Source organism: Paenalicyclobacillus ferrooxydans (assembly GCF_001399675.1).
In the GTDB taxonomy this organism is placed as follows: domain Bacteria; phylum Bacillota; class Bacilli; order Alicyclobacillales; family Alicyclobacillaceae; genus Alicyclobacillus_B; species Alicyclobacillus_B ferrooxydans.
Window position 1 is genome coordinate 1 of record NZ_LJCO01000045.1, and the last position, 57,671, is coordinate 57,671.

General features: G+C 50.0%; 57 protein-coding genes, 1 pseudogene and 1 riboswitch (1 of these 59 running past the window's edge). Of the genes and pseudogenes, 28 read left to right on the top strand and 30 right to left on the bottom strand.

Going from position 1 to position 57,671, the window contains the following annotated elements; genetic code table 11:
• The first annotated feature begins 131 nt into the window (after window positions 1–131).
• The 4 genes from AN477_RS10125 to AN477_RS10140 all read left to right on the top strand — a co-directional run bounded on the left by AN477_RS10125 (window position 132) and on the right by AN477_RS10140 (window position 4,157).
• On the top strand, window positions 132–572 hold the full coding sequence (locus AN477_RS10125) for a PTS sugar transporter subunit IIA (protein ID WP_083486149.1): 441 nt from the start codon (window positions 132–134) through the stop codon (window positions 570–572).
• A gap of 71 nt (window positions 573–643) precedes the next feature.
• Complete coding sequence (locus tag AN477_RS10130; RefSeq protein WP_054969042.1) at window positions 644–901, top strand: HPr family phosphocarrier protein; 258 nt, start codon at window positions 644–646, stop codon at window positions 899–901.
• Window position 902: 1 nt separating this feature from the next.
• Window positions 903–2,618 carry a phosphoenolpyruvate--protein phosphotransferase gene (gene ptsP, locus AN477_RS10135; RefSeq protein ID WP_054969043.1) on the top strand — a complete coding sequence of 572 codons (1,716 nt, stop codon included), beginning with the start codon at window positions 903–905 and terminating at the stop codon, window positions 2,616–2,618.
• Between the two features lie 156 nt (window positions 2,619–2,774).
• Window positions 2,775–4,157 (top strand): dipeptidase, encoded by a 1,383-nt coding sequence (locus AN477_RS10140; RefSeq protein ID WP_054969044.1) that lies wholly within the window; start codon window positions 2,775–2,777, stop codon window positions 4,155–4,157.
• Window positions 4,158–4,230: 73 nt separating this feature from the next.
• On the opposite strand, the gene sat is transcribed toward AN477_RS10140, so the two are convergent.
• A complete protein-coding gene (gene sat, locus AN477_RS10145; RefSeq protein WP_054969045.1) occupies window positions 4,231–5,406 on the bottom strand; it encodes a sulfate adenylyltransferase in 1,176 nt (391 codons plus the stop codon).
• 461 nt (window positions 5,407–5,867) lie between these two features.
• On the opposite strand from sat, the gene AN477_RS10150 reads away from it, so the two are divergent.
• Window positions 5,868–7,466, top strand: a complete 1,599-nt coding sequence (locus AN477_RS10150; protein ID WP_054969046.1) for an ABC-F family ATPase — start codon at window positions 5,868–5,870, stop codon at window positions 7,464–7,466.
• Window positions 7,467–7,572: 106 nt separating this feature from the next.
• On the opposite strand, the gene AN477_RS10155 is transcribed toward AN477_RS10150, so the two are convergent.
• The 5 genes from AN477_RS10155 to AN477_RS10175 form a co-directional block, all read right to left on the bottom strand.
• On the bottom strand, window positions 7,573–8,685 hold the full coding sequence (locus tag AN477_RS10155) for an ABC transporter permease (protein ID WP_054969047.1): 1,113 nt from the start codon (window positions 8,683–8,685) through the stop codon (window positions 7,573–7,575).
• A 16-nt stretch (window positions 8,686–8,701) separates the two neighbouring features.
• The gene (locus AN477_RS10160) at window positions 8,702–9,802 is read right to left on the bottom strand and encodes an ABC transporter permease (protein ID WP_054969048.1); all 1,101 of its coding nucleotides are present in this window, start codon (window positions 9,800–9,802) and stop codon (window positions 8,702–8,704) included.
• Window positions 9,802–10,797, bottom strand: coding sequence for an ABC transporter ATP-binding protein (locus AN477_RS10165; RefSeq protein WP_054969049.1), 996 nt, complete (start codon window positions 10,795–10,797; stop codon window positions 9,802–9,804). Before AN477_RS10165 ends, AN477_RS10160 begins: the two co-directional genes overlap by 1 nt.
• Before the next feature lie 193 nt (window positions 10,798–10,990).
• Window positions 10,991–11,506 carry a hypothetical protein gene (locus AN477_RS10170; protein ID WP_054969050.1) on the bottom strand — a complete coding sequence of 172 codons (516 nt, stop codon included), beginning with the start codon at window positions 11,504–11,506 and terminating at the stop codon, window positions 10,991–10,993.
• On the bottom strand, window positions 11,490–12,326 hold the full coding sequence (locus AN477_RS10175) for an SPFH domain-containing protein (protein ID WP_054969051.1): 837 nt from the start codon (window positions 12,324–12,326) through the stop codon (window positions 11,490–11,492). Before AN477_RS10175 ends, AN477_RS10170 begins: the two co-directional genes overlap by 17 nt.
• 218 nt (window positions 12,327–12,544) lie before the next feature.
• Between AN477_RS10175 and AN477_RS10180 the strand changes: the two genes are divergently transcribed.
• Window positions 12,545–13,021 carry a flavin reductase family protein gene (locus tag AN477_RS10180; RefSeq protein WP_054969052.1) on the top strand — a complete coding sequence of 159 codons (477 nt, stop codon included), beginning with the start codon at window positions 12,545–12,547 and terminating at the stop codon, window positions 13,019–13,021.
• A 173-nt stretch (window positions 13,022–13,194) separates the two neighbouring features.
• Here the strand turns inward: AN477_RS10180 and AN477_RS10185 are convergent, their stop codons facing one another.
• The 3 genes from AN477_RS10185 to AN477_RS24450 all read right to left on the bottom strand — a co-directional run bounded on the left by AN477_RS10185 (window position 13,195) and on the right by AN477_RS24450 (window position 15,669).
• Window positions 13,195–13,800 (bottom strand): sulfocyanin-like copper-binding protein, encoded by a 606-nt coding sequence (locus AN477_RS10185; RefSeq protein ID WP_054969053.1) that lies wholly within the window; start codon window positions 13,798–13,800, stop codon window positions 13,195–13,197.
• Window positions 13,801–13,900: 100 nt separating this feature from the next.
• The gene (locus AN477_RS10190; protein ID WP_054969054.1) at window positions 13,901–15,208 is read right to left on the bottom strand and encodes an MFS transporter; all 1,308 of its coding nucleotides are present in this window, start codon (window positions 15,206–15,208) and stop codon (window positions 13,901–13,903) included.
• Between the two features lie 165 nt (window positions 15,209–15,373).
• Window positions 15,374–15,456, top strand: a riboswitch (cyclic di-GMP riboswitch).
• 72 nt (window positions 15,457–15,528) lie between these two features.
• The gene (locus AN477_RS24450; RefSeq protein WP_157061899.1) at window positions 15,529–15,669 is read right to left on the bottom strand and encodes a hypothetical protein; all 141 of its coding nucleotides are present in this window, start codon (window positions 15,667–15,669) and stop codon (window positions 15,529–15,531) included.
• 30 nt (window positions 15,670–15,699) lie between these two features.
• Here AN477_RS24450 and AN477_RS10195 point away from each other — a divergent pair, with 30 nt between their 5' ends.
• Together AN477_RS10195 and AN477_RS10200 are read left to right on the top strand one after the other, a co-directional pair.
• Complete coding sequence (locus AN477_RS10195; RefSeq protein WP_054969055.1) at window positions 15,700–17,019, top strand: helix-turn-helix domain-containing protein; 1,320 nt, start codon at window positions 15,700–15,702, stop codon at window positions 17,017–17,019.
• Window positions 17,020–17,328: 309 nt separating this feature from the next.
• Window positions 17,329–17,562, top strand: coding sequence for a hypothetical protein (locus tag AN477_RS10200; protein ID WP_054969056.1), 234 nt, complete (start codon window positions 17,329–17,331; stop codon window positions 17,560–17,562).
• Between the two features lie 95 nt (window positions 17,563–17,657).
• Here the strand turns inward: AN477_RS10200 and AN477_RS10205 are convergent, their stop codons facing one another.
• The 6 genes from AN477_RS10205 to AN477_RS10230 all read right to left on the bottom strand — a co-directional run bounded on the left by AN477_RS10205 (window position 17,658) and on the right by AN477_RS10230 (window position 22,991).
• The gene (locus tag AN477_RS10205) at window positions 17,658–18,518 is read right to left on the bottom strand and encodes a hypothetical protein (protein ID WP_054969057.1); all 861 of its coding nucleotides are present in this window, start codon (window positions 18,516–18,518) and stop codon (window positions 17,658–17,660) included.
• A gap of 269 nt (window positions 18,519–18,787) precedes the next feature.
• Window positions 18,788–19,126, bottom strand: coding sequence for a c-type cytochrome (locus AN477_RS10210; protein ID WP_054969058.1), 339 nt, complete (start codon window positions 19,124–19,126; stop codon window positions 18,788–18,790).
• A 23-nt stretch (window positions 19,127–19,149) separates the two neighbouring features.
• Window positions 19,150–19,776: an SCO family protein gene (locus AN477_RS10215; RefSeq protein ID WP_054969059.1), complete on the bottom strand. Its 627-nt coding sequence runs from the start codon at window positions 19,774–19,776 to the stop codon at window positions 19,150–19,152.
• Window positions 19,777–19,804: 28 nt separating this feature from the next.
• Window positions 19,805–20,971, bottom strand: a complete 1,167-nt coding sequence (locus AN477_RS10220) for an SCO family protein (RefSeq protein WP_054969060.1) — start codon at window positions 20,969–20,971, stop codon at window positions 19,805–19,807.
• A 282-nt stretch (window positions 20,972–21,253) separates the two neighbouring features.
• Window positions 21,254–22,066, bottom strand: a complete 813-nt coding sequence (locus AN477_RS10225; protein WP_211265994.1) for a cytochrome c oxidase assembly protein — start codon at window positions 22,064–22,066, stop codon at window positions 21,254–21,256.
• A gap of 262 nt (window positions 22,067–22,328) precedes the next feature.
• The gene (locus tag AN477_RS10230) at window positions 22,329–22,991 is read right to left on the bottom strand and encodes a response regulator (protein WP_054969062.1); all 663 of its coding nucleotides are present in this window, start codon (window positions 22,989–22,991) and stop codon (window positions 22,329–22,331) included.
• A gap of 89 nt (window positions 22,992–23,080) precedes the next feature.
• Between AN477_RS10230 and AN477_RS10235 the strand changes: the two genes are divergently transcribed.
• Window positions 23,081–23,920, top strand: a complete 840-nt coding sequence (locus tag AN477_RS10235; protein WP_054969063.1) for a sensor histidine kinase — start codon at window positions 23,081–23,083, stop codon at window positions 23,918–23,920.
• 157 nt (window positions 23,921–24,077) lie between these two features.
• Here the strand turns inward: AN477_RS10235 and htpG are convergent, their stop codons facing one another.
• Complete coding sequence (htpG, locus tag AN477_RS10240; RefSeq protein WP_054969064.1) at window positions 24,078–25,958, bottom strand: molecular chaperone HtpG; 1,881 nt, start codon at window positions 25,956–25,958, stop codon at window positions 24,078–24,080.
• A gap of 244 nt (window positions 25,959–26,202) precedes the next feature.
• Between htpG and AN477_RS10245 the strand changes: the two genes are divergently transcribed.
• The gene (locus AN477_RS10245; RefSeq protein WP_169787875.1) at window positions 26,203–27,162 is read left to right on the top strand and encodes a Gfo/Idh/MocA family protein; all 960 of its coding nucleotides are present in this window, start codon (window positions 26,203–26,205) and stop codon (window positions 27,160–27,162) included.
• A 23-nt stretch (window positions 27,163–27,185) separates the two neighbouring features.
• Here the strand turns inward: AN477_RS10245 and AN477_RS10250 are convergent, their stop codons facing one another.
• Genes AN477_RS10250 through AN477_RS10260 form a run of 3 tightly spaced genes read right to left on the bottom strand, consistent with a single transcriptional unit; the run spans window position 27,186 to window position 29,531 of the window.
• Window positions 27,186–27,395: a hypothetical protein gene (locus AN477_RS10250; RefSeq protein ID WP_157061900.1), complete on the bottom strand. Its 210-nt coding sequence runs from the start codon at window positions 27,393–27,395 to the stop codon at window positions 27,186–27,188.
• Window positions 27,396–27,447: 52 nt separating this feature from the next.
• Window positions 27,448–28,848, bottom strand: a complete 1,401-nt coding sequence (locus AN477_RS10255; protein WP_054969067.1) for a sensor histidine kinase — start codon at window positions 28,846–28,848, stop codon at window positions 27,448–27,450.
• Complete coding sequence (locus tag AN477_RS10260) at window positions 28,845–29,531, bottom strand: response regulator transcription factor (protein ID WP_054969068.1); 687 nt, start codon at window positions 29,529–29,531, stop codon at window positions 28,845–28,847. Before AN477_RS10260 ends, AN477_RS10255 begins: the two co-directional genes overlap by 4 nt.
• Window positions 29,532–29,925: 394 nt before the next feature.
• On the opposite strand from AN477_RS10260, the gene AN477_RS10270 reads away from it, so the two are divergent.
• The 6 genes from AN477_RS10270 (at window position 29,926) to AN477_RS10295 (ending at window position 34,389) form a co-directional block, all read left to right on the top strand.
• Window positions 29,926–30,144, top strand: coding sequence for a hypothetical protein (locus tag AN477_RS10270; RefSeq protein WP_054969070.1), 219 nt, complete (start codon window positions 29,926–29,928; stop codon window positions 30,142–30,144).
• A gap of 113 nt (window positions 30,145–30,257) precedes the next feature.
• On the top strand, window positions 30,258–30,470 hold the full coding sequence (locus AN477_RS25010; RefSeq protein WP_054969071.1) for a hypothetical protein: 213 nt from the start codon (window positions 30,258–30,260) through the stop codon (window positions 30,468–30,470).
• 370 nt (window positions 30,471–30,840) lie between these two features.
• Entirely contained in the window at window positions 30,841–31,077 is a 237-nt protein-coding gene (locus AN477_RS10280) for an SHOCT domain-containing protein (protein WP_054969072.1), read from the top strand.
• A 140-nt stretch (window positions 31,078–31,217) separates the two neighbouring features.
• The gene (locus tag AN477_RS10285; protein WP_054969073.1) at window positions 31,218–31,514 is read left to right on the top strand and encodes a metal-sensitive transcriptional regulator; all 297 of its coding nucleotides are present in this window, start codon (window positions 31,218–31,220) and stop codon (window positions 31,512–31,514) included.
• Window positions 31,515–31,667: 153 nt separating this feature from the next.
• Complete coding sequence (locus AN477_RS10290) at window positions 31,668–34,079, top strand: heavy metal translocating P-type ATPase (protein ID WP_054969074.1); 2,412 nt, start codon at window positions 31,668–31,670, stop codon at window positions 34,077–34,079.
• 103 nt (window positions 34,080–34,182) lie between these two features.
• Entirely contained in the window at window positions 34,183–34,389 is a 207-nt protein-coding gene (locus AN477_RS10295; RefSeq protein ID WP_054969075.1) for a heavy-metal-associated domain-containing protein, read from the top strand.
• A gap of 78 nt (window positions 34,390–34,467) precedes the next feature.
• Here the strand turns inward: AN477_RS10295 and AN477_RS10300 are convergent, their stop codons facing one another.
• Window positions 34,468–34,815 carry a hypothetical protein gene (locus AN477_RS10300; RefSeq protein WP_054969076.1) on the bottom strand — a complete coding sequence of 116 codons (348 nt, stop codon included), beginning with the start codon at window positions 34,813–34,815 and terminating at the stop codon, window positions 34,468–34,470.
• A gap of 203 nt (window positions 34,816–35,018) precedes the next feature.
• Here AN477_RS10300 and AN477_RS10305 point away from each other — a divergent pair, with 203 nt between their 5' ends.
• On the top strand, window positions 35,019–35,468 hold the full coding sequence (locus tag AN477_RS10305) for a hypothetical protein (protein WP_157061902.1): 450 nt from the start codon (window positions 35,019–35,021) through the stop codon (window positions 35,466–35,468).
• 163 nt (window positions 35,469–35,631) lie between these two features.
• On the top strand, window positions 35,632–36,390 hold the full coding sequence (locus AN477_RS10310; RefSeq protein ID WP_054969167.1) for an exodeoxyribonuclease III: 759 nt from the start codon (window positions 35,632–35,634) through the stop codon (window positions 36,388–36,390).
• Window positions 36,391–36,623: 233 nt separating this feature from the next.
• On the opposite strand, the gene AN477_RS10315 is transcribed toward AN477_RS10310, so the two are convergent.
• Together AN477_RS10315 and AN477_RS10320 are read right to left on the bottom strand one after the other, a co-directional pair.
• Window positions 36,624–37,346: a demethylmenaquinone methyltransferase gene (locus AN477_RS10315; protein ID WP_083486153.1), complete on the bottom strand. Its 723-nt coding sequence runs from the start codon at window positions 37,344–37,346 to the stop codon at window positions 36,624–36,626.
• Window positions 37,347–37,527: 181 nt separating this feature from the next.
• Window positions 37,528–38,391, bottom strand: coding sequence for a hypothetical protein (locus AN477_RS10320; RefSeq protein WP_054969078.1), 864 nt, complete (start codon window positions 38,389–38,391; stop codon window positions 37,528–37,530).
• A gap of 461 nt (window positions 38,392–38,852) precedes the next feature.
• On the opposite strand from AN477_RS10320, the gene AN477_RS10325 reads away from it, so the two are divergent.
• From AN477_RS10325 to AN477_RS10340, 3 genes are all read left to right on the top strand, one after another.
• Window positions 38,853–39,212, top strand: coding sequence for a DsrE family protein (locus AN477_RS10325; RefSeq protein WP_054969079.1), 360 nt, complete (start codon window positions 38,853–38,855; stop codon window positions 39,210–39,212).
• Window positions 39,213–39,558: 346 nt separating this feature from the next.
• Window positions 39,559–40,482 carry an ABC transporter ATP-binding protein gene (locus tag AN477_RS10335; protein ID WP_054969169.1) on the top strand — a complete coding sequence of 308 codons (924 nt, stop codon included), beginning with the start codon at window positions 39,559–39,561 and terminating at the stop codon, window positions 40,480–40,482.
• Window positions 40,475–41,419: an ABC transporter permease gene (locus tag AN477_RS10340; protein WP_054969081.1), complete on the top strand. Its 945-nt coding sequence runs from the start codon at window positions 40,475–40,477 to the stop codon at window positions 41,417–41,419. Before AN477_RS10335 ends, AN477_RS10340 begins: the two co-directional genes overlap by 8 nt.
• Before the next feature lie 9 nt (window positions 41,420–41,428).
• Here AN477_RS10340 and AN477_RS10350 read toward each other — a convergent pair.
• The 4 genes and pseudogenes from AN477_RS10350 to AN477_RS10365 all read right to left on the bottom strand — a co-directional run bounded on the left by AN477_RS10350 (window position 41,429) and on the right by AN477_RS10365 (window position 46,115).
• A pseudogene (locus AN477_RS10350) lies at window positions 41,429–43,183 on the bottom strand (bifunctional 3'-5' exonuclease/DNA polymerase).
• 62 nt (window positions 43,184–43,245) lie between these two features.
• Window positions 43,246–44,466, bottom strand: a complete 1,221-nt coding sequence (locus AN477_RS10355; RefSeq protein ID WP_054969084.1) for an MFS transporter — start codon at window positions 44,464–44,466, stop codon at window positions 43,246–43,248.
• Window positions 44,466–44,858: an ArsR/SmtB family transcription factor gene (locus tag AN477_RS10360; protein ID WP_054969085.1), complete on the bottom strand. Its 393-nt coding sequence runs from the start codon at window positions 44,856–44,858 to the stop codon at window positions 44,466–44,468. The genes AN477_RS10355 and AN477_RS10360 overlap by 1 nt, the downstream gene beginning before the upstream one ends.
• An 87-nt stretch (window positions 44,859–44,945) precedes the next feature.
• Window positions 44,946–46,115: a mannosyltransferase family protein gene (locus tag AN477_RS10365; protein WP_054969086.1), complete on the bottom strand. Its 1,170-nt coding sequence runs from the start codon at window positions 46,113–46,115 to the stop codon at window positions 44,946–44,948.
• A 259-nt stretch (window positions 46,116–46,374) separates the two neighbouring features.
• Here AN477_RS10365 and AN477_RS10370 point away from each other — a divergent pair, with 259 nt between their 5' ends.
• Window positions 46,375–47,556: a helix-turn-helix domain-containing protein gene (locus tag AN477_RS10370; RefSeq protein ID WP_054969087.1), complete on the top strand. Its 1,182-nt coding sequence runs from the start codon at window positions 46,375–46,377 to the stop codon at window positions 47,554–47,556.
• A gap of 132 nt (window positions 47,557–47,688) precedes the next feature.
• Entirely contained in the window at window positions 47,689–48,273 is a 585-nt protein-coding gene (locus AN477_RS10375) for an MEDS domain-containing protein (RefSeq protein ID WP_054969088.1), read from the top strand.
• A gap of 442 nt (window positions 48,274–48,715) precedes the next feature.
• Here AN477_RS10375 and AN477_RS10385 read toward each other — a convergent pair whose 3' ends face one another.
• Window positions 48,716–49,648 carry a DMT family transporter gene (locus tag AN477_RS10385; RefSeq protein WP_054969090.1) on the bottom strand — a complete coding sequence of 311 codons (933 nt, stop codon included), beginning with the start codon at window positions 49,646–49,648 and terminating at the stop codon, window positions 48,716–48,718.
• Between the two features lie 247 nt (window positions 49,649–49,895).
• Between AN477_RS10385 and AN477_RS10390 the strand changes: the two genes are divergently transcribed.
• Window positions 49,896–50,642, top strand: coding sequence for a biosynthetic peptidoglycan transglycosylase (locus tag AN477_RS10390; RefSeq protein WP_245631784.1), 747 nt, complete (start codon window positions 49,896–49,898; stop codon window positions 50,640–50,642).
• A 56-nt stretch (window positions 50,643–50,698) separates the two neighbouring features.
• Here AN477_RS10390 and AN477_RS10395 read toward each other — a convergent pair whose 3' ends face one another.
• The 3 genes from AN477_RS10395 to AN477_RS10405 form a co-directional block, all read right to left on the bottom strand.
• Window positions 50,699–51,085, bottom strand: a complete 387-nt coding sequence (locus AN477_RS10395; protein ID WP_054969091.1) for a globin domain-containing protein — start codon at window positions 51,083–51,085, stop codon at window positions 50,699–50,701.
• Between the two features lie 39 nt (window positions 51,086–51,124).
• Complete coding sequence (desA, locus tag AN477_RS10400; protein ID WP_054969171.1) at window positions 51,125–52,132, bottom strand: Delta(5) desaturase DesA; 1,008 nt, start codon at window positions 52,130–52,132, stop codon at window positions 51,125–51,127.
• A 141-nt stretch (window positions 52,133–52,273) separates the two neighbouring features.
• A complete protein-coding gene (locus AN477_RS10405; RefSeq protein ID WP_054969092.1) occupies window positions 52,274–52,468 on the bottom strand; it encodes a cold-shock protein in 195 nt (64 codons plus the stop codon).
• Between the two features lie 297 nt (window positions 52,469–52,765).
• Here AN477_RS10405 and recQ point away from each other — a divergent pair, with 297 nt between their 5' ends.
• From recQ to AN477_RS10425, 4 genes are all read left to right on the top strand, one after another.
• Window positions 52,766–54,580, top strand: coding sequence for a DNA helicase RecQ (gene recQ / locus AN477_RS10410; protein WP_245631785.1), 1,815 nt, complete (start codon window positions 52,766–52,768; stop codon window positions 54,578–54,580).
• A 168-nt stretch (window positions 54,581–54,748) separates the two neighbouring features.
• Window positions 54,749–56,347, top strand: coding sequence for a spore germination protein (locus AN477_RS10415; RefSeq protein ID WP_169787876.1), 1,599 nt, complete (start codon window positions 54,749–54,751; stop codon window positions 56,345–56,347).
• Window positions 56,344–57,498 (top strand): Ger(x)C family spore germination protein, encoded by a 1,155-nt coding sequence (locus tag AN477_RS10420; RefSeq protein WP_054969094.1) that lies wholly within the window; start codon window positions 56,344–56,346, stop codon window positions 57,496–57,498. The genes AN477_RS10415 and AN477_RS10420 overlap by 4 nt, the downstream gene beginning before the upstream one ends.
• Window positions 57,498–57,671, top strand: partial view of a GerAB/ArcD/ProY family transporter gene (locus tag AN477_RS10425; RefSeq protein WP_054969095.1) — the 5' end (the start) only. Its footprint extends 924 nt past the window's final position; only the first 174 of its 1,098 coding nucleotides appear in the window; the start codon lies at window positions 57,498–57,500; its stop codon lies beyond the right edge, outside the window. The genes AN477_RS10420 and AN477_RS10425 overlap by 1 nt, the downstream gene beginning before the upstream one ends.

Sequence of the window (57,671 nt, forward strand, 5' to 3'; positions counted from 1 at the left end):
GGTTGTTCCTTTTCGTGGATTTGGACAGTACTACCTGTTCTCCATGATAAGGAACTTTTTATTTGTTCACAGAGTTAAAACACCGAATCATATGAACATTATGAATAACATTAATGCAACGCTAGTGTCCAATGATCGACGAACAGTTTGCGATGTTTCACGTGCCCGCTTCAACTCAACGAGAGGCTATCGAAACACTGGTAAAGGAAGCTGCACGGCTCGGTCGTGTCCGTGATGAAAAGGTTGTCGTTGAGTCTGTCCTTCAACGCGAAGAAGAAGGCACGACCGGATTTGGAAAAGGAATCGCAATTCCGCACGGGAAATCCGATGGCGTGATTGAACCCACTCTGATGTACGGAAGACTCGATACAAAGATTGATTGGAAGTCCATGGACGATGCACCGGTGGATAAGCTCTTTCTAATCCTTGTCCCGGAAAGCAGCCACGCGGAGCATTTGCAGATGCTGGCTAAACTTGCGAGAAAGCTGATGCATGACGAGTTTGTCGAAGCACTCGAAGGAATTACAGAACGGAGAGCGCTGGCAGACTTTTTAAAAGCGGAACTGCAGTAGTCCGCTTTCACGACATGAGTTCACCGAACATGAATAAAGTGAACAAGCGCATAGTGCGGGAGGTTTTCATAGTGAAGGAACAAGTTGTACGCGTGGAAATTCGCGAGGGGCTTCATGCACGCCCAGCGACAGAGTTTGTGAAAACAGCGGTGAAGTTTTCTTCGGATATCAAGCTTGGTAAAGACGGGAAGTTTATCGATGCAAAAAGTATCTTAGGCCTGATGTCAATGGCGATTGCCCAGGGTCAGGAAGTCACCCTGCAGGCCACTGGCAGTGATGAAGAAAAAGCAATTGAAGCACTTGCGAAGCTGCTCACAGAGGGTGAGTAAGATGGGACAACAAAAAACAGGCGTTGCTGCTTCTCCGGGTATTGCGGTGGGCAAGGCTAAGGTGTACTCGTCCCATACAGTACACACCCCGCAATATCAAGTCGATGACACCGCGGCGGAAATTGAACGTTTCACCCGTGCCGTTTCTGCGTCAGCAGATGACCTTCTGAGCCTCGAAGCAAAGGTTTCCGCTGAACTCGGTCCGGACGAAGCGAAACTCATGGAAGCGCACCGTCTGATTCTTCAAGACCCTGAGTTCACTGGCAGCGTTACAAGCCACATTGAGACCGATGCCATTAATGCTGAGGCCGCGCTTCGAGTCGTGTCTGACTCTCTGATTGCGTTGTTTGAGTCAATGGACAACGAATATATGCGGGGTCGGGCAGCGGATATCGCAGACATCACATCTCGGGTGATGGCGCAACTCCTCGGGCTGGACTATGGATTTAACGCAGGCAACGACACGGATATGATTTTAGTTGCAAAAGACCTCCACCCCTCTGACACGGTGCAACTGGATCTGTCGAGAGTGAAGGGCTTTGTAACAGACGTCGGCGGCCGTACGTCGCATACGGCTATCATGGCTCGTACCCGCGGCATTCCGGCAATTGTCGGTTTAGGAGATGTATCAGAGACTGTATCTGATGGGACACCCCTCATCGTTGACGGGAGCAATGGTCTCCTCATTGTCAATCCTTCGAATGAGGAAGTCGCAAGATACCTTGAACAGGCCCAGATTGACGCGGCACGAGCAGAACAGCTTCATGCACTCATCCACGAATCATCGGTCACGCTCGATGGCCATCAAGTAGAGCTCGCCGCGAATATCGGTGTCCCGGGCGATGCAGTCATTGGGGTTGCTCACGGTGCTGAAGGTGTTGGCTTATTCCGATCTGAATTCCTGTTTATGAACCGCGATTCACTGCCGAGCGAAGAAGAACAGTTCCAGGCTTATCAGGAAGCGGTCCAAACTTTGGATGGAAAACCTGTGATTATCCGTACGATGGACATCGGAGGAGACAAGTCCCTCGATTACCTTCAACTGCCTGCAGAGCTCAATCCATTTCTCGGTTATCGCGCAATTCGAATCAGCCTCGACCGAGAGGACATGTTCAAAACTCAGCTGCGGGCCATTCTTCGCGCGAGTCATTATGGGCGGGTAAAGGTGATGTATCCGATGATAGCCACCCGTGATGAAGTGGTCGCTGCCAATGAAGTACTTGAGGCCGCAAAACAAGAGCTGCGCTCGGAAGGCATACCGTTTGATGAAGATATGGAAGTTGGTATTATGGTCGAGATTCCTGCCGCTGCCATTGCCGCTGACCAGTTGGCTGAGGTCGTTGACTTCTTTTCGATTGGCACAAACGACCTGATTCAATACACGATGGCTTGCGACAGAATGAACGAAAAAGTGTCCTATTTATATCAACCATACCATCCGTCGATATTGCGATTGGTGAAAATGGTCATCGATGCTGCTCATCAGCATGGCAAATGGGCCGGCATGTGCGGGGAAATGGCAGGAGACTTGAACATTGTTCCTGTCCTTGTGGGACTCGGTATTGATGAGCTGAGCATGAGTCCGCCATCGATTCTTCCTGTACGTGAACAAATCCGCCAAAGCCGTTTTGAAGACCTGCAAGAACTTGCGGCAGAAGCCTTGAGACAAAGCACCTCAGATGCCGTAAAGAACCTCGTTGTTCAGGCAACGGACTGAAACTGCCGAGTTGTCAACTTCCTGATGGATGAGTCACCATGTGTGACCTGTTCATCAGGAAGTTTTTATGGTTACGAACTTATCATTCGCGCTATATTGTCTGAATTATTGTAAGATGAAGTCGCGAGATAATTTAGCTGTTTGGGAGTGATTGTCGTGACCGCATCTTGGCAGGAGTACCTGGATCTCCACCAACAACGATTTATCGACGAGTTGCTTTCGTTTCTGAAAATCCCTAGTGTTTCTACTGATTCTGCTTATGCAGGAGAAGTCCGTAATGCAGCTCGTTGGATTGCCGCCCGCATGGAGCGGGCCGGCATCGAAGGCGTCCAAGTGATGGAGACAACCGGCCATCCAGTCGTCTACGGCGAGTGGTTACACGCGGAAGGACAGCCCACGCTCCTCATCTACGGACATTTCGACGTTCAGCCTGCAGACCCACTTGAGCTTTGGGTGCATCCGCCGTTTGAGCCAACGATAGATGGCGATCTCGTTTACGCACGCGGTGCATCCGACATGAAAGGGAACGATCTGTTGCCTGTCATTGCATGCGAAGCCTTGCTTCAGACGACGGGCGCAATCCCTGTCAACGTGAAATTTTTATTTGAAGGCGAAGAGGAGATCGGCAGTGCGTCGCTCGAACCGTTCATCAGAGCGCATGAGGAAATGCTCTCTTGCGACATGGTGGTATGCGCTGACGGCGGTGTCGGCAGTAAAGCAGCACCAGTCGTCAACGTTGGCCGACGCGGTCTCATTGGCCTCGAGGTGCAAGTAACCAGTGCAGCGACAGATCTTCACTCCGGTGGAGCAGGCGGTATTGCCCCGAACGCCATACACGCCTTAAGCCGGATTCTCGATTCCTTCCGAGACCACGAGGGACGTATCCTCGTAGACGGATTCTACCGCGATGTTCGACCGCTGACCGAAGAGGACCGCACCGAAATCGCAAAATATCCGTTTCACGCGGAAGACTACCAGGCAAAAACCGGGATCAAGGCCTTCTTCGGAGAGCCGGAGTTCACTCCCCAAGAGAGAAACACAGCTCGTCCAACCCTTGAGATTAACGGTATTTGGGGCGGCTATCAGGGAGAGGGGACAAAAACAGTGATCCCGCGTGAGGCGTTTGCCAAGATCACCTGCCGGCTCGTTCCTGACCAAGAACCTGAACACATTCAGCAAGTTGTGGCAGCACACATTCGCCGCTTTACACCCAAACAGGTGGACGTCACTGTGACCGCTTCTCCCGGGGACGCAGAAGCCTATGTGCTCGACCGAAACCATCCAGGTTTGGCTGCACTCGAAGAAGCACTCACCGCGGCGTCTGACGCTGCCCCCGTGCGCGTTCGTGGAGGCGGCACGGTGCCAATCACAGCCATGTTTAAGAATATACTCGGTGTAGATACAATTACCCTTGGCGCAACCCTTGGTCATGACGGTGCCCATGCACCAAATGAGCACTTCAGCTTATCAAACTTTGCCCGCATTCAGCGTGTCTTCTGCATGCTGTTTGAGAAGATTGGAGCCGGAGTCGTCGCCTGACAAGCCCACTGTCGTCACGCAAAAAGCTGCGGCGAAAATGCCGCAGCTTTTGTATGTCAGCTTTCCGTTACAACTATTCGAGCACAGGTTGCTTTTCTGCCAGACCCTCAACGAGCACTTCAGCAACCTCAGGCCGTGTGAATTTCGGAGATGGTTTTTCACCACTGCGAAGGATGGCTCTGACTTTCGTCCCGGACAAGATATACCGGTCCTCCATGCCATGAGGACAGGTCTTATCGGATGCCATGCCGTCACACTTATTGCAATAAAAACTGTTCTCGAAAAACAGCGGCTGAATGCCAAGCTCTTCTTTCGTGAAGTTCGAAAAGATTTTTTGTGCATCGTAAGTTCCGTAATAGCTGCCTACACCTGCATGGTCGCGGCCAACGACAAAATGCGTACAACCGTAGTTCTTGCGAACCATGGCGTGAAGAATGGCTTCGCGAGGGCCCGCGTAGCGCATGGCAGCCGGGTAAACGGCCATAAATACGCGCTCCGGGCGATAGTAATTCTTCAATAGCACTCGGTAACTCCGCATCCGCACGTCGGCAGGAATGTCGTCTGCCTTGGTTTCACCAACGAGCGGATTGAAGAAGAGCCCGTCCACAATCTCCAAAGCCGATTTTTGAATGTATTCATGCGCCCGGTGAACGGGATTTCGGGTTTGGAACCCGACAACCGTCTTCCATCCGCGACGTTCGAACTCTTCGCGAGTCTGTACCGGATCGAGATAAAACTCTGCAAACTTATCCGGTTCTTTCCGATTGAGAAGCTGAATCGGGCCGGCAAGGTAATAGGGTTCTCGGTCAAACAACCGTTTGACACCCGGGTGCTCCATGTCCGTCGTACCGTAGACCGCTTCGGCTTCACGCATCTTGTCGTATTTGTAGACTTCCTGCACCTCGAGCGTGCCGTAAATAACCCCGTCTTCCCCCTGCAGTGCGACAGTCTCTCCCACTCTCAGGGTCTTCGCTGTATCCTCTGAAACAGGCAAGACCACTGGAATGCTCCATACCTCACCACTCGTCAGATGCATGGTATCAAGAATACTGTTCCAGTCCTTTTCCCCGTGAAAGCCCACCAAAGGAGAAAAGCCGCCTGTGCCAATCAATTCAAGGTCGGAGATAGACCAATTAGAAATCGTGATATGAGTTAGCTTTTGTGCCTCACGCAAAGCTTCTTCGCGCTCTGCCCCGCGCAGTTGCCTGTCGATGAGTTTTCCGCCGTGTGGTAAGATCAGTGAAGACAATGCTTTCCCTCCTGCGTTCTACAGCCCTTTGAATGATTTCTACCCTGCTTATACTAGCATTCTACGTTCAGTGGGGCACCTTTTGGCCGTACACCTGAAGTATGGCGCCCCAAACGCTGTTCGCCTGATGGCAGAACCTCCTGGTTTCCCTCAGACCGGGTCATTCGGAGTGCCAAGGCGTCGGTCCCCTCACAGTCTAGCAAGGAATTTCATGACACGCGTGCAGATGATGTAAAGGAACTGTGGAGATAGTGTGATGACTCCGTGAATGTCTCATCCTTATGTCCTAAAACAGGATTATGTCCTAAAACAGGATTATGTCCTAAAACTGGTGGTTAGATATACGTCGTATATCGGTTACACTGTGAAGAGGGAAAAAACCGTAGTCTCGCAAGGTGGTCCTCACAAAGTTGTGATGCGAGACTCAGTGTTTTCGATTTTCAGACAAGGGAGAACAGTGAATGATTCGTGTAAAGGACCTGTCTGTCTCGTTTGGCGGACGAATATTGTTTGAGAACGTAAACCTCAGCTTTGACGAGGGTAATCGGTATGGCTTGATTGGTGCAAACGGATCGGGTAAATCTACGTTTATGAAGATTCTCGTTGGTGATTTTGAACAGTCCACAGGGACCGTGACCATTCAACCTGGCCTGCGCGTCGGAGTTCTGCGACAGGACCATTATCAGTACGATGACTGTCGTGTGCTCGACACCGTTCTGATGGGGCATCCTGAATTATGGGAAGTGATGCAAGAACGGGAGCGGCTGTACTCCCTGCCGGAGATGTCCGAAGAGGAAGGCATGCGGGTCGGTGAACTGGAAAGTGCATTCGCAGATATGGACGGCTATTCCGCAGAGTACTTTGCTGCTGAACTGTTAGAGGGACTTGGAATTCCTGTCGAAAAGCACAATGACCTGATGAGCTCGATGATTGGCGGCTTTAAGCTGCGCGTTCTCTTAGCACAGGTGTTGTTTGGACGCCCAGACGTGTTGCTGCTCGACGAGCCCACCAACCACTTGGACCTCGATACCATCCGTTGGTTGGAATCTTTTTTGTTGCAACATAAAGGAACGATGGTTATCATCTCGCACGACCGGCACTTTCTAAACACGGTGTGCACACACATGGTCGACGTGGATTACCAGCAGATCTCGATGTTTGCAGGAAACTATGACTTCTTTGTCGCAGCAAGCACCTTGGCCCGCGAGCAGCTGGTCGCTGAGAACGCGAAGAACCAGGAAAAGATTGCGGAACTGCGTGAGTTTGTGGCACGTTTTTCGGCCAATAAGAGTAAAGCGAAGCAAGCCACCAGCCGACAAAAACAGATTGATAAAATCGAGATTCAGGAGATTCGCCCGTCATCGCGGGTCTCTCCGTATATCAAGTTCACCTCGAAACAGCCGCTTGGCAAACAAGTCGTTGCGCTCGAGTCTATCCATAAGTCATTCGGGGACCTGAATGTGCTGAAAGACGTGAACCTTGAAATTCACGGCGGTGAAAAAGTCGCTGTCATCGGAGTGAACGGGATCGGCAAAACAACACTCCTCAATACGATGATGGGCCAGTTAGACCCGGATGGTGGCAGCGTCACTTGGGGCCAATCGGCTGAACCGACTTACTTCACCCAGGACCACCATGACACCATCCCAAGAGATACGACGGTCTATGAGTGGCTGCGTAGTTTTGATGATCAAGCCGATCAACAGACACTGCGCAGTATCCTGGGACGGATGCTGTTCTCAAAAGATGAGGTTCACAAGTCGACTGAAGTCCTGTCTGGCGGTGAAACCGCTCGATTGATGATCGCCAAGATGCTCCTTCAGCAGGGTAACGTTTTGGTGCTCGACGAACCGACGAACCATCTGGACCTGGAGTCCATTGACGCCCTCACGCAGGCGCTGGCTGCATTCGACGGGACCGTTATCTTTGTATCCCATGCAAGGCAACTGGTCACGGACGTCGCCAATCGGATCATTGAACTGACGCCAAACGGAGTCATTGACTTCTCTGGAACCTACGACGAATACCTCGAGAAGCGTGAATCCTTACTTGGTGCGTAACCCATCATTCAGCAGAAAGCAGCACGGGCACGCCGATGAACCAACCAACGGCATGCCCGTTCTTTTATCTGCAGTACTGTCTTTTGCAGCGATGATATCAAAATCCCTAGTGACTTAAGCCGCGGCGCATCACCGGAATGCCGATGGTCAACGCGATGACAGAGGCGATGGCGAGAACAGCGAGATCGAGCGGAAGTCCACCGGTCGACCCATACAGCAGTGTTTGACGCAGGGCGTCAAGAGAATAGGTATTCGGGATATACTCGGAGATCGCCTGCAGCCAGCCTGGAAGGTACGCAACGTCGGTGATGCCGCCGGCCAGGAAGAACAGATAGAACGACAGGGAAATTGACAATCCGCTGACACGTTCCGTTGCACGAAGGGCTGAGCCCAACAGAACCCCGATGCCAGAGCCAACAATCGCCGTCAACGTAATGGTGACAAGTGCGAATACGCCGAGCAGCACGCTCGGTATTTGAACGATGCCTGCTGCGATGGCAACAATCAGCGCAACCCCGCCTGTGATGTCGCTTGCCACGACACCCGCCGCCACTTTGCCTAGAATCATGGTAAGTGGACGAGCAGGGGACATGAGCAGTTCCTTGACGCTGCCGGTCTCCCACTCTCTCACTGCCGCGAGACCTGCGTTTACAATCCCCGCCTGAAGAACCAACATCACGACCACGGCAATCATGTTAAATCCGACAAAACTCGCGTCTTTTGCGTGCATATCGTGCTCTTGTACCTGAATGTGCAAAGGGTTTGTACCGACCGATCCGCTGTGCAAAAACGTGTACAAAATGTCCGGCAGCGCTCGGCGCAGGTCATTGGCGGTGTCGTTGTTAAAATTCCGCACCTGCCAAGTAATGGTTGGGTGTCGACCAGCCGCGATCGCTGATGAAAAACCTTTCGGAATGACCAACACTCCGGCAACAGAGAGGTTTTGAAATGCTGCTTCTGCTTGTGGTTTCGTTAGGACCTCTGCACGATAGAACCCATTGTAATTCTCTGCAATGGATTGTAACTTGGCCGCCGCCTGTCCCCCTGTATCCTGGTTGACGATGGCAACAGGACTGCCTGTAACGGATGCAGCCTGCAGAATCAAAACCAGCATCAGAATCAGTGCGGGCAGAATCGTCACAGCAATGGTGGAGGGACTGCGAATCCAAGTAGCCAGGTCTTTCTTCAGAATAGCCCAGAGGCTGTAGATCTGTTCCATGGTTTATCCCTCCTCCTTAGTGCTGCATCGTCGCCCGACGATATGAAAACCAACTCACACAAAGTGCAAGAACAGCCCAGGCGAGTAGGATCATCCACAGCCAGACTGGTGATGTGTCGATCGGCCAATACCCGTGCACAGCATGTTGGAATGCTGCATTGGCGTAGACGACCGGAAAGACCCGCGCAATATCGGCAGCCGCCGGAGTGGACCACGAAATCGGGCCGAACGCACCACTGATAAAGAAGAGCGGCAACCCGAGTGCAAATGCAAACGGCGTTACGATGAACTGCGACTTGGCTATGCTGCCGATAGCAACACCCAAGCTAATGAACACAAACAGTGTGACGAGCGTCACTCCGATAAATTGACCCCACATCAGCGGTCGCAGCCCGAGCAAGAGCAAGACAACAAGAACCAAAACAGCAGATGCAATCCCGTTTACCATTCCGGCAGCGAGTTTTCCGACGACCACGCTCCAAGGTGGGATTGGGGCGAGCATCAACTCTTTCATGGTTCCAATCTCCCAGTCCCTCGCGGCACCTCGGCCGCCGAACAGGAGTCCGCCAATCAGCAGTGCAACGGTTTGAATACTGACCGATAAGTAACCAAGAAAAGTGACATTGTGGGTGTAGGTGTCGACTTCTCTCCAGCCAAATGGAAGTGAGGATGGAAAGACACTGTGGTAGAAGTTTAAGATGGCCAGGGGCATCGCCCGGCGAACATCGTCCGCGAAATCATGGTTCAGATTATTCAAGGTCAGCGGTATCGAGGCTGTCTTAGCCTGAGCGACAGCCGCAGAAAACCCGTGTGGTATCTGAATCGTTGCAACGGATCGATGTGCTTGTATCAACCGTTGTCCAGCGCTCGGGGTTGAGACCTGGTGGATATGGAAGGTCAAGGCACTTTGCAGTGCATGTAAGAAACCCGCTGTGTACGCTTCCCCGATTCCGGATGCAATAACACTGACGGGTACTTTGGCTCCGCCTACGGCAAACAAGACGAATAGGAACAGAAAGTTAATGGGAACAACGAGCGACAGGATGGTCGCAAAGGGAGAAACAATGTTCAGACGCAGATCATTTAGCATGATGTGAAAAGCAGCACGCAACCCCACTAGTCACGCACTCCCTTTCCAGTCAAGGACAGGAATACTTCGTCGAGGGAAGGCTCGCGCAGCGCCATGTGGCGAATCACCCCACCACTGTCTGTCACTTTCCTTAAGATGACAGGAAGGAGCGTTCCGGCATCACCTTCGTTGAGACTGGCGAGAGATACGGCAACCCGGTTCTCAATGATCTCGATACTTTGCACCCCGGCGACACCGAGTAATAGCTCCCTGACGTCCTCAAGCGCAGTGCCTGTGATTTCAAGATCCAGCACGCTGCTGCCAAATTGGGCCTTCAGTGCAGCCGGGGTGCCCTCGGCAATCAGATGTCCTTTGTCGATGATTCCAATCCTGTCACATAAGGCATTTGCCTCTTCCAGGTAATTGGTCGTCAACAGAACCGATTTACCCTCCTGTTTCATTTTCAGAATGTAATCCCAGATGACATTCCGAGATTGGACGTCGACACCGAGCGTTGGTTCATCCAGGTAAACAAGCCACGGGTCATGCAACAGCGCACGGCCAATAGACAGCCTTCGCTTCATTCCACCAGAAAATGTCTTCACGCGAGACTTTGCCCTGTCCTGCAGCTGCGCGAGTTCCAACATGGCTTGGATCCGTTCACCTTTCTGTCGTCGTCGATAGCCAAACAGTTCAGCATGGAAAGCCAGATTACGCTCTGCAGTCAGTTCCTCGTAGAGCGCTGTTTCCTGAGGAACCACACCGAGTAAGCGACGGACAGAGTTTGACTGTTTGCGCGGATTAAGCCCAAAGACCTTAACCTCACCAGAGGTGGGGGCACTGAGTCCACTAATCATATTTAACGTGGTCGTCTTCCCTGACCCGTTTGGACCGAGGAGTCCAAATATCTCTCCCTTGGCAATCCGGAAGTTCAGATCCGTTACTGCTTGGAACGACCCGAACTCCTTATGGAGATGCGCCACTTCGACCGCGTACTCAGCAGTCGGTAACTGCTGTTTCGCAGATAGACTCACGTCTTCCATCCATGAATCGCCCCTTTCGCCTACACCTATTACTATACAGTCTGGCGAATGGTATCAATGGTCTATGGGCGAGTATTGATGTCATTTTCATCATTGAAACGCAAACTGTCCTCAGACTGTCCGCAAACGGTCCTCCAAAACAAAAAGACGCGTCAATTGGAAACCAAGTGAACGCGCCCATTCAACTTACGTTTCAGTTTGCGACAAACGCCCGTACCCGGTTCTGACGCTTTTCAAGCAGACGAGGAATTTCGATGATGGTGTCATCATTAATCTCAGACAGCGATTCAAGCAACTCACGGTCTATACTGACCAGTTCACTCAGAAACTGCTCGTTATCCGCCTGACTGCGAGTAACAAACTCATTCGGCGGGGTCACTGCGGATCGAACTTGAACCCGAAGGGCATCAATGTCCCGAATGTAACTTTCCAGGGCTTTCACTGCCTCCAAACCTTCCATTGGTGGATACGGGTTTTCCCTTGTCGGCTGCGGCAGGTTTTGGCGCAACATATGCAGCTCAGACTGTAACTGGGCAACGTATTGCCCGAGCGCATCATCACAGAGGTTGCGCAATTTCACACTCTGATCGCGAAACGCGTTGGCGGGATTTTTATAATCGTAACTCCAGAGGTCCAGCGTGCCCTTGAGCAGACCCGTAATCACGCCAGACGGAGCATGCGCAATTCCGTATTTACTTAGTCGACCCATTGCTGCCACCCTCCGCTGCATCCATGCTCATCAGAGGATTGCCGACGTAGTACGGCTTCCCGACTGCCATGTTTGGAGCTGAGACAATGCCCCGTTGAGCCATCAACATGGCCGTGTAGTAACGAACAGCATCTAGTTCAGACAGTCCAAAGGCACGAAGTGAAATCAGTTCTTTCATCCGTTCGTCTTTTGGGAACACCAATGCCTTAACGTCATTCAACATTAAGCCGTAGACCGCAAGAAACTCCTGCAGGTGATCCTTCACAAGTTCGATGATGTCCGGCATCTTTTCATTCACGCGTTCAAGCTGGGTCAACTGAACAATCTTGTTGATAGACTGCTCGATGACAGGACCTGCGTAAGCATTGACTTCCTGCATCGTCACATGATGTCCTGCCATTGGCATGTGCTGGACCAATTTCAATGCGTCTTCTTTCGTGTCTACGTGGACGTAGCAACTGACGTGGTAACCCATCTCAGCCATTTCTCTCGAGAAAGCAACCCCTGCCACCTCGAGAATCAGTTTGGCGCGATTGATATAGATGACCTCATATTGCCAGGGACTGTTGCCGCCAAAGAACGCCTGTTGAAATGTACCGATAATCGGACGATCCGGTGTCTTGATGGTGTACTGCCCTGTCTCAAAAACATCCATGATAGCACCGCGGGACTTTAGCACTGCGAAGTGATTGCTTTCCACCGTCAAGAGTGACCCATTCATGATAGAGTTATCCGGATAGTGATATGCAAGCACATTTGGTCCGAGCAGTTCCTGTCCATCTTGCGTCAACGTACTGATTACCTGGCGAATACCAGCCATCGTATATCCCCTCTTCCCCGTACAATTGTAGATACCAAAGAGTACCTACACCATATTTTAGCATTTTCATTTTCGCTATATGTACCAATATTCAGATCAAACAAAAACACACTGCAATTCACGTTGCTAACTTTGAGTAAGCTCAAAAGTTCGGTATCATAAAGGAGCAAGTAGTCTAATTAGGGCAGTTCACATAGACCAGAGAAGGAGAGGTACGCATGGACGATCAAGCAAAAAAGACAGCACTTCGGGGCATTTCTTACGGCCTGTACGTCATCGGAACCAAAGTTGGGGATGATGTGAATGCATTTACAGGCAACTGGGTTACACAGACCTCATTTTCACCTCCGTTGGTCGCCATTGCAGCAAAGAAGGGAACAACGTCGAGCGAAGGCATTCACGACAGCAAAGTGTTTTCGGTGAATGTGCTGGAAAGCGGCCAAAAGGACTTGGCATTTTCATTCTTCAAGCCCGTGTCCCGCGTTGGCAACAAATTCGGAGAAGTAGAGTTTTACACCGAGACGACAGGCAGCCCCATCCTCAAAGATGCACTGTCTTGGTTCGAGTGCAAGGTTGTTCATGAATATGATGAAGGTGACCATGTGATTTACGTGGGAGAGGTTGTGGATGCAGGCGTTCATCGTGAAGGAAGCCCGATGACGCTTTCGGAAACAGGACTCTTCTACGGCGGCTGACCGTCATCAAACCTTTCATCAACACCAGACAAACCAAGGGCGGGAGTTCCAACTCCCGCCCTCACATGTCCATAAGTCTGACTCAGGCTCGTCCGCAAGTTGCGACACACAACCTGTCCCCAACCCATCGCGCCCTTGCGCAATGCCTGTCCCAACACGGCACATGCGAAAAATCACTGAGTTTTCTTCAGTTTTACGGTTGGTTGCGACGCATTCGGCGAGACAATCAGCCATAGCCAGCTTCCGGACATTCCTGCAGATACAGACTCAATCAGGTAGTTTCCGGCTTTCGTTGGCGTGAACTGCATGGTCTGCACGCCGGACGATCCATTTGAAGAGGTCGAGTTTGTCATCTCCCCTCCTGGAACCGCCGGAATGATGTTCGAGCCCCTTGTCACATCGTTTGGCGTCACGACAGCCAAACGGCCATCAACGTCCGGATTATGATTCTGGAGGTTGACGGTCATCTTCCATCCCACCGGAACTTCGATAGCTGCAAAACCATGATAATATCCGTTTAGGGACAAGCCGTTTGCAGGGATCGTGATCGTGACCGTGACTGACTTTGTCGCAGGATTTGAATTCAACCATTTTTTCGTCTCAGTCGGTGCTGCTGCATATTGGCTAGGCACATAGGATAAGTATCCCTTGTTCACCGTACTGGACGATACATTCGTTGTATTGGTGCCCGGCGTTACGGAGCCACATCCGGTTAGCATTCCCAGACCAGCAAGTATGCTGCTTGTAAGAACAGCCCACTGTTTCAACTTCAACTTCAACAAGCGTTCCACCTCATTCTGATTTTCCCACTTCTCAAACATTTCATTCACAGTGATATGATAGGTTCAATTCTATACCAACCACTGCAGAAATTCCTGATTACCCTTGCTCAGTGACCCCCGGTGACGTCGCATCGCGTAAGCGGTCTTGGTCATTCGGGATCGGTAAAAGAAAACTAAGTCCACTCAATGCGGCGATGGAGCCGATCAGAACGAACAACGTCTGTAACGATACATGTATCATTAAAGACCCAAACAGCACCATGCCAAGCGGCGTCGCAAAGGTGGCCATCGCACCAAAAATACCAAACGCCCGCCCTCGTATGGCAGGTGGAATTAATTGAATCATGGTTGCGCTGAGCGCTCCGTTCAAACTTCCTGCAGCGACGCCTGCCACCACCGAAACAATCGTCTCGGGGACTGTTGTGTGAAATAGACCAAAAGCCATGGTGCATAAACCAATCCCAATCAATCCAATCAGCAGCGTTGCCCGGAGCGGCACACGCTTTGAAATCACCCCGAGAAACATCCCGCCAAGGATGACTCCGACAAAGAACCCCCCATTGATAATCCCAAGAGCAAGCGGTGAACCGTGCATGGGACCCTTTACCCACGCAGTCAGCGTGATATCCATTGGCGCCAAGGCAAAGTTGGTGACGAGTGCCGAAGCGAGAACGAGAAGCAGGAACTTCGACCTGCTGATTAAAGACAAGCCCTCTATCCAGTCTTTGAGGAACGTGCGAATCCGACTTGCAGCTGTTGACTCCGAACGGTGCCTTACACCGGCGAGACTGCTCTCGCCGGCAGGTTTCTGATTCTCCGTCGTTGTTTGCCTCGTGACAACCTCTTTGACTCGGATGAACAGAAGGCTGAACACGGAGACCAAGAAAGATATGGTGTCCATGAAGAACAAAAAAGGAGCGCCGAGTGCACCCATTAAGGCCCCACCCGACACAGTCCCGAGCAATTGAGCTGTTGCACTGGATGATTGCAGGATGCCGCTTCCGGCAGCGACATCTCCTTCATCGACCAGCAGCGGAAACAGCGCACCGGAGGCTGGATTAAAGAACTGTCCGACCGCTTGCAGTGCGAGCACCATGGCAAGCACAGTCCAAAATGGCCAATGGAACAAGACATCCAGAACGAGTACCCCACTGAACAACGCCCTGATGACATCAGACCAAATCATCGTCGCCCGCTTCGGCCACCTGTCTACGAACACCCCAGCTACAAGGCCAATCAGCGCTGGCATCGTCTGAGCGATTCCTGTCAGCGCGAGCGCAGACTTCGAGCCTGTTAAGGCGTATACGTACCAAGGCAGCGCGATCCCAAACAGGTTGTTCCCTACTGTGGATACCAGCTGTCCAGAAAGCAAGAATATAAAGTTGCGGTTCTTTGCGAGCGTCACAATCCCATCCTCCACAAGCCCATAGTCAGTACTCATCAAAAAGAAAGCAATGCTTTACAACCATGTATACTGTATCATCAAAATCAACTGATTTCGGCGATTTGCCATATGCTTAAATCGCTGACATCACTGAAATAAAGGAATTTGAGTCTGAAGGTCGAATAGTTGTTTAACGGGCAAACTTCGAGAAATCGAAGGACGCAAAGCCATGGGCCTACGGCAATCGCTACGGCTGCCAGGTTGCACACAACGCGCATGAAAAAGAAAGAACCTGGCGCTAACGCCAGGTTCTTTTTGTCTTCTGCGGTTGTTGTAAAATCCTAGTTTGCCATTTGTACCATGGGTCTGGGTGGGACAGTATAGCCACCTCCGTTGTCCGCGTACGCAGTACTTGCAAATGCGAGACCTGTGATGAGCACTGCAGACAGAAGCCCAACAATTCGGTACACCAGCCTTTTCATTTACAGGTTCCCCCTTTGAGGTGATTGTGAATGACGGACGTAGAGCGCGAATTACTGGCACTTGTCATCGGACATCGAATTCGCATGGCACGAGTAGAACAGAACCTGTCCCAAGGTGAGCTGGCTGCTGGGATTGGAAGCCAGTCCATGATCAGCCTCCTGGAAAGTGGACGCCAACTGCCCTATCCCGAAGTGTTGCGTCTCATCGCCCAGAGGCTTCAAAATGAGCCGCTCCAACAGCTTGCCGACCTGCTTGACAATGGGCAGCTTACCTGGGACACAGTTTCCGTCACAAACGAAGACTTGCTTCTAGACATCCTGCTTGCCCACCGTGGCCGCTGGTACGATATCCATTACCGTTTAGCGATACGACTCTGTGAGTATTTTTATATGCGCGAGGATACCAAAACAGTCCAAAACCTCTGTCAACTACTGGTTGAACATACGGAAGAAGGGGATGCGTTTTACTGCCTCGCCTGCTTTTACCTTGGGAGCTCGGCCTTGTTAGAAATGGATCTTTCCCAAGCCGAACAATGGCTAAGGCGCGCTGAGGAACAGGCGCATACGCTAGATGAAGGTTTGCGAGGACGACTCTGGTACAACCTTGGTTATCTTTACACAACAACGGACGTTCAAGGGGTGGCAGCCTGGCACGCAAATCAGGCGGTAGAACAGTTCCGCCGCCTGCAGGATTTTCCTCGTTATGCAAGGTCCTTGGCTTTGCTCGGCGCCATTCAGGGGCGCATCGGCCGTATTGAGGATGCAAAAAGAACCCTGCAGTTGGCCCACGAAATTGTCGTTAAATGGGGCACCGACTATCGCGACAGAGCGCGTGTCGAGGCTAGTTTGACCATCATCTACTACCTTTCAGACGATCTCGATGCAGCCACCCGCATGATAGAGCAAGCGGCAGAATCAGCACGGGAAGCCGGCGACACCATTGCCCAGACCATTGTTGGTCAAGTCACCTTTATGTTGTTCACGCGGTTACATCGACGAGGAGAGGCAGAGCAAGCACTTGAGCAGTTTCTGAGCGGTGCTTATCAGAGTGGTGACAGTCCGTTGATTGCATACAGTGAATTACTCTCGATTGGCTACCTGCCAGCACGACAGGATCAACTGGATGCAGCGTTGCGAGCATTCAGGCTGACCCTTAACTCTGTCTCTCACATTGAGCACGCACTGGCAGCGGAGTGTGCAGCAAGTATCTACGACGACCTCGGAGAGGAGAAAAAAGCGAAGCATTATTATCTTGCAGCACTGTCCAGCTATCGAGCATACGTGGACAAAAACTCCATGTTTAGTCATCTGATTCGAATGTTACCGATTGGCGGAGAACATGAATCATAAAGTTTAAACCCCCTTGTGAATTCGCCAGATTTAGCGCCTCCACAGTTCTTTTTAGTGAAGTTCCCAACCTTTTTAACTGAATATTCATCATAACCAAACCAGAAGGAACGGTCCCCTGAAACTCGAACTTTACACTCACAGAGAACAGGACCGTGCGCAGATACTCCGTTCATCCGGATAGGCGGAGTGTACGGGAGATGGCCACTCCCCTGCGAATCCGGCACGACCCGTCTCCCTGCTGTCGTATCTCGTTCCCAGAACTTGCAAACTGAACGCCAAAATCACGATGCGGAAGAGGAGGTCAATGAAATGAAGTTTACAAAGCACACTGCTGCAATGACAATGGTTGCTATGACCGTGACCATGTCGTGCAGCCTCACGGTCCATCCGATTGATGCTGTCATCCCATCAGACACTTCTGCTGTTGGAACAGGGCTTATGAAACTCGACGAGATCTTGCTCATGACGCCGCTGTGGAGGAACATTAGTTTGCAGTTCACGGTAGACTTTCACCCACAGGGGACAAGTGTAAACGTACCGTAAATGTCCGAAAAGGGTTGCTCTCTACGGAGCAACCCTTTTTCCTGCCAACGAAGCCTTGTTTATACTAACCGATTCATTTTGGTCAGACCAAATGCTTAGACAAGTGCTTTTCGACTGCGTAGTCCAGGCAGTTCCTTGTTGTCAATTAAGTGCGGATACGCAGCCATTGCGAGGATAATCATTAACAAACCAGAGTTAAAGTCGGTCGCCAGCGGATCAAACACTTGGCCAAACGCTTGCCCCGCCCACCAGAACAAAAATGACAGAACCATGGAGACCCAGACGGTTGCACGTATCCGAATCCGAAACGCTAGAAATACCGAAAGCACAAGTTCAATCGCTGCGAAAACCAAGGAAGCAACGGTACCATTCATCGCGATGACCTTCGACAGCCAAGGCCAGGCGACTGCCTGGGACAGTCCTTCACCAGTCAGATATGCCCCCTGCAGATGTAAGACAGCACCGAGGAGGAACAAGCCTGCTAACGAGAACCGTGCAAACCGGATTCCACCTGGCTTCCATTCCGATTTCTGCCGTGAATCTGGCCAGATGGCTACGCCAATCAATGCGTAAATCAAGACAGCTCCAGGTGCTCCTGTCAGTAACAGTGACTGACCCGTAAACAACTGTCCGAACCCTTCGCCGAACACCCAGACCGTCAGGCTCCATACCACTGACGCCGTAATGGTTGACCTCAATTTAAAGTTCACGATGAGTGCAAGTCCAATGAGAATTTGAACAAGTGCAAAAAGGGTATTCCACATCGCAATGTGCGGAGCCGTCAGCGATGCTCCCCAGTTGACAACCGCAGTCACCCAATGAGGCTCACCTTCACCCGTTGGCAAAATGACCTGCTTGAGAAATGCCGAAGTAAACATTTGAGGTTTCAGCTGCAATAACCCGTCAATCAGCCAAACCAAGCCAAGTAACGTCTGCACAACTCTGCGTGATATCACAGCAGTCGCCGCCTTCCAAATTTTTTCCGAATAAAGCTTTTATGGTTACAACTTTAGACCGCAAACGATTCTGCTTACAGGTCATGACGGATGAAATGACGATAGTCCGTTAGAGCCATGAAAACGCTACTTAGGGACTAGTCAGTATCTTGTTAGGTTCTATAGAAATTGTAGCTTGCGGATTGGTTTGGTGAGGCGCAGAGGACAAACGAAGGATTGAAAGTTTGTTTACGTTTTCGTGTCATTTCTGTGAATGTCAAATATGGGGATTACTTTTTCGTGGAAAGCCATGTGGTTAGGGCATCAATCTGCGACGGTGTCAGAATCGCATCACCAGGTGCCGCATATGCCGGCATTGGCCCGGATCCCACTTCGATACGATGCTTGATTTGTGCCGGAGTCAACTGGGATGCCACATGCTGCAGGTTGGGCCCGATTCCACCTTGCAAGTTGTCTCCGTGACACGTAATACATCCATTTTGATAAAGGTGAACAGCTTCAGGGTAGGTGGCAGCATCCTGCTGAAGGACGGTTTCCCTCTGTCCGCATCCTGTAGCCATCAACCCTGTACAAATCAGTCCAAGAACGAGTAACGCTGTTTGCTTCATCTTATAACCGCCATTTCATTTGATTATAACTTCCATTTCATCTGAGAGACCAAACTGTCAATGTTGGACGTGACAGTCTTCGGATTCAAGTTCGCTGTGTTGTACTCGGCGCGAATATTTCCGTATTCATCTATCAGCACCGTTTTTGACGTATGTTCAATAAACTCCTTGTTGGTGCTTGGTTTTGCCTGAATACCCCATGCATTCAGAATTTTCAACGTCTGCATTTCATTCGTCCGCAGGAAATACCACCCTGCATAGTTCGCGTGGAAGTGTGCTCCGTACTGTCTAATGACAGGTACAGTGTCACGATTCGGGTCGAGCGTCATGGCGATCAACACAACCTGCTTACCAAAAATACCCTGCTTCTCAAGCTGCTGTTGGACCTGCTCAAATCGATACATCGTGAGTGGGCACTCATCGGTGCAATGTGTGTAGTACCAGGTCATCAGGACGACCTTGCCCTGTAAGTTGTTTAGCGACACACTCTGCCCGTTAATGTTGGTGGCCGTAAAGGCGGGAGCTTGACCGGCAACTGGAAGAGTGCCGGTCGCTTGTCTCCACATGTAGATGAGTCCCCCAACAACCGCAAGGCCAATGACAGAAATCGTTCCGTAAAAAGTGAGATTCCACCATTTCCTTTTTTTCAAACTCGACCCACCTCGGATCATAGAGGTATCAGCCATGCGTCTTTTGCAGTGCAGCTTGAACTTTCGTTGATAAAGTCTGAATCGGCAGCCAGCCATCATGACTCCAGATGATATGGCCGTGACCGTCAGTCAATGTGATCCACATCAGGTCTGACACGTGATATGCATCCGTCACATCCCCGGTCTTGTCAAGCGCGATTTGATAATGCTGCGGATTTACAGCCTTGAGAAGCCTCTCATTCGGTTGGTTGTTCGGTTCCGTGGGGAGCACATCAATCGCAATCGTAGCTGGCGCTCCTTTTGACCCTGCATACGTATCTAAGGCTTGTAAGTTCTGTTTCACATTCTGGCTCCAACTTGCGAAGTAAACCAACAATTGCGGGTGCCCTGGTCCAATATGGGCGGCTCCTGCGCCATCAGCAAGTGGTAAGGCCGTTTGTACAGCGGGACTGATTGTAGGTGCGTGGTATGCGACTGTGGTCAATTGCGGCTTAACGGTAGCAGGCAGAAACTTGGCAACTTGCTCTGCCAGAACGCTTGCTTGTGCATCCACAGCCGCGTACTGTGGCGGCGTCATAAACAGATACTGTTCTTTTCCGTTCGGGCCAATGATGTAAAGCGCCGGCGTGTGGTCGATTTGTCCGTTTACAATCTGGTCGTAGATGTAATAGTTTTTCCACACCGATTTTAATTGACTGTCCGATCCGGTCAGGAAATGCCATGAATTCATCATGTTATGATTTTCAGAGTACGTCTTCACATCGGATATGGACACAGCCTGCGGATTGGCATTGATGCCAAGGAGTTGCACGTCCTTAGCCGCTCGCGGCCCGAGCATCTGCAGTGCTCTCATCATACTCTCTGTCGTCAGTGGACAGATGTTGGTACATTCACTATCCACAAAAGCAAGGACAACGACCTTCCCCTTGAACTGGCTTAGCGAGACCGTTTTACCGAATTGGTCGGTCAGCGTGAACTGCGGCGCTGGCCGTCCTTCCAGAGACGATCCCGGGTCCACGACCCCGTTCGAAGCCGAATTTGCTGCATTAGCTGAACTCACATTCCCTGGCGGCTGAGTCACGGCGTTGTTTTTGGACTGAAAGGCGAGAAAGCTCCCGCCAGCGACCACAATGATGGCGGCTATCGCTGCTACCGGATACAACCACTGTTTTATTTTACGCGGATTGTCTGACATACTTCACACCACTTTTCCTGTATTTATTGGCTCGGGCCTCTCTGAAATCTCCTTAGCTTTGATGCTCGAACTTTTATCGTAGGACTTTTATCGTAAGACTCTATCTTAGGACTTCTATCTTAGGACTTCTATCTTAGGACTTCTATCTTAGGACTTCTATCGTAAGACTTCTATCGTAAGACTTCTATCGTAAGACTTCTATCTTAGGGCTTCTATCTTAGGACTTTTATCTTAGGGCTTCTATCTTAGGACTTCTATCTTAGGACTTTTATGATGGCCAACTCACTGGTACCATATCGATTCATCCTGCTTTGCATAGGCTCGGATACCATAAGCGAGGTATGCACCTGCCATGAATACCATCATGATAATCGCCCCAAGCTGCATGTCGGCCATTGGCGTTAACCACGCTGCCAGCCGCGGGGCGCTGACATAGAAGCTGTACCAGGGATGGTTCGATACCAACAGAAGAATAACGATTGGCATCATCAAGTTATAGTTATATAACAGGTACAGTAGCTTTTGTCCGTTGGTCAGTTGACGAACCCCAGGCAGACGTATTGTCAACGGTGCCCACATGAACGATGCAATCACAAAAAATACCGTGTGTTCGAAAAGGTGGAAATTCTCATTCTCTAATGCAAGATTATACAAGTACGGGGAGTGAAAGAGCGTTAAAATCCCATTAAACACCGCTCCAGCCACCACAGGGTGCGACCAAACACGAATCAACCTGCCAAGTCCACGGGCACGCCACAGACGTTCATAAAAGCCTTCCGGCAGTCCCCGAAGGATGAGTGGCGTCATAATTACGATTTCGATCATGTGCTGAACCATATGCGCGCTAAAGATATAGTTATCTGAAAGATAGTCGAGTGGTCCCGCAAATGAAAAATACATAATCCAACATCCTGCGATAAAAGACAGCGTCTGCCGACCGGTTGCTACGTGCCGTTTCCGGTACACGCGCTCTGCAACAGAACCATGCGTTAATAACAAGTATACTATTTGCAGGACAGCGGACACTACCATAATTTCCGGTTGCCATAAATCACTAAACGGAGCATTTGCAAATACTCCCCACAAATCCTTCACCAACCTTTTTCAGATGTTGATCCCGCTTCATTCTGCTATATTGCAATTCTCACTTTGTCTGGTCCTCGGCAACTTAAGACAGCACGTCCACATCGCGACAACTCATATGTACTAGACTAACGATATTCCTGATCCGATTCCCTAGCCCACTAGGGCTATCTTGTTGATGCCGTGCGAAAGAGACCACACGAGGCGGGAGCGCGCGTTACTCATTCACACGCCGAAACGGCTGCGGAAATCCGCAGCCGTTTGACACGAATGCTTATTTTTCATCTGGCTTCGCGAGGTTCTGAGCATACAAGATCAGTTGAACGCGGCTTTGCAGGTACAACTTCGCCATGATGTTCTTCAAGTGATTCTTGACTGTGTTTTCTGCGATGAACAACATGTTTGCAATATCCTTATTGGTCGCGCCTGTACAAACCAAATCAATAATTTCTCGCTCGCGCGTAGTCAGTTGCTCAAGCGCAGCCGCATCGGTTTTTGGGCTCGGAACCGCGCGAAACTCCGCCAAAAGCTTCTCTGCCATTTCTCTCGGCACGCGTGTCTCATCGTCCAACACACCATACAGATACATAATCCAGTCTTCAGGCTCCAACCTTTTCACCAAGTATCCTTGAGCCCCGCTGCGAATGGCATCAAACAGGTCCGCCGCATCGTCAGAGACGCTCAGAATCACAATCCGGGTGTCAGGTAACTCTTGTTTAATGATCCGCGTCACTTCAAGTCCACTCATGTCCGGCATGTTGATGTCCATTAAGATCAAATCAGGATGATACTGTCTTGCTTTTACGATAGCGTCTTGCCCGTTAACTGCTTCTGCCTGTACGACAAAGTGTTCATCCGATTCAAGGATAATCCGCACCGCCTTGCGGGCCCGTTCGCTGTCATCGGCAATCATGATTTGATAGGGTGTCGTCTGCATCGCTGAACTGCACCTTCACTTCCGGCCGGTTTCCCCTAGAATAAAGAAAGACCGACCCGTTCACAACATTCTTTAAAGGGGAAGAACACATGACACTAAATCGCATTAAATGGACCTTGTTTATCGTTCCTGCGATTGTGATTGGCCTGTTCGAAACCATCCGACACACACTTCTAGAGCACATACTGCCCATGGAACTTGGCAACTGGATCACAGCCGTCATTGATGCAATGGTCATCGCGCTCGTCTCAAAAACTCTGCTTCATCAATTTAGTAAAGCTGAGAAGGAACTCAGTCAGGAGAGGCAAGCACATGCCATATTACGAGAGCGTGAACGCTTAGCGAGGATCCTGCATGACCAAATCGCTCAATCCATCTTCTACTCCGGTGTCCAAATCAAGACGGCCCGTAAAATGGCAAACAAGTGCGGTTCACCAGAGTTAAACTCCGTACTCGAAGATGTGGTGATGTCATTGAGAGAGATAGATGAAAACCTTCGCCAATCGATATTCAATCTCAAATCAGAGTCAAACTTTGCTTTGAACTTAAAGGATAGAGTTGAAGCCTATCTTGCAAAAATGTTGTCACGGACCGAGTTGACCTGGAAGGTAGACTTTCCTCAGGAATTTTCTTGGGTGACCCACTCACAACAGGTTCAATTGTTTGGTGTCCTACAGGAGGCTGTAACCAACATTGTGAAACATGCACACGCGTCACATGTCTACGTACGGTTGCATACATCAACAAGTCGTCCACTTGGATGGTCATTCAAAGTCGAGGACGATGGTGTCGGATTTGATGGAGAATCACAACGCAATGGACATGGTCTCGACATCATGGCAGGTCGTGCCAGGGATATTGGAGCAGAACTTCGGATTGAATCCGGCCCATCGGGAACGACGATATGTGTGCATAGAGGTCTGGATTAACACCATTCCTTACTGGATTAACACCATTCCTTAGCAGAGGGAATGCAGAGGACAATACTGGACGTCTACACCAGAGCAGGGCAACCCGTTCTCGGTTGCCCTGTAATTTGCACCAAATTGGTTTGACTCTTCTGTTCAGCGGAGAAACTGGCCGCTATTACACCATAATTTTGCAGATGTCATTGGTGAAATCGACCGGATCATCGATAGGAAGGCCTTCAATGAGCATCGCCTGATTGTATAGCAGGTTGGTGTACAGTCGGAGCTTATCTTTATCGCGATCGAAAGCTGCTTTCAAAGACTGAAAGACGTCATGAGTGGTGTTGATCTCGAGGACCTTCTCAGCCTGGATACCCTGATTGTTCGGCATGGCCCTCAGGACCTTTTCCATCTCAATCGTAACCTCACCATCAGCCGTCAAGCAGACTGGGTGATGCTTGAGCCGCTTCGAGACGCGTACATCTTTGACCTTGTCGCCAAGGATTTGTTTCATCTCGTCAAACAGCGATTTATTCTCAGTGGCCTCCTCTTCGGCCTGCTTCTGGCTTTCATCCGCTTCAATGCCAAGGTCACCACTCGAAACTGACCTGAATTCCTTTTCTTTGTAGGTCATCAGCATCTTGATGGCAAACTCGTCAACGTCTTCGATAAAGTAGAGGATTTCATACCCCTTGTCAGAAACGAGCTCCGTCTGTGGCAGCTTGTCGAGCCGCTCGTACGATTGACCAGTTGCGTAATAGATGTATTTCTGGTCCTCCGGCATTCTCGATACGTACTCGTCCAGCGTGACCATTTTCTTTTCCTTTGATGAGTAGAACATCAAGAGGTCCTGCAAGACGTCCTTGTTGCTGCCATAATCACTGTAAACCCCGTACTTCAGCTGGGTCCCAAAGGCCTTGTAGAAGGTTTCGTACTTTTCTCTTTCGTCTTTCAGCAGCCGCTTGAGTTCACTCGTAATCTTGTTCTTGATGTTCTTCGCAATCAGTTGCAACTGCTTGTCTTGCTGGAGAATTTCACGCGATATGTTTAAAGAAAGGTCCTCTGAATCGACCATGCCTTTGACGAAGCTGTAGTAATCTGGCAGTAAATCTGGCGACTTACTCATGATGAGCACACCGTTCGAATACAGTTCGAGTCCCTTTTCGTATTCCTTGGTGTAGTAGTCAAACGGTGTTTTCTCAGGAATGTACAGAATGGCGTTATACCGCACTGCACCATCGACGCTGATATGCAGATGTTTCAGCGGCTTGTCGAAGCCGTAATGTTTCTCCATGTAGAAATTCTCATAGTCCTCATCCGTAAGCTCATTCTTGTTCTTTCTCCAAATGGGGACCATGCTGTTAATCGTCTGCTCTTCAAGAACTTCCTCAAACTCTCCTTCGCTGCCCTCTTTCGGTCGGTGCTCTGTGACGTCCATTTTAATCGGGTAGCGAATGAAATCAGAGTATTTCTTGATAATGGATCGCAGTCGATACTCTTCGAGATAATCATCATAGGTCTCGTCTTCTGTGCTCTCTTTAATTTTCAGGACGATCTCGGTCCCCACCTCGGCCTTCTCAGCCGCCTCAATCGTGTATCCGTCGACCCCGGACGATTGCCAGCGAAAGGCCGTATCACTCCCGAGTGCCTTGGTCGTGACCGTTACCACATCTGCAACCATAAATGCAGAGTAAAACCCAACGCCAAACTGTCCAATGATGTCGTGACCATCCTTGGCTTCATTCTCATTCTTAAACATAAGCGATCCGCTTTGAGCAATGACACCAAGGTTGTTCTCAAGCTCCTCCCGGGTCATGCCAATGCCCGTATCGCTGATGGTCAGGGTGCGGTTCTCCTTGTCCGCAATTACTTTGATGTAGTAGTTATCTTTTTCAAAGTTGATGTTGGGGTCGGTCAGCGCCTTGTAGTAAATTTTGTCAATGGCGTCACTCGCATTGGATATCAATTCCCTCAGAAAAATCTCGCGATTCGAATAGATGGAGTGAATCATCATGTCCAGCAACCGCTTCGATTCTGCTTTAAACGGCGTCTTTTCCACGCAAATGCTCCCCTTTCAACTTGTCTCATGAAGGACGGCCTGTCTCATTCCGTTTGCCCATAGATTAGCACTCAAATTTGCAGAGTGCTAACAACACTCATTATTTTACATATCCTCGCTCGCTCGTCAATTTGGTTTTTGATCCACGACCGATGAAACGTGGGCGAGCAGGCCGGCCAACGTGCTAGAATAGCAGATACAATTAACAAGCAGTGACCATCTGACAGAATGAGGGGCTCTCATCGTGACCATTTATGCAGGAGTCATTGGACTCGGTATCGTTGCCAATCGGATTATCGCCCAGTTTAAGGAACATTCCGAAATACAACTCAGCGCCGTGTGCGATGTAGATGAAAACCGGGTACATAACTACGTCCAGAACAACCACCAGGTGCAGGGATTCACCGATTACAACCAACTGCTTGATGTGCCGAATCTCGATCTCGTTTACGTTGCCACCCCGCCAGCCTTTCACGCCGACATCGTTACCGCTGCCCTGAAAGCTGGGAAACACGTGTTGTGCGAAAAACCACTCGCCAACAGCCTTGAAGAAGCAGCCCAAATGCTGGATGTGGCAAAAGCGAGTGGAAAGGTGCATGCGCTTCATTTCCCGCTTCAGTACAGCGATGAAATGGCTGAGTTTGAACACCTCGTTCGTTCAGAGTATCTCGGTGAGCTGCGCCGAGTTGAAGTTGTCATGCAGTTTCCACAGTGGCCCCGTCCGTGGCAGCAAAATGCCTGGGTAGGCGGTCGCAAACAAGGTGGCTATACACTCGAGGTTGGAGTCCACTTTATCCAATCCATTCAGCGGATCTTCGGACCGATTACCGATGTCACCGGCACAATGACTTACCCTGAAGACGAAACTGCCTGTGAAACCTCGATTCTGGCAACCGGACGTTTGTCGAACTTTGCTCAAGGAAATGTTCAAGTACTGTTTGACGGATTCAGCCAGGCGGGCGGTAAGGAACGCGTGGAACTCAACGCCTATGGAACAGAGGGCACTATCTCCCTGCAAGGTTGGGGACATCTGTTTGCAGGGAAGCTTGGTGAAGAGTTAAGCAAGGTGGAGCCGGAACATCACACCGAGTCTTTGATGACAAACTTGGTGTCGGCCATCCACGGTGACGAAGCTGTCCTGTGTGACTTCCAAGTGGGGTATGATGCTCAACTCGTGCTTGAAGCTTTGCGGGGTCTTGCTTAAGAGACAAGCCATTTCAAGTCTTTTCACGCCTTTTTCGTGTTCTGCTCCACGCCGTTTTCGTGTTCTGCTCCACGTCTTTTGCGAGTTCTGCCTGGCGTCTTTTTCGTGGTCTGCCTGGCGTCTTTTGCGAGTTCTGCTTCACGTCTTTTTCTAAGTCCCGGTCGTGGTCTGCACCGCAGTGAGAGCATGTCCACGACCGTGCCGACGGCGACGGTTGCTCTTCCTTCTGCCACATCGCACGAACCCAGCCGACGTTCGGGAGCCAAATGGCACCTGTACAAGCTCTCATCGTCGGCCGCTTGCTGTCAAAATCGGAATGGTCACAAAAGTGGTTGTGCCTTTACCTTCCTGACTTTTGGCACCAACATTGCCACCGTGTGCTTCAACGATCTGTTTGACAATCGAGAGTCCAAGTCCGGTGCCACCGCTCCCTCTGGATCGCGATTTTTCTACGCGATACATGCGCTCCCAGATATGCGTTACATCTTCCTTTGGAATGCCCACTCCCGTATCCGCCACCGAAATTTGAAGTGAGTTCCCATTTTTCTCTAGGTCAATGTCAATTCTTCCACCTGAAGGCGTGTAGCGAATTGCATTGTCGAGAAGATTCACCAGAACCTGTTCCATTCGTGCAACATCCGCCTGGATCGCGGGAACAGGCGACATCATCACGACAGATACCTGTATCCCCTTGTCTTCAGCCTTCTTCTGCATCCTGTCTACCACAGATGAAATCACTTCATTCAGGTAAACGGGGCGTTTGTCCATCTGAAGCATATCTGCATCCGCTTGAGCAAGGACAAACAAGTCGTTCACCAACGACTCCAATCGTTTTGATTCTTTATGAATGATGCGGATGTACTTCTTGCTTTCCTCCTCCGACTCAAACAGTCCCTCGTCGAGAACCTGACTGTAGCCCCGGATATAGCTCATTGGCGTCCGAAGTTCATGCGCCACGTCGGCGAGAAACGCCTTACGGGATGTATCTAAATGATTCAAGGTTGCGGCTAAAGTATGAATGGCTTCGCCAAGCTGCCCGACTTCATCTTCTCCAACAACCGGTACTTCAGCGGTGTAATTGCCTCGTGTCATCTCCCCTGCGACCTTCGACATGAGTTGAAGTGGTTTTGCGATCCGCTTTGACAACAGCACGGTCAGCCCGAGTGCAACGAGGATTCCACCCAGACCAGCCATGATGAGCAGCCACTCTACGTGACGAAATGCACCTGCAACGGCCGACTCAGAACGAAACAAAAGCACTGCGCCCTGTATCTGCCCCTGGGTGCGGATGGGAACGGCTGCTACGATGCCTGTTTTTCCAAACAGCCCACTGAATCCGCCGTGCAGTCCGTTGTGTCCTCTGAGAGCAGCTTCCATCGTCGCCGTGTCTGATGCGTTTGGCTTAGAAAGGTAGAGTGCAGGAGAAGATGCAACAACATTGCCCTTGGTGTCAACCATAATAAGATCTGCACTGGCTGTAACACAAAGCATCTGCATCATCATCGTGCCGCCCATAGCCGACATGTTGGCATACTGCTGTCCCTCCGCAGTCAGTTCCGCCCCGGCCTCGTCGTAAAACGCATTTTTCAGCAGTTGTCCCAGAGCGAAGTATTGGACGACGGCGACGGCCACGATGAGTCCCATGATGGCCAGCCCAACTTTAACGGCGAGGTTTCTCCGGATCACGATTCCACCTCGAACTTATACCCCACACCCCACACAGTTCTAATGGGGTTTTGCTTGCTTCCCGCTTCCCGCAACTTCTCTCGGATGTTTTTAACGTGACTGTCCACAGCCCGGGTCTCGCCTTCGTACTCGCCGTTCCAAATCCTGTCAAGTATCTCTTCACGGGGAAAGGTCCTCCGAGGATGGCGGGCTAGCAGCACAATCAGGTCAAATTCCTTTGGGGTGAGGGCTACTGATTTAGAGGAAACTGAGACCGTTCGACTTTGAAGGTCAACAACCATCCCAATCGAATCAAAACGGTATTTCTCGTGATCATCTCCGTATGCGCGACGCAGTAATGCGCGTACCCTGGCAACGAGCTCTCTGCCGTCAAACGGTTTAATCAGATAATCGTCTGCCCCTTCAGATAGTCCATGTACTTTATCGTCAATCGATGTTCGTGCTGTAAGCATAAGGATGGGTATCTCAGGCATCTGCCCGCGAATCAGACGGCACGTCTCAAACCCGTCCATACCGGGCATCATTACGTCCAAGATAATGACATCTGGACGAGCATTGATAAGTGTATCTAGTGCATGATAGCCACTGCTCGCCTCATCGACTGAAAAACCTTCCGCCTTTAAGTAGATGCGAACTAGACTCCTCATTTCACTTTCATCATCAACGACCAATACCTTTGCCATGCCCTGACCTCCCTGAGGAAATCATGCGCGTTGTTTTGCGTACACACCGGACGATCCATCGAGTCTGCTCTGATGTTTTCACGATGATAACCACTTTTTCCACGATAACAACCGGTGCTTTCACTATAGCAATCACTGCTTTCACTATAACAACCACCGCTTTCACTATAACAACCACCAAAGCAAGAAACTGTAGGCACAGATGAACAAAGTCCGAAAGGACTAGGAAATTGATCACATTTGCCACGTCCCGTTTGCAGATTTGTCACAGAGTCTGCACGGTTTCTACACAGTTCGTGGCTATAACAGAGATGTCAGCAACATTCAGTAAGGATGTCAAAAAGATTGAGCAAGGATGTCAGCAACATTCTGTAGCAAAAGGACGATGATCTCCATGAAGAGGTACCTTTGGGTCTTCCCCGTTCTTGCAATCGGCATGGCAATCGGCGGGTTGACGCTGCCACATGTGTTGGCCGCAACTGGCGGACAGACGACGTCTCCACAAACGCAGGCCGCCAAATCCATGCAACAGGCCCTGAACACGCCGGAAGGCCAAGCCATGATCAATCAGTGCAGCGGCTTCATGAGCCAGTTCTACCAAAATCAAAAGTAAGCACTCATGAGCACTCATGTAACCACAAATTCCATCCTTCAACGGGGAGGGGACTGTGTGTCCTCAGCCCCGTTGAGGTGTCTTCAGGAGGTTATGACCGCATGGCATGAGCAGTGGCCCGACTTCATGACTCCGATTCCCGGCTCGCAGTGGAGTTCGGGTTCGGGTTCGGGTTCGGGTTCGGGTTCGGGTTCGGGTTCGGGTTCGAGTTCGAGTTCGAGTTCGAGTTCGAGTTCGAGTTCGAGTTCGAGTTCGAGTTCGAGTTCGAGTTCGAGTTCGAGTTCGAGTTCGAGTTCGAGTTCGAGTTCGAGTTCGAGCCGGATTAACGGTCACTTTTTCCCTTGTTGCCTCAATTCCGAGGATTGCCGGTCAAATAAGGTAAGAAGATTCCTTTATACAGCTAAATCGACCCGATGCAGGCTATCAAATGAGTCACAAAGGAAAAAATCTCCTCTAGGCTCACCGGACATCCTTAAAAATTAAGGGTAGGGGAAGTAATTTCCCTAATATGCGAATCTGAAATGCCGGCTTCGAGATGCGGACCTGAAGTACGGGCTTTGAAATGCGGGCTTTGAAATCCGGGGCTATGAAACTCGGGAGCTGAAATGCGGGCTCTGAAATGCCGACTCGACACGTACAGAGATGCGGCGACCGACAGCATCTACCGAAATACAGCGGTAAGAGGAGTGAACTAACGTGATGTACGGATTTGGAGGATATGGAGGACTATTTAGTGGATGGATCCCGATGTTCCTGTGGCTTATCGTCATCGTCTGTGTGGTCTATCTTGTGATTTACTTCCTCGACCGACGTGGCCACAAGTCACACAGCTCGAAGACCAGTGCTGAAGACCTATTACGGGAACGATATGTGCGGGGCGAAATTGATACGGAGACATTTCTTGAGATGAAGAAACATTTACGGGAGAAGTGACCTGGCGTGCCGTCGACTTAGTGACAGTTATATGTCCATCCACCTTTTCACGGCCCAAACAGGGATCTTGGATTTGACATTCAATACGGTACGGGGGTATCGTTCCTTGTAGAAGCAACTACGAAAGCGAGGCGCTGCCGATGTGTGCTGACCATATAGGTCACAGTTATGGGCCGAAGAAAGACGACCTGCTAAAGCGTCTTCGCCGCGTCGAAGGTCAAGTGCGCGGAATTCAAAAGATGATCGATGAAGACCGCTATTGTGTTGATATCCTGGTACAAATTGCGGCAATTAAGAGTGCAATGCAACAGGTCGGACTTACTATCCTTGAATCCCACACACGAGGATGTGTTGTCGATGCAATCAGTAACCACACAGATACGGATATTAAGATTGACGAATTGATGGAAGTTATCCGTCAGTTCACGAAGCCCTGACCTACAAAAGTACAAGTTATCCGGCAGTTCACGAAGCCCTGACCTGCAAAAGTACAAGTTATTCGCCAGTTCACGAAGTCCTGAAACACACAAGTGCAAGCTATACGCAGTTCACGAAAGCGTGACCCGCGAAAGAACTGGGGTGAATATCGCATGTCACAAGCAGAGCAATCTACAGAGCAATCTATTCATCAAACTATCGAAGTGACTTTACCTATTGACGGTATGACATGCGCGGCCTGCGCTGCTCGAATAGAAAAAAACGTTGCCAAGTTAGCCGGAGTCGAATCCGTGAACGTCAACTTGGCATCAGAACGGGCGCGTGTTGTCCTTAACGGCTCGTCAACATGGAAGGATGTTGTCGAGAAAATCGAAAAATCGGGATACTCTGTCCCCACACGAGAAGTTGATCTTAATATCACTGGAATGACGTGTGCTGCGTGCTCGGCGCGGATTGAAAAGGTTGTGGGACGGATTGAAGCCGTCCAGACCGCGAGTGTGAACCTAGCCTCGGAAAAAGCACATATCGTCTACCTGCCGGGCTTGATCCAAGAAGAGGACCTCATCCGTGCAGTTGAAAAAGCCGGATACGGGGCCACCCTGGCATCCGAGACGGCAGCGGCCGAGGAGAAAAAGCGCAAAGAGCAAGCTTACCATCGTGATGTGTTGAAATTTTGGGGCTCCGTCGTGCTTACTCTGCCCCTCGTGATTCAGATGTTTGTCATGTTGTTCGGTGGAAGTGCATTTATGCCGAATTGGGTCAGCTGGATTCTCGCGACCCCTGTACAGTTTTACGTAGGTTGGCGGTTCTACAAAGGTGCTTATCATTCGCTTCGCGGCGGAGCTGCCAATATGGATGTGTTAGTCGCACTAGGCACGTCGGTGGCTTATTTGTACAGCGCCGTTCTGACCATACTTGGTCGTCCGGATGTCTACTTCGACAGTGCAGCTACGGTCGTTACCCTGATTTTCATGGGCAAGTTGCTGGAGAGCCGCGCCAAAGCGAAATCCAGCTCAGCGATTGAGTCGTTAGCCAAACTTGGTGCCAAGGTGGCCCACGTCATTCGTGATGGCGAAGAGGTTGATGTAGAGGTTGAGCAGCTTCACGTGGGTGACATCGTGCGAGTCCGCCCTGGAGAGAAAGTACCGAGTGACGGTACCATTCTGGAAGGCTCATCTTCGATAGATGAATCGTTTTTGACCGGTGAATCCAAGCCCGTTTCCAAAGAAAAAGGAGACACTGTAGTTGGTGCCGCTGTGAACCAGTCGGGCGTGTTTACGATGCAAATCGCCAAGGTTGGTAAAGACACAGCTTTGGCACAGGTGATCCGTTTGGTCGATCAAGCACAGGGCTCCAAAGCACCCGTGCAAAGGCTGGCAGACAAGATTTCTGGTATTTTTGTCCCGATAGTTCTCGGTATCGCTGTCATTACTCTCTTACTCTGGGGTTTCTTTGTCGGTTGGACAGCTGCACTCATCGCCGCTGTGGCAGTCCTCGTCATCGCCTGTCCTTGTTCGCTCGGACTGGCGACCCCGACGGCTATTATGGTTGGCACAGGTCTTGGTGCTGAATCCGGCATCCTTATTAAAGGTGGAGAACACCTAGAAAATGCCCATAAAGTAACCACGCTGGTGCTCGACAAAACGGGCACGGTCACTGTTGGTAAGCCTTCTGTCACAGATGTATGGGTCGCTCCAGAGAGCTCAGAGGACGATATGGTGCGCATGGCTGCAGCCCTTGAAGCACAAAGCGAGCACCCGCTCGGCGCTGCTGTCATCGCCTATGCTGCGAATCTTCATTGGGCGATACCGGAGACAAAAGGCGTTCAAGCGGTTCCTGGTAAAGGCATCATCGGAACGGTGAACAACATGACCGTTCGAGTCGGAAACCGACGCTGGCTTTTGGAAACCGGGATTACGCAGTTTCCCGATGATATCCTTGCCCAATATGAAAATATGGGCAAGACTGCAGTTCTCGTCGCTTCGGAGAATCGTTTACTCGGCATCATTGCGATGGCGGACACCATCAAACCCGACGCAGAGAAAACTGTACGTGAGCTCATCAGCATGGGGATTGATGTCTGGATGATTACAGGGGATAACGAGCGAACGGCCAGTGCGGTTGCGGCGTCGGTCGGGATTACCAAGGTGATAGCCGGTGTGATGCCAGAGGATAAAGCGAGCAAGGTTCAGGAATTGAGGAAGGCAGGCCAAGTCGTTGCCATGGTCGGAGACGGGATCAACGATGCTCCGGCACTCGCCGCAGCTGACATCGGCATTGCGATGGGAACCGGTGCAGACGTCGCACTCGATGCTGCGGACATTGCCCTGATGCACGGCAACATGCATGGAGTCGTTGAAGCAATTCGCCTCTCCAAGGCCACCATGCGTAAAATCCGCCAAAACTTGTTCTGGGCGTTCTTCTACAACGTGCTAGGGATCCCGCTCGCAGCACTCGGTATACTCAGCCCAATTATCGCTGGCGCAGCGATGGCAATGAGCTCGGTGAGCGTTGTCTCTAACAGCCTGCTGCTTCGGCGTCTTAATCTTGGAAAGGAGGTGTAGCCCGGAGTCAATGAGGCTCACCTTTTCCAAACATCATCATGTCTAGCAGAATGAATGATTCAATCTAGACAAACCATACATGTACACAAGGAGATGTTAGAGGATGACCGTCGAAACCATTACCGTCAAGGGCATGACCTGCGCAGGTTGCGTAAATTCAGTAACCAAGGCTTTAAAGAATGTGTCAGGTGTACAGGAAGCAGACGTCGATCTCGCTGGTGCAAAGGCCACTGTTACGTTTGATGAGTCGAAGACCAGTGTGTCAGCTCTGAAGGAAGCCATTGAAGATGCGGGATACGATACCAACTAAGGTCTTCCAAACTCCCATCCGCTTCAAGCCTGAAATTCCCGTCTTGTTCAAAGCAAGACGGGAATTTTTATTTTTTAATTAATCATCATCATCATCGTCATCTTCGTCATCGTCATCATCGTGATCCCGATCATGATTCCCATCGTTATGATGTTGTTTTGAATCTCCGTCATCTGGCTGTTGCCCCGCGTCAGGACTCGGAGACGTATGATCGTCTGGAGCTGAATGGTCGTCCTCTGCTTGATTTGAGTCCTGAGCGCTGCTTTTGTCATTGACTTGGTCATTGTCGTTCAATAAGACTATCGAGGCCGTTTGTCCCCCGAGCTCAGTCATCGATGAGGCTTGTACTATCGGACCATGCATCGTGAGGAATGCGGAGACCGTTGAACTTGCAAGGAGAACCATGGCGGATACATAGGACTTCATTCCACATCACCTTTCTACCGGTTTGAAGCTATCATCGCCATTTTCCTTTCTCCTTATGTACGTTGACTGGTGTACGTTGACTGGCCTGCCACGAGCTTGGACTATCAACCAGAAATAGGACTTTGTACCCATACAAATGTCCGGTGAGATATCACATGCCGTACGTACTATAAGCATCATCTGGATGAAAAGGGATGATTGTGATGCCAAGCCGGCAACGACTGCGTTGGATACCGATGTTAATCCAAGCGTATCGTCAGGCAAGAGAGCGAACCGAGATTCACCACGAACTGACTACAGTTAGTTCCCAAAGTGAGCTGCCTATCTCCAGAGCCACGTCCAGAAAGCCCGCGCGTAATTCTGTGCGGACAGCTCAATCTAGTCGTAAAACCGCAAAACCACAACCGCGAGTCCGGAACACAATCAGTCCCCATGGCAGCCAACGGTTGATTCGGGAACTGAGAACGGGAAACCGTAAATCATGGGAACGGCTTGAGTCTATCGAACAAAAGATTCAACACGTTGAATCAAAAATTGAAAGTCTGAAGGAAGACCTTGAGCAATCACAAATCAGGCAGGAAACCACTCGGAGACAGCCGTCACAGATGTATGGCCAACCGACAATGCCGCCTGATCTTCCACCATGGATATAGGATGGCAGTGCTGAATATCCGTATTTGGACTGATTCATGCGAACAGCATGCGTTCCGCTTGTCGTGGACACCCGTTAATCTGACCGTCAGCAGACCAATGTAACGGATATTCTTTCTATGGTAAACTGGGACGAAACGAAAGTATCTAAGGGGATTGTTGAAGCTGAAACTTGTATCGTGGAATGTAAATGGCTTGAGAGCGTGCGTTAATAAAGGATTTATGAACTATTTCAACCGTATCAATGCTGATATATTTTGCGTTCAGGAAATCAAGCTGAAAGAAGGTCAGATCGACCTAGATCTCGGAACGGAGTACAAGACGTACTGGAATTACGCTCAAAAAGCTGGGTATTCCGGAACGGCCATTTTTACAAAGCGTGATCCGCTCTCGGTGCGATATGGGCTTGAAGAAGATTCAGAGCCAGAGGGACGTGTCATTACGCTTGAATTTGAGTCTTTTTATCTCGTGACTGTGTACACGCCGAATGCAAAGCGAGATCTCTCAAGACTTGCTTACAGGCTCGAATGGGAAGAAAGATTTCGGAGTTATGTTTTGGAACTCGACGCTCGAAAACCCGTCATTATGTGCGGCGATATGAATGTTGCTCATGAAGAAATCGACCTTAAGAATGCCAAAGGGAATCGGGGCAATTCTGGGTTTACAGAGGAAGAGCGCGGAAAAATGACCCTGTTGCTCAATTCAGGCTTCACCGACTCTTTCAGATATCTGTACCCGGAACGAACGGATGCCTATTCTTGGTGGTCGAATATGCCGAAAGTACGGGAGCGAAACATTGGGTGGCGCATCGATTATTTTCTTGTGTCATCGCGGTTGCGACCCCTTCTTGTTGATGCCGATATTGACCGAGACGTGTTTGGCAGCGATCACTGCCCCGTCGTGCTGGAGATGTCAGAATTTTAATCCTGCTCATGGTCACTGACTGATAGGCACCCGCTCACCCGGGGCGCGGATCGAGATGACTGGTGCGACTGAGAGTGCTCGGCTCACCAAGATGGCTCGTCCGACAAACCAAGGACCGCTCAACGGCCGAACACCCCGCCCCACGCCGTTCGCCCGCTCACCTGCCAGCATGTAAAGGCCTGTGTATCACAGCGTTATTCCCCGCTGTTTTTGTCATCCACGGATATCGATTCTCATCCGTTTCTCTGACCTTCAACGACAGCAACGACCCCTCCCATGAGATTGTGAAACCTTGTATTCACAAGTCCATTTTTCGCAAAGCGTTTGGTTAACTGCTGTTGAGAGTCGAATGCTATCGAGGAGTCATGCAAATACTGATACGCACTCTTCCGCTTTGCGGTCAGTTTCCCCATGGCAGGCACCAACCAATTGAAGTACAACCAGTAGGCCTGTTTAAAGACAGGAACTGACGGCTTGGCCATGTCTAACGACACGACCCATCCCCCAGGGCGAACCACGCGTCGCATCTCTCGAAGAACTTGATCAATATCCGGGACATTCCGCAATCCCCAACCTACAATTGCGGCATCGAACGAGTTATCCTCAAACGGAAGCTCCATCGCATTCCCTTGAATGAGGGTCACCCAGTCCTTGCACTCCGAATTCTTGACCTTCTGCTCCCCGACGGCCAGCATTTGCTCAGAAAAGTCGAGTCCCGTGACATGTCCCTCGGGGCCAACCGTTCGGGCCGTTTCCAACGTTAATTCAGCCGTCCCACAGCACACATCCAATACATTCATTCCAGCACCAATACGAGCCCGATGGATCGCATATTTTCGCCATGACCGATCTCGGCCCATACTCATGAGTGTATTCATCAAATCGTACTTGCGCGCAATGCCATTAAACATCTCGCGTACGTAACGCTCTTTTTGATTCTTCGAAGGCAACTCCATTGATAAATCTCCCTCCGACAACATTGCAACAAAACATTGCAACTCCGCTAACATTGTAGCTTGGATTCTGCAATTAGACCAATCTCAAGTATCGCTTCAAGTGCTGAAAATAACCAGCGGTTTTCCTGACCAGTAACTGCCAAAGCGTCGTCAGTTGTGTCAAATTTGTATCAGTCGCTGTCTAAACCACACGAGTCGAGTTTAACCTGACCTTTCGCAATGCCAGCCACATTGAAACACCGCCGACTCCAGCAACCACAAGCACAACAAGAATAAGTCCAAGATTGATGGAATCCAGGTTGTGTACTTTGATTCCCGTATTGATGCTCCAGTCAGAGACAGCGGGAAGCGCAAGTCCCACAATACCCGCTAACATAAATAATAACCCGCCGTACAACAGTGTATTGCCAGACACGAATCGTCCAATAAATGCCTTACTCGATGCGCCAAGTTTTTGGCGTTGCATCCACCAGCCGAATAATGAGCCAACCATCACCTGCATCACAACCGTTCCGAGTCCAAACAGCAATCCAGGTAAAAAACCAACCCACGCGGACGGCATCGACGGCGAGATCACAGTATAAATGATGGTGGCGAATGCCCCTGTGCCCCACCCAGCAATAATACCGTGCAGGAAAGCAAGTTTTAACGGTACAGGCTTTGTATCATCTACATTTGGTAGTAACCTTTCCAACCACGGTATCAAGTGGATGGCACGTCCTCGATACAAAATGTAGTAACCCGATAGTGCCATGACAAGTCCGACAATGATATAGACGATGTTTTCCGCACCGGTGTGCATGAGGAATCCCGCCAACGCCAGAAAGGCAAGCTCCGATGCGATGGCTCGCTGCAAAGTAAAACCAGTGGAAAAGATGAACCCAGCAAGCATTCCACCCTTCGTACTGTAACTGCCAATGGAATAGCTGAATGTGATGGGCCACGTGTGCTCGTCGGGCGTAATTCCGTGAACCATTCCGAGCAAAAGTGCAGTAGCCAAACCGACCGTCAACGACAGATGGTCTGGGTTCCATAGATTTAGCATCGTGGTCTCCTTCTTTGAAACTTGTACAGTCATGTACAAGTCCATCGTAGTATCAAAACTTTGGACAATGACGTGCCATTGGTTTAACCGCCAGGACGAAGTTGAGGTCATTGGCCAAGCTGTTGTAGAAAATCATTTTCTATAAGGAATTATAGGAACGGTCAAGGTGAATTGTCAACACATAAACCATGGATAGATAATCCTGATATTCAGTATGTCCAACATCTGCTATGGACGAAATCCACGGAAAAAAGAAAACCACAACAATTGTGAATTTCTCACCATAGAGACTGTTCAATCACAGCGGCTGCCCCTCGTAAAACCTTTCAGACGAAAACCTCTCCGACTAGAAGACCTTCCGGACTAAAAGGCCTTTCGGACTTCCGGGGTTGGTACGATGCTCCCGTGGACACCATAACCCCGCGGGGCATCCCGATGTACACATAAGGAGGAGTTCGGCCATGGAACAAAGGTTTGTTATTTTCGTCCACGCCAAAGAGGATGAAGGTGCCAAGGCTGCCCACAGTCTGTTATATGCGAAGGAACTTCATGAAGCTGGAATTGAGGTGAAGTTGGTTTTCGACGGGGCTGGCGTGAAGTCCCTGGCCAACTTTGCCACCAATACAGAGCGTCCAACACACAAGGTGTACCTGGAACTGAAGGACCAGGGAGTTATCGCCGGAGCCTGCGAATTTTGCTCCACCGCCATGGGTGTTGAGGAGGCCGTATTGGCTACCGGTATCCCTCGCCTGAACGAGATCAGCGGTCATCCCAGCATTGCAGCTTATGTGAAGGATGGATACACTCCGATTGTCATGTAGCACGAGAATAGTGGTCCAATTTCAGATGCGGGCCTGATTCAAACGGGCCCGCCCGTTAAAGACTGTTCGTAGACTCCTCAAAGCGCCACTCTCCAACCAAACCTCCAACCAAACCTCCAACCAAACCTCCAACCAAACCTCCAACCAAACCTCCAACCAAACCTCCAACCAAACCTCCAACCAAACCTCCAACCAAACCTCCAACCAAACCTCCAACCAAACCTCTCGACAAACCCCCGGCTCTGGCCCCGCCTCTAGTCCTCTCCACTCATTGTGTTTTCCGTTCGCCTCTAATAAGATCTCTACATACGAAGACGTGGAGGATACGCTGGTGGAGGATACGCTGATGGAATCATCGGTAGCAGTACAACTGCGGAATTTGACCAAGACAATTCGAAAGAAGGACATTGTGAGCGATCTGACATTTGACATCATGCGCGGCGAAGTGTTTGGATTGCTTGGTCCAAATGGGGCTGGGAAAACCACGACCATTCGCATGATGGTCGGCCTGATTTCGATGAGTCGGGGACAGGTATTGATTGACGGCATCGACGTCACCAAAAACTTTTCCGAAGCAATGGCCAAAGTCGGCTCCATCGTTGAAAACCCGGAGATGTACAAATATTTGACGGGCTATCAGAACCTGCTTCACTTTGCCCGGATGTCGAGCGGTGTGACCAAGGAACGCATTAACGAAGTCATTGCTCAAGTCGGACTGACAAACCGGATTCACGAGAAAGTCAAAACCTACTCTCTAGGTATGCGGCAGCGTTTAGGCCTGGCTCAGGCCTTATTACGGAATCCGTCTGTCATTATCTTGGACGAGCCGACAAATGGACTTGATCCAGCAGGCATTCGTGAATTGCGCGACTACCTGAGAAATCTTGCGCAGACACAAGGGATTACTGTGATTGTCTCGAGTCATTTGCTCTCGGAAATGGAATTGATGTGCGATCGCGTTGCAATCATCCAATCCGGCAAGCTAATTGATGTTCGTTCTCTTCGTGCATCCGAGTCCACATTACACGCTGTCCTAACGGCATTTGAAGTGGATGACACTGCACGGGCTGTCGAGGTCATAAAAGCAAAGCACCAGATCGAGGCAGTAGTCCAAGACGATACGGTTCAAGTTCCGCTAGAACGCTCTGCGATCCCTGCCATCGTGCACAGTTTGAGTGCTGCACAGGTTCGTATCTACGCCATCCGATCGGTAACAAAGACACTGGAAGACACATTCCTCGAAGTGACGGGCGGTGCATCCCATGTTTAACTTGATCGCAAACGAGAACCAGAAAATTTACCGTCGGATGCGGACATGGATTATGGTCGGGATTCTCCTTCTCGCGATTGTCTTGGTTGCCGTCGTTATTGCAACGCATCAACACGCCCCGAGTGCGAACTGGAAGCAGACGCTCATTGCACAGGATGCCGCAATGCAAAAACAAATTGCACAGGGCAAGCACATACCAAAGGCTGCGATTCAGAACTTGAAAGATAACATTGCCTTGAACCAGTACTATATTGCACACAACATTGCGCCAAGCCAGGTGACTGGATGGAGCTTTGCAAATACGGCCGTCAATCTCTCGACCATCCTGACCGCGTTTATTCTTGTTGTTGCCGGCGATATTGTAGCAAGTGAGTTTAGCACGGGTACGATTAAGATGCTGCTGACCCAAACGGCGACGCGAACCAAGGTTCTGACGTCCAAATTTCTGGCCATGCTCATCTACGGCGTCTTCCTCACGGCCGTCATGCTTGTCTTCTCCCTCGTCGTTGGCTGGATTTTCTTCGGTTTTCACGGTGTTGGGGCTGCACACGTGTATGCCAACGCCCACAGGCAGATCGCACAAATGAGTACAGGCTGGTATCTGCTGATGAGATACGGTTTCTTGATGATTCAGATCGTGATGATGGAAACGATCGCCTTCATGGTTTCAGCCATATTTCGCAGCAGCGCGCTCGCGATCACCATCTCGCTGCTGGCCTTCCTGGTTGGCAACACACTCGTTACAGTTCTCTCGAGTTACAACTGGGACAAATACATTCTGTTTGCCAATACAGACTTGTCTCAGTTTGTTGAAAATGGCCCGCTGGTTCACGGTTTAACCCTGAGTTTTTCAATTTGGATACTCGTAGCCTATTTCGTGGTGATGACAGTTTTATCGTGGGTCGTCTTCTCTCGCAGGGATGTTGCGTACACCTAAAGGCACGTCTCACTTCTCGGCCCAGTTGTCTGCAACCATAGTTTCAGCTACCACAGGAACGAGTTGCAAGTACTTTGCACCCGCCCCCTCCATCGTTTCCTTGAGAATGGTAGCTGTAACATCTGCATCTGATGCAGGAGTCTCTAAGATGATTTCGTCGTGGATCATCCCGATGATCTTCGCATCACTGTCGCGAAGAGCAATCACCAGGTCAGCCATGGCTTGTTTCACAATGTCTGCCGCTGTCCCTTGCACAGGCCAATTGTACAGCCCCGTTACGCTGGCATTGTCCCGCCATCGATATTTTCTGCCGCCAAGTGTTCGAGAGACTCGTTCTTTAGACAATTTCACTGACTTGTGCCAATTTGCGACGCCCGCATATGCAGCGAAGAATCGCTTCCGAAACAGTTCGGCTTCTTCTAACGTCATGGTGACACCGTATGTCGACTGAGCATACGCCTGCAGGCCTCTGGCACCCATCGCATAGACCAAACCGAAGTTCACGGCTTTGGCAGCTTAGCGCTCCAGCTTGGAAACCTCGTCGATGGGCTTACTGGCCACGAGGGATGCTGTCAACCGATGCAAGTCTTGGCCAGTCGCGTAAGCTTGAATCATCGTTGTGTCTCGTGAAATTTCCGCGACGACCCGAAGCTCTATTTGAGAGTAATCGGCAATCACAAGCTTGTTTCCAGGTCCAGCAACAAAGCAGCTTCTGAAATCCTTGCTTCGCGGAATCTGTTGCAGGTTCGGATGTCCGCACGAAAATCGCCCCGTAGACGCACCCATCTGATGATATCTCGGGTGAAGCCGCCCGGTGACCGGGTGTACGGCTTGCGGAATACTGTAAATAAACGCCTGTAGTGCCTTGGTTGCCCTGCGATACTCCAATAACTGTTGAACAACAGGGTACTTATCGGCAAGCGGTGCCAGTTGGTTGCGTGCGGTGTTTCTGAGCGGAACGCCTTGTTCCTTCAATGCCTTCAGTACCTGCTGTTGGCTGTCAAGATTCAGCGAAGTATCGGTGTCTTCGCCGAACAGGTTCAGTTGAACAGATGCCCGGCGTAAGTTTTTATACAGTTCGGCGGCAGCGACTTCCCGCTGTCGCTCGAGCTGCCCCCCAAGTCGTTGCCAGCGGTCCAAATCCAGGTGAATTCCGGTCAATTCCATCTGTACAACGGCGGGCATGCAAGCCAACTCAAGCTTGGTGATCTCCATTAAACCCTCAGACTGTAAATCCCTTATCATTGCTTCTCGCAAGGGAATCAGGACAGCAGCATCGCGTGCCGCATATTCATACTGTGCAAGAGATAAATCACCCTGCCAGTCACTTGCCTGTTGTTCCTTTGACAAGTCTACATCGAGGTAATGCTGCACCAGACTGTCGAGACCGAACCTCGTTAATCTGCTCTTTTGCCGCAATAGGTTTCCAGCAATAAAGGTATCAAAGATCCGCCCCGATACAGGCAACCCCGATTGGTGAAGAAACTTCATGTCAAATTTCGCATTTTGGAACACCTTGATGGCTGTGCCTGACATGATATCCCGCAAGAAGGCCCGAGTTGGACAGTCAATTGTCTGCATGTCAAAGAGGATGACCGGATTGCCCTTGGTCGCCACTTGAACCAGCCGAACCTTGTCCTGCAAAGGATCAAGGCCCGTGGTTTCGGTATCCACACCAAACACCTTGCTCGACTCAAGTTGAGGTATGTGCTCCTGAAGTTGTGAAAAGCCGTGAATGATATGAAACCTAAGCTCTGTATTCACCGAATTTCCCTCTGCCAAATGTCATCGATACACGTCAGTCCAGTGCTTGAAGTGCTGCTGTTCTATGCCAATTCAGGGACACTGCGTCGAGGATTCCTGAGGATAAGCGTCACGAGCAAACTTGAAATCACAGCTAATATCCCAACCGTCCACATTGCATTAGAAGTGCCTAGATGATCAGCTAGGATTCCAGAAACAAGGGCACCCGCGGCGTATCCAAAATCCCTCCAAAAACGGTAGACACCAAGCGTCGATGCTCTCGATTCTGCCTCTGAGAGGTCTGAAACCGCTGCAATGAGGACCGGATAGACAAGAGCTGTACCAAGTCCTAAGCCAATCGCACCAAGAAGCCAGTCGGTGAAGTCGTGTGTCATCGTGATCGCGATAATCGATAAGCCTTGAATCAGCATCCCAAGGACAATCAACCACTTTCGACCCATTCGATCACTGAGCGGTCCACTCAGTAATTGAAGGACTCCCCACGTCCCTGGGTATACTGCCACTATCACGGCAATTGATGTCAAAGCAAGACCTCTGTCAGCGAAGAACAAAGGAAACAGTCCCCAAGCCATCCCGTCCTTGAAGTTCGTCATAAAACCAGCCTGACTGACACTGAATAGTTGCTTGTTCTTCCACGATGTTATCATGAAGCTCTGGCCGAATGGCGTATTCGTAGTGGTCCCATTGCCTTTGAGGCCAACTTCGGTATTCTTCACCAGGAATACGGACAGAAGCAGGCCGACGGCAGCAAAGACCACCCCAAGGTAGAACGGCTGCGGGCGAACGCCGTAATTGGCAGCGATATACCCTGAAATCAAAGCTGTCATGGAGATGGCAAAGTATCCGGCAAATTCATTCAGACCCACAACCAACCCTCGGTATTTGGAACCGGCCAAGTCAATTTTCATGTTTACGGTCATCGACCAACAGAACCCCTGGTTGATCCCGAGCAAAACATTGGCAAAGATAATCCAGTACCAGTTTGGGGCAAACATGACGATGAACGGAATCGGAATTCCAATGACCCATCCGAGGATCAGCAACTGTCGTCTGCCTATCGAATCGGCAAGCTGCCCTGCAAACAGGTTTGAGACGGCCTTGACGACTCCAAAACTGATAATGAAAGATGCCGCTGCACTTTTACCCAAGAGCCCAAAGTCCACCTTAGCAACGAGTGGCAAGACGGTCCGTTCGAGCCCAACCATTCCGCCAACAAAAAGATTCAGAATCACGAGGAGTGTGATTTGGGCCCGGTTGATTCGAAGGAGACTCTGCCCTCCCATTACAAACGCTCTCCTTCTATCCTTCCCTCTTTGTCTCCTTCCATGGTTGTCTCTTTCTCGGAAGACTCGCGAAGGGTCTTCAGCCAAAGTTCAACCAAGTGAATGGTATCGTGATTACAGAAGTAGTAGTGCCACACTCCTTTTTGCTGGTGGTCAACGAGACCGGCCTGGCGCAATATGGTTAGATGTCTTGAAATCGTGGACTGCGGCACCTGTAACAAAGAACTCAAGTCCTGTACACAGATCCCATCCACTGTTTGACCATCCACTGAACAGAAGAATTCCCTTTTCCCAAGAGTCTCTAGGAGGGACCTGCGAGTTGCATCTGACAAGGCCTTAAACACATCGTCGATCACGATATTTCTTCCACTCTTCGTTTTCAAGTGTGACATCTCACATCCTCCAACCACCATTTCTATATATCCGAAAATGCGAATATATAGGATCATAATACCCACAGCGGTATTTGTAAATGGTGACTAGGCAACCCAGTGTGCAGACGCAAACAAACCAGTCAGCCAGACCAACACCACGATGCTCACGGCCACAAGCGCCTGGTAGGTTTCTACCCTCCGAATCCTAGCCCCTAGGAACAAGAATACTGGAAATAACACCGCGGCAAATCGGATCATCGACATTGGGTACTTTCCGGCCACCGAAGATAATGGAATCAGGAATGCAATCGCGCTAAAGAGCCACTGCTCGAAAGGTAGTGCTCGAATCGATAAAACCAAGAGTGCCAGAAACAGTAAACAGGTAAGGAACCCCAGCGGATCGTTATGATAGTCAAGCTTCAGTGACTTGCCAAGCCAATCAAAATGGCGATGCCAATGAGACTTCTCAGCGGTCATGAACATGAGCGGATTGCGATACACGTGCTCGAGCCAGACAAAATATGTACACAAGCCGACAACAGGAAGGACAGAGACGGTCACGGCGTTCCGAAAGGCGACAGACCATTGACGGTGCGCTCGAAACTGTACCCAGATAATCCACAGCATCGAAGGTACAGCAAAGACACCCAGGCTGCGCGTCAATGCTGCCAACGCCAGACATAGACCGGCAAGCGCAAAACGACGTTGATATGCCGATAAAAATCCTCCTGCAATGAACATCAGAAACAAAGACTCGCTGTAAACCGCAGAAAAGTAGTAGCTGCTTGGAAATAGTGCTAACAGCCAAAGCCCGCGGAGAGTTTGAGTCCGTGACCAGCGTCTTGTCCCAATCAGATACAGGAGACAGAGTGCGCACAGAAATGCTGCATTTGAAATGATGATCCCGGAAAGAAAATAAGTTCTGTCCCCTACAGGACCGGAAAAGTGTCCATGTGCGCCAAAACTGAGCAGATGTGCCAACAGACGCATCACGAGTGGGTACAGCGGAAAAAACGCGGTCGCATTCGGAGTCGACTGTGTATAACCGTGTTTGGCAACAGACAGAAACCACGTGCCGTCCCAGTGCGAGAGGCCGGCAATAAACACACCATATGTCCGGGGTAAGATATCCTTCGATAAGGTTCCGAAGTAGTGCTGCCAAACTGCCACCGTGACCAAGACGAGCAATAAATGAACAATAAAAATAGACCATACCAAACGGAGTGGTCGTATGTGAGCTCGAATCCATGCGATAGGTCGCCCGGTCAGGCTCATCCCTCCCTCCCCCTTTACAGACCAGTCAAAGAAGCCACCATATCATGATGGCTCACAGTATCTGAAAGTAAACCAAACCAAATTAAGCACCATGAGATTCAGCATCCTTCCCAACAAAATCATCCATATAATGGAGTGCTGCATTCACGACGTCTGCACTTATACTTAGTTATGTAACCATCACACCTTCATCGCACGTGGCAAATAGCCGCACCGCGCTTAGTAAACAGCTGGTAGAGTCAATTCAGGGGAGAATACCATGACGATACGCACATGGCTACGTAAGTTACGGATTTCTCGAGGGTTGACGCAGGACGTTGTGGCCAATCATTCGTACATTAATAGAGGGTTCTATTCGCAAATTGAAAATGGAACACGACGTCCAAGCCCACATGTTGCCTACAAGATTGCCAAGACACTCGGGTGCAGCCCTCAATTGTTCTGGCTGGATGATATGCAAGATGAAACCGAGAATTCTGATCAATCAGTAAACTACACGATTTTTTCCCATAATGATCTCGATCTGAGGTACACCTGGCTTTGGAGTCCTTACGGGGACGAGGATGAATATATTGGGAAGTCTGATCATGAACTTTATGATGATTGCGTTGATTTGGTCGAGATAAAACAAAATGTCATCGCACAGATGACGGCGGTTGAAAGAGTCATTCAACTCCGTTTCAATGGCCAAATGCATTCTTATTTGGCAAAGAGCGAACCACTTCTTGATTTAGACGGAAAGCTCATAGGCACGCATACTGCCATAAGCCGCATACAGACTGTCTCAACTGAACAGCATGTCATCTCACCGGCCGAGCAAGGACGAGTCAAGGGTCATGTTGTTTACTTCTATGAGTCCCTTCGCAGGTATCTAGATTATGTAGTGGCGTTCATTATTGACAGTGTTACATCGGGGCTTGACGTATGGGTTGTTGAAGACCCAAACTTACAATCCTCGATTCGTGTCGAGCTGAATCGAAGCATAGAAAATACCAAGCTTACACTTGTTCACTATGTAGATAGTGGCCTTTTTCATCAGAGTATTGATTCCGATGAAAGGGCTGCCATGAACGAGCAAATGATAAATCTGCAAGAATTCTTTACTGGACATCGATCTCCCATGCGTGTCTGGGTTCACGTTCATTTCAAGACTGATGACATGCTTTCTGACCACGCGAGACTGAGTCCCTGGGAGAACGCCGTTGATGAAGGGCTTGCGAGTCATGACTCCACCGTTGTCTGTGCCTACAATGCAATGGAGACGCCCGCTTCTGTACAAACGGCGATGCTGAGACATCACAAATATTTCATGACAGACTTGGAACTTGTCAGTTCCCCACTTTACAAGAGAGGAAACAGCGATCCAATTTTCCCGACCTTTGCCAGACAGATTCATACATCTCATGGAGGCAAAAACCATACAGAAACGTTCGATGAGTAAACCTCTATCTGCTGCCTGTTAAAGGCAGCGGATACAGTGTGTACCTGCCTTGGGTTTCCAGTAAAGCTCCATTTGCGGCGCACCCCCGTCACCGTATAATAGCTGTTGAATAGGTTTGCGGAGGCATCGACAATGGATACACAGGTACTACAACTGACGGAACAGCTTAAGATAGTCAACAAAGGGCACATACTGTACCTGTATGAATCTTTACAAGATTACGTTGAAAATGCTGTGGCCTATGGAATCAGCGGGATGGAATATGGACATCAAGTATTCTTTATTGAAGACCGTGAAATCTTTGCAATGATAAAGAGACAATTACAGCAACGCCTAAACATTGATAGTCTTCCGGGACATATACATCACGTCGACAATCAGGAGTTTTACAGTACTCATGGAGATTTCAACTACGTAACCATCGTTAGATACTTTGAGAGCATGCTACAACCGTTCCTCCTTCACAACACCGCACTTCGAACTTGGGCGCATGTCGAGTGGAGAGAACAAGATAACATCACGGAAAAACTTGAAGAGTTTGAGGCCATCGCCGATGACAGTGTCAGCGATTTAGATGTCATGTCGCTCTGCGCATACAATGCGAACACACTGCCTGCATCGTTCGTATCCAGGATGTTACGAAGCCACGGAATGTATATGACTGACGAGGAACTAGTAAAATCACCCCTCTACAGGGTTAGGGAGAGCCACACCTGACTCACACGAGACAAGCTGATTTTTGTATACAGATAGAGTAATCTTCCACCTGCCAAGCAGCTCATTGACATCACTCATTGACATCACTCATCGACACACCCTACCCCAATGCGGCAATTCGCCGCGTTTCTCGTCTGATTGCCGCACTTGATGGAGTGTATTTTGTGTTAAGTTACACAAATGTGCACGGCAGATACAGGGATACCATTTGAGAGGATGACGGTGATGAATGGGAAGAACGGGATGGCAACAGAATCGTATCTCAGAATGCGGTTTAAAGAGGCAGGAGTGAATCCGTCAGATATTGAGCGGCTGGTTCAACAGCTCTGTGGCGAAAAGGCTCCGCCAAACCTGCATCTCCTTCATAATCGGTTACCCAAAACACTCCAACGCAGTAGCTTTAATCCGGACGCTGCTCTATCTTCCTGTACCCAGTGTTGACTTATAACGATTGTTCCAGCAAGTCGCTCTCCATGACCTCTGGAAAAGCTTTCGGCGTCCGAAAGGCACTCCGGTTGGCGATAAACACGCCAGACAGAACAAGTACTCCCCCCAGGATCTGCGTGATATAAATGGGATTATGCAAGACAAAGTGACCTGCGATTAACGCAATGAACGGCGGAATGTTCATGAACATTGATGCCGTTCCTGCACCGGTAACTGCGACACCACGGTTCCACCAGAAGCCTGCCATGCCTTGTGCCACAATACCGGCGACAGCCATGAGCAGCCAAGGCCACATGTCTGAACTCACCACACTGTGACCAAGCATGCCTTCTCCCACCGCTGCAGGTACCATCAGAGCACTACCTAAGACAGTTGAGAAAATCGTTACTGAATAGGAGGACATGCTCCCTGAAAGCCTTCGAATGAACAGGAGACTAATTGACATGCCGAGCATTGCCAACAGAAGGTAGACATCACCCAGTGAAACCCCAATGGACTGACCTGCGAAGACGACGATGACGACCACTCCGGCAAGACTGAAGAGTGCACCGACCACCTTCGATGCCGTTAAAGACACCTTCAAAAATACGCGTTCCAGAACTGTAGTGACAATTGGGGACATCGCGATGATTAACGAGGCATTCGCTGCCGTAGACTCTTTCAACCCTGTAAAATAGAAGACCTGATTCATCAGTGTCCCAAAGATGCCCGCTCCGGCCAGCAATGCCCACTCTGCTTTCGTTGGCTTCCGCAGACCGCCAACTCTTAGGGCCACCAGGATCAGAAAAATCGACGTCATGCTGATTCGGGCGCAGGATAGAAAAATCGGAGAAAAATAGTTGAGTAGGTCAGCACTAACCACGTAATTACAACCCCACAATAGGGCGACCCCAAACAAGCGAATGATTGCACTTTTCTGTTCTGACATCCTTCACACTCCACCTGGCGGAGACAATCAACTTAGCACAGTATCTCAGAGCCGGAATATCCAATCAAGCATGAAATTCACCCATCACCTTCTGCAACACCGTCATTAGATGGGTGTAACTGAAACTGACACATGTACGTGCGATTTTCTATGAGCAAATCATGAAATACACAGTAAAATATGAAGTGAAAAACGATGGTACGCGACATCAGCCTGTCGGACTTCGAAGAGGAATGGAGGCGGCGTCATGGGTTTTTCACTTGTTCTAAGACGGAGTATGTATGGTGTGCTGTGTATAGCCCTGTTGGGCATGTTTGGTTTTGCTGGTTTAGCCGTGTATTTCTCGCACATCAGTCCAATCGCACAGCGCCTGCAACGCGCTGCCGAACAAAAAATCAAAACAGACCACATCCATCTTCTGACTTATCAACAGATACCGAGGACTTTCCGCCAGGCCATCATTGCTACAGAAGACCGGCACTTCTATTGGGATCCCGGAATTGATCCCGAGGGGCTGATACGGGCCGCATTCGTCGACCTGCGCCAAGGCGGGTTTGTTCAAGGGGGGTCTACAATTACGCAACAATTGGTGGACAACACCCTGCTCGGCAAGCAAAAGACGCTGCACCGAAAGATTCTTCAGGCCATCTATGCAATAGGGATTTATGACACTGTAAGCAAACCGGAGGTATTGACGCTTTACACAAACCTCATTTACTACGGGGATGGTGCTTATGGGCTGTACAACGCGGCTGAAACTTACTTCGGAAAGCCACCCTCAAAGTTAAACAGCAATCAGTTGACACTGTTAGCGGGATTGCCCAATTCCCCTCACTGGTTCAACCCTGAACGAGCATTAAAGTTGGCACGCAAAAGGCAAGATGTTGTTGTGGACAGCCTGGTGGACACTCACAAAATTTCAAACGCTAAAGCGGCCCAAATTTTAAAAGAAACCTTGGGTTTAAAGGAACACGACAAGATACAGCAAGCGTAACAATGAAATAAAACGGCGTGCAAAGTGTGCACGCCGTTTTTGTCCTCTTTGTGCAACTATTGTGGCGCGTTTACCATCTCATAGGCTTTCTGTTGCACTTCGCGAAGCAAAAGCTCACGGCTGTGGTCCAAAACATGATAGTCATTCAATGTGAGGCGAAGGCAATTCACCCATTCGTCCGCATCGTTACGTGAAATTGGCGTCCGATTTGGGTTGTGCTCGCTAGGAAGTTCAGGATCTCCTGTCTTCGTCACGATAATATTGCCACGCAGAAAATCCGAAATGAATGGCTTGTATTTCTGCTTTAATTCCCCGCAATCCTCGGGATACAAGTTTGCGATATTTTTATTTGCTTTGATATGGCGAAAAAAATCATCCATAAAATCATCCATTTTTGCGTGGCCGATCTGGTCGTAAATATCAGTCGGAATCGGTTCTGGCATGGGACAGCCTCCTTTACCAAGGTTATGTCTAGGCTGTCTTTATACAAGTTCTTTTATGCCCCGAAATCCAATAAATTTTTTCTTATCCTCATCCCACAGTCGAAAACGCAGGGAGCGCAAACTGGAAAACAGACCCACAGTGGAAACCTCTTGCAGATACGTAACTTGGTCATAGATGTGTTGAAGATTGTAATTCGGTACTCTAGGCCCAAGATGATGAATGTGGTGAAAGCCAATATTTCCAGTCATCCATTGCAACACTTTCGGCAACTTATAAAATGAACTCCCTCGAAGCGCAGCCGTAACATAGTCCCAGTTCTCTGCATTCTCGAAGTAGCTGTCTTCAAATTGGTGCTGTACGTAGAACAGCCAAATACCAGCCATGCCTGCCAGGTAAAGAATTGGGCCCTCAATCAGCAGAAATCGTTCCCATCCCAAAGTCCAACAACCGAATGTTACCACCCCTGCAAGAACCACATTCGTTACGTAGGTATTAAAACGTTCTCGCGGCCCCGCCCCTTTCCTATTAAAGCGGTATTTCACTATGACAAGAAAGATAGGGCCAAGTCCGAACATGACAATTGGATTTCTATACATTCGATAAAGCAGTCGTTTAGCGACAGACAACTTGAGGTATTCATCCACAGTCAGGGTTGCGATGTCCCCCATGCCTCTGCGGCTCAAGTTCCCATTTCCTGCATGATGAACGCTGTGTTCATACTTCCATTGGTGATATGGAAAAAAGGTGAGCAATCCCGTGAAAATTCCAACGACATCATTCGCCCTTCGACTCTTAAAGAAAGAATGGTGACCACAATCATGAAAGATAATAAATGTTCGTACCAAGAACCCAGCTGCCGGAATGGTCAGGAGAAGTGTCAACCAAACCGATATGGAAAAGCAAAAATAAGCTCCAGACCACAAGACCAGAAATGGTACTATCGTGTTAAAGAGTTGCCACCAACTTTTCTTAATGTTCGGATTTTGATAGGCCTCGAGAGCTATTTTCCAATACTTCGGATCCTCGTTAACGTTAATGGTCTTCATCTCTCCTTCCATTTTCAGCAACAAAATGTCTATTCTTGCCCTCACACATGGGACAATCAGCTTGCAAAGTGTAAATAAAAAAGGACTGCCCTTCAGGAATCAAATTGATGCCTTGAGGACAGTCCAGTTCATCAGGATCGATTACGCTACGTTAGCTGCTTGAGGACCTTTTGCACCCTGAACAATGTCAAAGGTAACGCGTTGTCCTTCTTCAAGGGTCTTATATCCATCCCCTTGGATTGCACTGAAATGTACAAATACGTCTTCGCCGCCTTCAACTTCGATGAAACCAAAACCTTTTTCTGAGTTAAACCACTTCACTGTACCTTGATTCAAAGTAAATTCCTCCTGCAGTGCCCATTGGCAAAATTTTTGTTCAATTCGTCTAAATGTAAAACCGTTCTACTCTGCACGCACCATGAGGCGCAAAATAAACGGCTCAAAATGTTTACACCATATGAACGATCACGCTTGAACAATGTAATCATACACCATTTAGACCAGCGCGTCAAATTTTAATTCGGCTAAACCTGACCAAGTCGCATCGCCTTCTCTGTACGACTGTCTCGGAACCATCGGGATGGTATGATAGACGGAGTCATATGTAACACCAGATGTGGGGAGTCGAATGAGTTGAGGCAATTAAGCCATGTCAGTCGGATAGAGATTGCAGAGCAGACTCTAAAGCAATATTTCGGCTACGATGGGTTTCGGAAGGGCCAGGAACACATTATACGGACCGTGCTTGAGGGACAGGACACAGTCGGAATCATGCCCACGGGTGGCGGGAAGTCCATCTGTTACCAGATTCCAGCAATGGTCATGGACAGGATTACGATTGTCGTTTCACCTCTCGTATCCCTTATGAAGGACCAGGTGGACAACTTGACGTCGATTGGAATTCCTGCGGCGTTCATCAACAGCACATTGGATGCGGCAGAGCTGCGACAGCGTGTTCGAAATACAGAGCAAGGCTCCTACAAACTTCTTTACGTGTCGCCGGAACGCTTGGCATCTGAATCCTTCACGCGTTGGTTAAACAAACTCCGACCATCTCTGGTCGCGGTAGATGAAGCCCACTGCTTGTCGCAGTGGGGCCATGACTTCCGGCCAAGTTATCAATCGATTGCCCCGTTCTTGGAGCAACTTGACGAGCGACCGGTTGTGGTTGCGCTCACCGCCACGGCGACTCCCGAGGTAACGAGGGATATCGTCCTCTCATTGCATTTAGTCCAACCAGAGGTTTACGTCGCTGGGTTCAGTCGGGATAATTTATCGTTCTCCGTACTGTCCGGGTGGGACAGACGTGACTATATCATGCAGTACTTAAAGCAACATCAGAGTGACTCGGGAATTATTTACGCGGCCACCCGCAAAGAGGTTGACAACCTTTACGAGTATCTCCTTGGGAAAGGGTGTTCTGTCGGGCGTTACCACGCTGGGATGGAAGATGGTGAACGGGCCAACAGCCAAGATCAGTTTCTCTACGATGATGTTCAGGTAATCGTTGCCACCAACGCGTTTGGCATGGGGATTGATAAATCAAATGTGCGATTCGTCATCCATCACAACATGCCGAAAAACATCGAGGCCTACTACCAAGAAGCGGGCCGTGCAGGACGGGATGGCGATGCGAGCGAATGCATCCTCCTCTACAGCCCAGAAGACGTCCGGGTGCAGAAGTTTTTGATCGAGCAGAGCGTAGGAAGCGAGGAGCGGCAGCGGATCGAGTTAAAAAAACTGTATGCCATGGTTGATTATTGTCAGACCACACAATGCCTGCAGTCCTTCGTTCTGCGCTATTTTGGACAGGAGCCAGAGGCCGATTGTCAGCGTTGCAGCAATTGTAACCAAACCTTTGACCTTGAGGATATCACCATCGCCGCACAACAGATTCTGTCATGCGTACTGCGAATGCGAGAACGCTATGGGATCAAGGTTGTGGTCGGGGTATTACGGGGTTCCAAGGACAAGAAAATCCTTGATGCCAAGTTGGATAAGCTGTCCACCTATGGGTTGATGCGCGGACTATCAGACAAGGTGGTGACGGGGTATGTCCGTCATCTGATTACGGATGGGTATTTGCGCATGAGCGAAGGCCAGTACCCAGTCCTCCAACTCTCTCCGAAAGCTGGACCGGTGTTAAAACAAGAGGCCCGCGTGTTGATGAAGGTGTTGCAGGTCAAATCCGCGTCGCGCACGGGTAAAGCCAGCGTGGACAACGAATTGTTTGAACGCCTTCGCGAACTGCGCCGTGAACTCGCTTTGATGAATGACGTTCCACCATACGTTGTTTTTCCGGATACTACGCTGCGTGAATTAGCCGCGGTGTGCCCTACCGACCGGGCGTCGATGCTGCGGATTAAAGGCATCGGGGAGGTCAAGGCAGAGCGCTACGGGCGCCAGTTTCTGGAGGTCATTCAGGATTACCTGGGTGCGCCAGGTTAAGGTTAGGCGAACCTCGAATCCCACGGTCAAAAAGTCCTGCCTCGTGAGATGTCTTAAGTCCTCTCTCCCCGCAGCCTCATTATGTTCCAGCTTTTGGTTCGAGCACATGAATTACGACAATACAGGAAACAATCATAGTTGATACTCGTCATGCGGGGAGCGACTTTTGTGTTCAATCCTTTTAATCGAAGGGACTACCAAAACCGATACACCGATCGGCCGAAGCCAAAGACCCCCGATTACCGGGATGCACCGAAAATCACCAGTAACCTCAGTCACACCCTGGAGTATGTTCGAGACACCGCGGGTGAAAGTGATGATTTTATCGTTCGTAGAACGGTCATAAAAGACAAGGAAGCCGTGATTGTGTATTACCAAACGGTCGCCGACCAGCGTCAGGTGGAGACCGTCATCGAGGCAATCCAGGACCATCAATTCCCGCGTATCTCCAATAAGGAACTTCCCTTCTACTTGATGCGACAGGTCATCCCGCTGGGAAACGCCATCTTTATGGACAACCTGTGGGAGATTCGAGAGGCACTCTCACGAGGGGTGCTCGTTCTCCTTGTGGACGGATTGAACGTCGCCCTCACGATGGGTGAGCGAAAACTGCCACACCGCGCAGTGGAGCCGCCCTTGGTCGAATCAAGCACCCGCGGCCCTCAAGTCGCGTTTATTGAGAATGTAGATGTAAATGTCGGCATGATGCGCTGGGCACTGACGGGTGATACGCTGACGGTGAAAGAACTCATGGTCGGTTACCGAAGCCGCACTCGCGTGGCAGTGCTGTACGAACATGATGTCGCCAATCCGAATCTCGTCGAGACCGCCATCAAACGCATTCAAGCGGTACATGTGGATAAACTGACTGGTAGTGCGACGTTGGAGCAACGCATTGTTGACAACCACTGGACCTTGTTCCCACTTACCCGTTCCACAACACGGGTTGATAATTGCGTTAAAGAGGTCGGACAAGGGAAGGTTCTCATCTTTGTTGATGGCGATCCGTCTGCGCTGCTTGTTCCCGGGACGGTGATCGACTTTTTTCAGACGATGGAGGACGACCAGCACAACTGGATTGAAGCAACTCTGGTTCGTTGGCTCCGGATGATTTCCTTTGTGTTGGCGTTTTATCTGCCTGCCCTCTACATCGCTTTTGTGGATTTTAATCCCGAGTTAATGCCGCACAACCTCACCCTTGCCATTGCTCAGTCCCGTGAAGGAGTTCCATTTAATGCAGCGACTGAGGTCATCATCATGCAGATAGTGATGGAAATCATCCGCGAGGCAACGCTTCGAATGCCAAAGGTCATGGGACAAACGATTGGTATTGTCGGAGGCTTGGTGCTTGGGCAAGCGGCGGTTGAAGCGAGTCTTGTCAGCAACATTTTGATTGTGATTATTGCCCTCACTGCAATCGCCATCTTTGTTCTGCCGAGCTACGAATTTGCTACCACACTCCGCATTTTGATGTGGGCGAATATCCTCGGTGCGTCTTTTTTCGGCTTTTACGGGGTGATGATCGTCGTGATATTGATTATGTTTCACGCAGCTTCCTTGAAGTCATTTGGGATTTCCTATTTGGAACCCATCTCCGGTGAACACTGGCGGGACTTCTTTCTCGACGGATTTATCCGGTTCCCGATTCCTCTGCTTGACAAACGTGCGTCCCATTATCACAACCAGGAAGACACGCGCAGTGCAGATTATACCGATCCTGTCGCACACCCGCTTCTTGAGGTGCCAAAGCGACGGAGCAAATCATGAACAAAATGGTGAAACGATGGCTTACCACGGGACTGTCGGCAACCTTGCTTGTCTTTTTGCCGGGGTGCTGGGATTATGAGGCGATTAATACGCGTTCCGCCGTCATTGGACTGGGGATTGACCCGGCACCAGATGACCCAAAGAAGTTCGAGGTGACCATCCAGTTTCCGGTCCTTGGCAACGCATCAGCCAGCGAAAAAGGGTCAACTCCAGGTGACACATCATCCTATCAGAACCTCTCGATAGAAGCAGAGTCCCTGTCCGATGCGTTTCGGAACCTGCAGCGCAAAATGGACCGGGAAGTTGATGTCGCAGAGCTTCGCGCCATTGTCGTCAGTGAAACCCTTTCCGGCGAGTTGATGGATTCCGCCGTTGGGCAGTTGATGCGGATTCCCCGTATCAACCGTTTGTCGTATCTGCTCGTAACGCCGGAGCGTGCCAGGGAGATCCTTGCGACAAACGTCGCGGAGAAGGCGCCGATGGACTTTGTTGACAAGAGTTTTAAGGTCAGACAACAGGGGTATGTCATTCGCCGTGAGCTCTGGCAGTACTGGAGAGATACCACACAGGTCGGCGTTCTCCCGGTCATCCCCATTGTGAAGACCGAACAAACCTCCGAAAACGCAGGAGAAGACACCCTTGCATTTGGCGGTGTGGAGGTCTATCAAAACAACAAGTCTCTTTTTTCGCTCAGTCAACAGGAAACCTTCTATCTGAACCTTTTAACGGGTAAGGTCCGCGAGATGTCATTTGACATTCCAATTGGGGACAGTACCACAGCCCTCACCGATGTCCGTGCCAAAAGCCGCCTCCGGTGCTATAAACAGGGCACTTCCATCATCCTCGTGGATCACGTGCAGGTCAACGGATCGCTAGGCAAAATCAACGATCCTTCACCAAAGCCGATGCCGCCGACCCAAGTCACCCAATTGGAATCCGAGGTCTCGAAGTACCTGACCGAAGAGCTGACGGCAACTGTGCAAAAACTGCAACAATCCAAAACCGATGTGGTTGGATTTGGTCGTTATTACCTGCAACTGCACCCGGAAGATGAACAGAAGCTGAAACAGTCGTGGGGGGACATGTTTGCACATGCGAAACTCAACATTACCGTCCATGTCCAGATCAGCAGCAAAGGGGTGCTCATTTAATGTACAAACTTTCTATGTATCAAGTCATTTGTATTACATCGACCAGCTTTTTGCCGCTCTTGTTCTGGACGTACCCCCGCTATGCCGTTTTTTACGGAGGCATCGATGGACAATGGGCAGTCCTTGGTGCCTGTTTGTTTGCACTCTTTAGTGCCTTCATCCATGGACTTCTG

Excerpts from the sequence above, each read along its gene's own strand:
- AN477_RS10125 (WP_083486149.1), top strand. The coding sequence starts at position 132 with ATGATCGACGAACAGTTTGCGATGTTTCACGTGCCCGCTTCAACTCAA.
- ptsP (WP_054969043.1), top strand. The coding sequence starts at position 903 with ATGGGACAACAAAAAACAGGCGTTGCTGCTTCTCCGGGTATTGCGGTG.
- AN477_RS10150 (WP_054969046.1), top strand. The coding sequence starts at position 5,868 with ATGATTCGTGTAAAGGACCTGTCTGTCTCGTTTGGCGGACGAATATTG.
- AN477_RS10155 (WP_054969047.1), bottom strand. The coding sequence starts at position 8,685 with ATGGAACAGATCTACAGCCTCTGGGCTATTCTGAAGAAAGACCTGGCT.
- AN477_RS10165 (WP_054969049.1), bottom strand. The coding sequence starts at position 10,797 with ATGGAAGACGTGAGTCTATCTGCGAAACAGCAGTTACCGACTGCTGAG.
- AN477_RS10170 (WP_054969050.1), bottom strand. The coding sequence starts at position 11,506 with ATGGGTCGACTAAGTAAATACGGAATTGCGCATGCTCCGTCTGGCGTG.
- AN477_RS10175 (WP_054969051.1), bottom strand. The coding sequence starts at position 12,326 with ATGGCTGGTATTCGCCAGGTAATCAGTACGTTGACGCAAGATGGACAG.
- AN477_RS10180 (WP_054969052.1), top strand. The coding sequence starts at position 12,545 with ATGGACGATCAAGCAAAAAAGACAGCACTTCGGGGCATTTCTTACGGC.
- AN477_RS24450 (WP_157061899.1), bottom strand. The coding sequence starts at position 15,669 with ATGAAAAGGCTGGTGTACCGAATTGTTGGGCTTCTGTCTGCAGTGCTC.
- AN477_RS10195 (WP_054969055.1), top strand. The coding sequence starts at position 15,700 with ATGACGGACGTAGAGCGCGAATTACTGGCACTTGTCATCGGACATCGA.
- AN477_RS10200 (WP_054969056.1), top strand. The coding sequence starts at position 17,329 with ATGAAGTTTACAAAGCACACTGCTGCAATGACAATGGTTGCTATGACC.
- AN477_RS10210 (WP_054969058.1), bottom strand. The coding sequence starts at position 19,126 with ATGAAGCAAACAGCGTTACTCGTTCTTGGACTGATTTGTACAGGGTTG.
- AN477_RS10220 (WP_054969060.1), bottom strand. The coding sequence starts at position 20,971 with ATGTCAGACAATCCGCGTAAAATAAAACAGTGGTTGTATCCGGTAGCA.
- AN477_RS10230 (WP_054969062.1), bottom strand. The coding sequence starts at position 22,991 with ATGCAGACGACACCCTATCAAATCATGATTGCCGATGACAGCGAACGG.
- AN477_RS10235 (WP_054969063.1), top strand. The coding sequence starts at position 23,081 with ATGACACTAAATCGCATTAAATGGACCTTGTTTATCGTTCCTGCGATT.
- AN477_RS10260 (WP_054969068.1), bottom strand. The coding sequence starts at position 29,531 with ATGGCAAAGGTATTGGTCGTTGATGATGAAAGTGAAATGAGGAGTCTA.
- AN477_RS10270 (WP_054969070.1), top strand. The coding sequence starts at position 29,926 with ATGAAGAGGTACCTTTGGGTCTTCCCCGTTCTTGCAATCGGCATGGCA.
- AN477_RS10285 (WP_054969073.1), top strand. The coding sequence starts at position 31,218 with ATGTGTGCTGACCATATAGGTCACAGTTATGGGCCGAAGAAAGACGAC.
- AN477_RS10290 (WP_054969074.1), top strand. The coding sequence starts at position 31,668 with ATGTCACAAGCAGAGCAATCTACAGAGCAATCTATTCATCAAACTATC.
- AN477_RS10295 (WP_054969075.1), top strand. The coding sequence starts at position 34,183 with ATGACCGTCGAAACCATTACCGTCAAGGGCATGACCTGCGCAGGTTGC.
- AN477_RS10300 (WP_054969076.1), bottom strand. The coding sequence starts at position 34,815 with ATGAAGTCCTATGTATCCGCCATGGTTCTCCTTGCAAGTTCAACGGTC.
- AN477_RS10305 (WP_157061902.1), top strand. The coding sequence starts at position 35,019 with ATGCCAAGCCGGCAACGACTGCGTTGGATACCGATGTTAATCCAAGCG.
- AN477_RS10315 (WP_083486153.1), bottom strand. The coding sequence starts at position 37,346 with ATGGAGTTGCCTTCGAAGAATCAAAAAGAGCGTTACGTACGCGAGATG.
- AN477_RS10320 (WP_054969078.1), bottom strand. The coding sequence starts at position 38,391 with ATGCTAAATCTATGGAACCCAGACCATCTGTCGTTGACGGTCGGTTTG.
- AN477_RS10325 (WP_054969079.1), top strand. The coding sequence starts at position 38,853 with ATGGAACAAAGGTTTGTTATTTTCGTCCACGCCAAAGAGGATGAAGGT.
- AN477_RS10335 (WP_054969169.1), top strand. The coding sequence starts at position 39,559 with ATGGAATCATCGGTAGCAGTACAACTGCGGAATTTGACCAAGACAATT.
- AN477_RS10340 (WP_054969081.1), top strand. The coding sequence starts at position 40,475 with ATGTTTAACTTGATCGCAAACGAGAACCAGAAAATTTACCGTCGGATG.
- AN477_RS10355 (WP_054969084.1), bottom strand. The coding sequence starts at position 44,466 with ATGGGAGGGCAGAGTCTCCTTCGAATCAACCGGGCCCAAATCACACTC.
- AN477_RS10360 (WP_054969085.1), bottom strand. The coding sequence starts at position 44,858 with ATGTCACACTTGAAAACGAAGAGTGGAAGAAATATCGTGATCGACGAT.
- AN477_RS10365 (WP_054969086.1), bottom strand. The coding sequence starts at position 46,115 with ATGAGCCTGACCGGGCGACCTATCGCATGGATTCGAGCTCACATACGA.
- AN477_RS10370 (WP_054969087.1), top strand. The coding sequence starts at position 46,375 with ATGACGATACGCACATGGCTACGTAAGTTACGGATTTCTCGAGGGTTG.
- AN477_RS10375 (WP_054969088.1), top strand. The coding sequence starts at position 47,689 with ATGGATACACAGGTACTACAACTGACGGAACAGCTTAAGATAGTCAAC.
- AN477_RS10385 (WP_054969090.1), bottom strand. The coding sequence starts at position 49,648 with ATGTCAGAACAGAAAAGTGCAATCATTCGCTTGTTTGGGGTCGCCCTA.
- AN477_RS10390 (WP_245631784.1), top strand. The coding sequence starts at position 49,896 with ATGGGTTTTTCACTTGTTCTAAGACGGAGTATGTATGGTGTGCTGTGT.
- AN477_RS10395 (WP_054969091.1), bottom strand. The coding sequence starts at position 51,085 with ATGCCAGAACCGATTCCGACTGATATTTACGACCAGATCGGCCACGCA.
- desA (WP_054969171.1), bottom strand. The coding sequence starts at position 52,132 with ATGAAGACCATTAACGTTAACGAGGATCCGAAGTATTGGAAAATAGCT.
- AN477_RS10420 (WP_054969094.1), top strand. The coding sequence starts at position 56,344 with ATGAACAAAATGGTGAAACGATGGCTTACCACGGGACTGTCGGCAACC.